Genomic DNA, 56129 nt, shown 5'->3' with positions numbered 1-56129 from the left:
GGATAGCCGAGATCGTCGGGGATGCAGAGATGCTCGACGCCGTCCCGTATCTCGGTCCACGGCGTCACGGTCCGCACGGCGCGCGCGCGCGCATCCGCGACGGCCGCCTCGAAGTCGGGGAACTGCGCGAGCCGTTCGAGATTGCGGCTGGTCGGAAAGATGATCGTCGCGCGGCCCGCATCGGCGTCGGCCAGCACGTCGGCCGCGGTCGCCCAGAACAGTCGGACATTCTCCGTCGCATCGACCCGAGCCTCGGGCGCATCCGCAGGGAGCCGCGCCAGGTAGAAGCGCGTATCGAAGATCCGGGCATGCGCATGCGCCGGCCGCCAGCGTGCGAAATAGGTGAGCGCGTCGAGGTCGAGACTGGCGCCGGCTTCCGCCAAGGCCTCGCCGAATGCGGTGCCGGCGTGCAGCGAGGCGCGCAATCGTTCGAACGTGGTCGGCGACGGCATCGGCGACAATCCGACGGGAAGCCCCGCCTCCTCGATCGTCTCGCGGATCGCGGCGATGCGCGCGGCGGTGTCGTCATCGGCTTGGCCCGACAACGCGGCCAGCGCATGGTCGCCGGGATCGACCCGGCCGCCCGGAAACACCAGTGCGCCGCCGGCGAACACCATCGCCTTCGCCCGCTCGACCATGAGCAGCGTCGGTGCGCCCTCGCCGGACTCGCGAAACACCACCAGGGTCGCTGCGGGCAAGGCAGGGGAGGGGGGCAAGGCGGGGGAGAGCGTTGCGGTCATTGCCGAGCGATAACGCGCGAATGTGGGATCGGGTAGCGGCGCGTCGACCTTGGGCTGCGGCTCCCGTCAGTCGGACAGCATCGCGGCCAAGCGGGGGCTCAGATATTCGCATGTGTCGCCATCGACGAGCGTGACCAATCGTGCGGCCAGGCCGTGTTCGCGGGCCAGTTCGAGACCCGCGACCGGACCGAGCACGGTGAGCGCGGTGGCCCAGGCGTCGGCGTCCATCGCGGTCCGGTGGATCACGCTGGCCGATACGATCCCGGTGTCGATCGCGCGGCCCGTGCGCGGATCGAGCGTATGCGCGCCGCGCCGGTAATCGCCCGAGGTCGCGACCGCCATGCCGTGCAGCGCCAAGCGTAACGGCGGCAGAATCGTACCGGTCGGGGTTTCGAGATCGACCCACCACGGATCGCCGTCGGGCCGCATTCCCGCGCCGACGAGTTCGCCGCCGATCTCCACGAGGTGATGGACGAACCCCGCGGCCTCCAGCAGCGCGGCGACCGCATCGACGGCATATCCCTTGGCGATTCCCGAGAGGTCGAGCGCGATGCCGCCCGGCTGGAGGAGATGCGTGCCGGTCGCGGACCTGGACGTCGTGGAGGTAGACGTGGTGGAGGTAGACGTCGTGGAGGTAGACAGGGCGAGGTGGCGCCAGCCCGATCTGGCCATTGCCGCCTCGATTTGTGGCTTGCTGGGTAGACCCTCGACAGGGATCGGACCGAACCCCCAGGCATCGACGAGCCGGCCGATCGCCGGATCGAACGCGCCCCCGGTCGTCTCGGCGACGGCGAGCGCGCGGACCATGACCCGTGCGAAGTCGGTCGGGAGCGCCGTCCATGTCCCCGCTGCCGCGAGATTGAAGCGGGACAGCAGCGACGTCGGCGCCCAGTGACTCATTGCCGCAACGATCCCGGCGAGCCGCGAGACGATTGCCCGGTGGATCGCACGGTGGATCGCAGCCGCATCACAGTCCCGCGGTGCGGCGAATTGCGCGTGCCAGGTCGTGCCCATCGTCTCGCCGCGCAGTGCGATCACGATATCGGAGGGATCGGGCATTGCCGGAGCGATCGTCGCCGGCAATGCGATCCGCGTGGCGGGGAGGGGCCTGCTCACCCGGGATGGTTACGGCGTCAGTACTTCGAGCGTCGTGACGTAGCTCATCCGGCGTTCGGTCGCCCGCGGGCTCGTCGCCTTGGCGTCGGTCAGCGTCGCGCTGAGCCAATACATGCCCGCGGTCGGCCAATCGACGCTGAGCATGCCGTCCGCGCCGGTGGTCAGTTCGCGTGCGCCTTCGTCGTTGCGATAGCGCTTGCCGCCGGGGATCACGGTGACCTTGATGCCGGCGGCGGGCTTGCCGTCGACCAGGAAACGGAACTTGGCGGTCTCGCCCGTGACCAGTTCGTCGGGATGCGTGACCGGTGCGAACTCCAGGCCCTTGTCGGTGGTCTTGAAGACGGTGATAGTCGGTGCGCCGGCGGTCACGAAAATCTCGTTGCGGCCGGTAACCTCGGTGACCTTCACGTCGGTCGCGTTGGCGGGAATGTCGGCGACGGTCAGCGGGGCAGGCGCGTTCGGCTGCGGTGGACCGCGACGGCCGAGGCGCTTCTCGACGCCGTCGACCTTGAAGCTGCCCATGACGGCGGACATCTGGGTGCCGATCTTCCATGTGCCGGGCTTGTCGAGCTTCACGTCGAACACCGAGCGATAGCGGCCGGTCGCCCCGTTCTGGAGCGTGCCTTCGCTGCCGTCGGGCTGCCAGACCTTCATGCCGTCGAGGCGGAGCGGCTGGTGATCGAAGAAGAACAGGTCGTTCGACACGGCGGCGTCGACCGTCACCCAGCCATCGGTCCCCGAGAACACGGTCGCGGACGGCAGCAGCCACATGCGGTGCGCGGACAGCGCGGCGGGGATCGACAACAATGCGGCGGCGGCCATGAGGCGTGCGGCGAAAGGCTTCATGATGTGATCCTTAGCGGGCGGAAATGGCGATGGCGCCGAGTTCGGTCTTGCCCGAGGTGCGGGCTCCGGCGGTAAGCGGTACGGAGACGAGTTCGCGGCCGCCGGTTTCGCGCGCAGCCTCTACGTTCAGGACGTAGTGGCCGGGCTTGACGTCGGCAGGGAGGGGGATGGTGTATTGGCCCGGCGCACGGGTCGCGCCGCTCACGCCGTTCGCAGGCATCGCCGTGCTGCGGCCGCCCTTTCGCCACCAAGCGCGCAGGTCCGCGAGCCATTTGGTGCCGGGGTCGTTGCCGCGTTTCTTCAGATCGTACCAGACCGCCAGCGTGCGCGGGGCGCCGCCGCCGACCGGCTCGAGCCAGATGGCGACATAGGGCTTGTGATATTCGGCGACGTTCAGCCGCGGGACGGTGATCGTGACGGTCCCCGCAGGCGCGGCGCTCGCGGGCGGTACCAGCGCGGGCGCGGTGATCGCTCCGCCGAGCAACAGGAACGCGGTTGGACGCATGGCAGGACCCCCTCAATGGATAAACAGGATGGCGAGCAGGACGGGAATGGCGAGCCCGGCGGCGACGATCGGCCAGGTTGCCGGTCGATGGCGCGCGTGAAGCTGCAACAGAAGCAGCCCGGTCAGCGTGAACAGGATGCACGCGCCCGCGAAGATGTCGACGAACCAGCTCCACGCTGCGCCGGCATTGCGTCCCTTGTGGAGATCGTTGAGGTACGAGATCCAGCCGCGATCGGTCGTCTCGGCGGTGATCCGACCGGTCGCGCGCGCGATGCTGACCCAGGCATCGCCGCCGGGACGGGGCAGCGCGACATAGGCGTCGGTGTCGGACCATTCGACCGGCTTGCCTGCGGGATCGAGACCGATCGCGGCGACTATTCCCTTCGCGACCGGCAGCGGGAGTGGCGCATCGGCGGCGTGCGGTGCGGTCAGCATGCGGAGCAGCGGCGCCGGCAGCATTTCCGTCTTTTCGACCACGACCGGCTTGGCGCCGATCATCGCGGCATGGTTGAGCGTGATGCCGGTAATCGCGAACAGCAGCATGCCGACCAGGGACAACGCCGCGCTGATCCAGTGCCAAGTGTGCAGTTGCTTGAGCCACCAGCCCCGCCATTTGCGCTTTCGCTTGGCGGCGACGGGCGGTGGGGCGGATCCCCGGGAGATGAGAGACTGGGGCGTGTTCACCGCCACCGCCTATCGCGTCGCCGAACGGGAATCAAGGCTATTGAGAATTGTTAGCAAAAACGTTGTGAGATGCTTTAGCCGGCGAACTCCGGCGATCGGGTAGGCGATCGATTGACGGTGGGGTTTGCCGAGGACGGGGCCAGTAGCAGGACCGACGGTGTCGCCGCGGGATCGAACGCCCGAAGGTAGAAGTGGCCGGTGCCGGCTAGGCCCAGCATGAGGCTGGGGGATTCGCCGGCGCCGGGCGTGCCCGACGGCCAGGGGCGGCCGGTTGCGCCATAGGTGTCGACCCCGTGTCGGGCGATTTCGTCGACGATCGTTCGCGCCTCGGCATCGCCGCTAGCCGTGGTCCAACTCAGGAACAGTTCCGCATCGCCGGCCGCACCGTGGCACAGCGAATAGTTGCAGCTGCTGCGCGCGAGCTGGCCGATCACCGATCGGGCGGTGATCCGCAAGGCGGACTCGATCGCCAGGCGCATCGTCGCGTCGCCGGTGAGGTCGAAGGCCCGAATGCGCGCGAGACCGATGCCGACCGCGCCGTGGCACCACGCGGCGGGTGCGGCGCCCAGCGGCTTGCCTGCATCGTGGCTGCGCAGGTCCGGCCATTGGTCGCTCGCGGCGTCGAACCAGCTGTCTTCATAGGCGAACGCGGCGCGTCCCGCGGCGGCGAACCGATCGTCCTCGGTCACTGCGGCAAGTTCGAGCAGCGCCCAGCCGACCCCGCCCGCGCCGTGCGACAGGCCGGTCAGATTGGGGCGGCGTTGCGCGCGAAAGTCCGCGACCAGATCGTCCGACAGACCGGATAGATCGACCAGTTCGGCCATCTCGCCCATCGCGTTCCAGGACAGGCCGCGGTCGCTGGTCTCCGCGCCGTCGAGCAGGCGGTCCCCTGCGACGATCGCAGCCTCGGTGAGCGAAGGCGCGTCATGGGCCGCGCCCAGGGCAAGCAATACGGGGATGGCGCCGGCATTTCCGGACATCACGTCGATCGCGACGCGCCCCTCCGGCGACAACGCCACCGCGCGGTGGACCATCGCCAGGCCTTGCGCGACGAGGTCCTCGCGATCGAGCGCGGAGCCGGCCTGCATCGCCGCATAGCCGATCCCGAGAAACCCGGTGTAGAACCCACGGTGGAGCGCGTCGGGGATATCGGCCGCGCGGTCGAGCGCATGCGCGATCGCGCCGGTGGCGGTGCGCGCCGCCAGCGGATCGCCCGTCGCCCGGTGCAGTCGCGCGAGGAACAGACCGATACCGGCGGTACCATCGTACAAGGTCGGACCCATCGTGCCGCAACCGAGCACCTGCGTGCCGGTGAAATCCTCATGGACCGGACCGAACCAGTTGCACCGCGCATCATGCCACACCGCATCGCGCGCGAGCTTGGTGCCGATATCGAAGGCGGTTGCGAGATAGAGGGGGTTCATGGTCACTGTATCGCCTGCTGCGAGAGCATTGGGGGAACGTCGTACTGGTCGTCGGACCCGGCGTTGAGCCACAGGGCGTCGGCGCGCAGGCCGGCCTCCGCGATCTTTGCCGTCAGCGTTGCGGCGAACATCGGCGCGGCGAAACCGTCATCGGCCCGCGACGCGGCGAGCGTCTGGGCGACCAGGCGGCTGCGGGCCATGCCGAAGCTCTCGCGGTTGCCGGGATCCTCGGCGAAGCCCAGCCCGGGTGCCAGGCGCCTGGCAAACAGCGGCACGGAGTCGTCGAGCAACGCGGCGAAGGCGGGGTAGGCCGCGAGGAGGACCGTCGATACCGCTGGGAACAGGTGCTGTGCGACATACAGCACCGCGTTGTCGCGACGGGTGTAATCGGCGCTGCGCACGACGATCTTGAAATCGAACGGTATCCGGTAGCGGTTGAGCAGCGCGGTCAATCCGGTCACCAGATCGACCGCGCCGCCGATCCGCACGTTCCAGTAGAAGCGGACCATCGGCGCGAGATCGTTGACGTCGCGAAACGCTTCGCCGAACGCGTAATAGAAGCCGGGTTGCGCGGTGGTCGATCCGCCCGCGATCTGCACCGCCAGCGCGCTTCCCTTCGGCATCGGCATGACACCGTCGATGGCGAGGAACTGGCCGGGCACGAACCGACGGGTGCGGCCGTGGCGCGTGGCCAGCACGCTGCCGCCGGTGTCGCTCCCGCTGAAGATCCATCCCTGTTCGGCGCGCGATCGGCTGGTATTGGCGCGTTCGAGGGCGATCGTCAGGTCGGCGGGGTCGACCGCGGCGACGGCATCGTCCCTGGGGAACACCCGGGCATAGGCATGTTCGTAGACCACCGGCATCAGGGCGGTCGCCAGCGTGTCTTCGGTCACCACGCCGCTGACGCGCCCGACCGACACGTCGTCGAGGAGGAGCGCGCCGTCGTCGCCGATCCGCAGCGCCGCGACGAAGGGGGCGAGTTCGCTCGTGGTGCCGGTCATGCTGCGATTGCCTGGTTGAGCACGCGGTCAACCACGGGGCCCCCCGGATCGACGATGCCCAGTAATTCCTCCGCCACCCTGTCCGGATCGGCGAGGATGTTCAGCGCGGTCTGGGCGAGCAGAATGGCGATCGGATCGGTCGTCTGGCTCCAGGCGCTACGCTCGAACGCGGTCACCATCATGCGTGCGGCCAACATGCCGATACAGCGTTTAAGGAATCCCGGTGCGTCGCCCCGATAGGCGTCGCTGGCGGTAATATACGCGGCCCAGAACGCCGCAATCGCCGGCTGGACCGACGCGAGCGGCACGGTCGCGCCCGCGAACAGCGCGGCCGGATCCGATCCGGCGGGCATTGAGCCGATCCAGAAGGCGAGATAGGATTGCAGCATGCTGCCGACGTCCCACGCCGCATCGCCGATGTCGGCCAGCTCCCAGTCGATGATGTAGAGTCGGCGGTCGGCCAGCGCTGCGCCCTTCGGTGCGAGCAGGCAATTCTCCCAGCGCATGTCGGTATGGATCAGCGTATCGCGTTTCCACCCGTCGCGCAGTTCGCCGAGCATCGCCCCCGCACCGGGTGCCGCGAGCAAGATGTCGAGGAGCGCCGATGCCGCCGGACTGCGCCGCATGCCGCTGACATCCGCCTCGCCGTGGAGCCGTAGAATCCAGGGCGATTGCTGAGGGAACAGCGCAGCTTGCGGTGCGCCTTCGACGAAGCGGATCGCGTGATAGGTGGACAGGGCGGTCCCCAGTCGTGCGGCGAGATCGACCGGGCAGGTCCCGAGCTTGCGGTGGACCGCGGTCAGCGTCTCGCTGTCCGGAATCAGATCGTTGATCAATATGCCCTGCTCGGCATCGTGGAGCCGGAACTGCGGCAGGAGATCGCGGAGCGGGCGCAGGCGTTCGTCGCCGAAGGCGCCGCGGTAGACCTCCGCTTCGCGCGCGATCGTCTCGCGCGTGCCGGGCTCGGTCTCGATCGCCTGCTTGATGAAGTACGCCGGGCCGTTCCGCTGCTTGAGCATCACGAACCGGTTGCGGCTGCGGCTCATCGTCAGGACCATGCCGCCATCGACGATTCCCGCGCGGTCGATCAGGCCCTTGCCTGTCAGGTAGCGGATGAGATTGCGCGTGACGATCGGGTCCATGCGGCCTGCCATATGCGAGGGAAAACTGCGAAGAACCGCCGACCCGTAAGGGGCGGCGGCGTTCGGGTATCGATCAGAAGGTACAGCCCGCCGACCACATGACATGCTTGCAGTCGAGTTCGACCTCGGCTGCCTGCGGTTGGCCGGCAAAGGTGCAGCCCGCCGTCCACATGACGTGCTTGCAATCCGTGGCCGCGACGTTTTCCTCGGGAACCGCCACCAACGTGCAGGCGAGGGTCGTCAGGACATGCCCGCAATCGGCGACCGATTCAGCGGCCTGGAACGTGCACCCTGCGGTCCACAGCACGTCTTTGCATCCCGGTGCCGCACCCAGCGCACCGGTCTGCTCGTCACCCAGCGTGCAGGCCAGCGTGGTCAGCACGTTGCCGCAATCCACCGCCGCGGCCGGCTGCGCAGCGCCCAGCGTGCAGAGGGTCGTGGTCAGGAGCTGGACGCATTCGACCGCGTTCGCCTGTTGTCCCGCGAACGTGCAGCCCGCCGTCCACATGACGTGCTTGCAATCCGCCAGCTGTGCGTCGCTGCCGGCGCCGGCAGGTACCGGTGCGCACCAGGTCGGTCGTGCAGTGACGAGTGTGACGCACATCGCGTCCCCTGCCGCGGGAGCCTGCGCATCGAGCGTACATGCCAGCGTGGTGAGCACGTTGCCGCACGCCGCGCCATAGCCGGCCGCCTGCTTCCCGACACCCTGTCCGCCCTGGAACGTGCAGCCCAAGCTCATTGCGAGTTGCACGCACCCAACTGCACCCGTGGGTGAAGGGGGCGCTTGCGGCGCACCGAGCGTACAGACGAGCGTCGTCAGCACGTTACCGCAATCCACCGCTGCTGCCTGCTGTCCGGCAAAGGTGCAGCCTGCGGTCCACATCACATCCTTGCAGCCCGGGGTGCCGGCTCCTGCGCCGACCGCCGTGTCCACGCCGATCGTGCACAAGATGGTAGCCGTTATGATCGGGCAACCGACCCCGGGGCTGCCGCCGCCATATCGTTGCTGAACGGAGCCACCGAGATAATTCTGAGCATAACCAGTCATAGCGCCTTCTCCTATGTTTCCGGAATATCCGGAGCGATGAGGCGATCGTGGGGGCTGTTTTGCCAAGGCACAGGTCGCCGCAACCAGCAGCACGTATTGGTGCACTGATCTTCTGAATAGAATCCAAGAGTAAAAGTCGGATCTTGACTCTAATGACAATTGGGTAGACTGAGATTTAGTTAATCAGTCGTCAATGAATCAAATACTGTTGTTCTATGATTCTTGACCTAGCAGCTTCATGATCCGATTGGGATTTCGCCGCAATTGGCAATTGAACCAAATTCGATTGTATTTGGCGCAAAGCATCCGAGATGGACAAGTTCTGTCGTAAGCACAGATAGCTATGCTTGATCGGCAAATAAAAGTTTCAGAATTGAGACTGGGTGGTGCCAAGCGCTCAAGACCCGGAATGGCCCTGATCGTGGGGCAGGGGTGGCAGTATTGCGCTGATATGGAGCTATACCGCCCGGTGTTCGGCCGGAGTCGCGGTGTGGGGGGCGACCTGCCAGTATCGCCGGTTCGGCATTTTCCGGCAGGTCGCGTTCGTTGGAGGTAGAAGCCGCGGAGCCGCGATCAGCTGATGTGGACGGCCTTGGTGACGAGATGCGCGGCGATGCCCTCGGGTCCGTCTTCCGAGCCGTGGCCGCTGTCCTTGACGCCGCCGAACGGGCTGTCGGGATAGCTGAGGCGGACGGTGTTGATGCCGATCATCCCGGCCTCGATCGCATCGCCGAGCAGGTTCTGGCGCCGGCCATTCTCGGTGAAGCAATAGGCGGCCAGCCCGAACGGCAGGCGGTTGGCTTCGGCGATCGCATCCTCGTCGCTGCCGAAGCGGCTGAGCAGGGCGACCGGGCCGAACGGTTCCTCGTTCATCGCGCGTGCCGACAGTGGCACGTCGGACAGGACCGTCGGCTGGAAGAAGAACCCGCCCTGGCCACCATAGTCGCCGCCCGCCAGCAGCTTGGCACCGTGGCTGGTCGCGTCGCCGACCAGCTCGGCGATCGCATCGGGGCGGCGGGCATTGGCCATCGGGCCCATCTGGCTCGCCGAATCCATCCCGTCGCCGACCTTCAGGCCGCGGGTCCGTTCGGCAAACCCCGCGGCGAAGCGGTCATAGATACCGTCCTGCACGTGGAAGCGGGTCGGCGCGACGCAGACCTGCCCGGCGTTGCGGAACTTGTGCGCGACCAGTGTATCGAGCGTCTTGTCGAGATCGCAATCGTCGAACACGAGCACCGGACCGTGACCGCCAAGCTCCATCGTCGTGCGCATCATCGTATCGGCGGCCAGCTTCATCAGCGCCTTGCCGACCGGTACCGACCCGGTGAAACTCAGTTTCCGCGTGATCGGCGAGGCGAGCAGGTGGCGCGAGACCATGTCGGGCACGCCGAACACGCACTGCGCGACGTCGCCGGGCAGGCCGGCATCCTGGAAGCACTTGAGCACTTCGACCGCGCTGCCGGCGGTTTCCTCGGACGGCTTGATGATGATCGAGCAGCCCGCCGCGAGCGCTGGCGCGATCTTGCGTACGACGTTCATGATCGGGAAGTTCCACGCGCAAAACGCGGCGACCGGTCCGACCGGCTGGTGAAGCACGAGGCTGCGCGTGCCCGAGGGACGGGGCAGGACGCGGCCATAGACGCGCAGGCCTTCGGCGGCGTGGAAATCGAGCAGTGCAGCGGCGAACGCGACCTCGCCCTTGGCCTCCGCCTGGATCTTGCCCTGTTCGAGCGTGGCGATGCGCGCGATATTATCCCCGCGCTCGCGCAGCAGTTGCGCGGTCCGCGTCAGGATCGCGGCACGCTTTTCCGGCGGGGTGGCGCGCCACGCGACGAACCCGCGCTGCGTCGCCTCGAGCGCGCGATCGAGATCGGCGGCGCTGGCGAGCGGCAACGCGGCCTGCCCCCCACCGGTCGCCGGATTGAGCACGTCGCGCGTGTCGCGACCGTCCCCGCTCAGCCATTCGCCGGCGATATAAAGCCCGAGTTTGGTATCGTAGGTCGCAGTCATCAGCGTCTCTCCGTTTGCGTCGATCGAACCGTCGGGCTCATGTCGTTGCGGTACGGCGCGAATGTAACCCTATTGCGGGAGAAACGGGAGAAGGTCGCGTGGCGGTCGACGGACCTGCGGCACGGGTCGCGGCTAATGTCGTCGGGGTGGTCGGCGGCTGACGATCGAGCCTGCGATGATGGAGAAGCTGGTGACCCCTACGAGAATCGAACTCGTGCTTACGCCGTGAGAGGGCGTCGTCCTAACCGCTAGACGAAGGGGCCGTTAGCAGATGCGGGCGTCTACGGAATGGGGTGGCAGGCGTCAAGACACCTGCCGACTTTTCCTGCGACGCCCGCCGTTTTGTCAGGCCGCGACCTTCTTGCGCTCGGCCATTTCCTCGTTGAGCATCTCGGCGAGGAGGAAGGCGAGTTCGAGGCTCTGGCTGGCGTTGAGGCGGGGGTCGCAATGGGTGTGATAGCGGTCGGCCAGCGACTGCTCGGTCACGTCGACCGCGCCGCCGGTGCACTCCGTCACGTTCTGGCCGGTCATCTCGGCGTGGATGCCGCCGGCGTGCGTGCCTTCTGCGCGGTGGACCGCGAAGAAGCCGCGGACTTCGGCGAGGATGCGGTCGAACGGACGTGTCTTGTAGCCGTTGGCGGCCTTGACGACGTTGCCGTGCATCGGGTCGCAGCTCCACACCACCGGATGGTCTTCGCGCGTGACGGCGCGGACGAGACGGGGCAGGTTCGCCTCGATCTTGTCATAGCCATAGCGCGTGATCAGCGTCATCCGACCGGGGATCCGGCCGGGGTTGAGCGTGTCGAGCATCCGCAGCAGCGCGTCTGGTTCGAGGCTTGGTCCACATTTGATGCCGATCGGGTTGCCGATGCCGCGGAGGTATTCGACATGCGAAGACCCCTCGAAGCGCGTGCGGTCGCCGATCCACAGGAAATGCGCGCTGGTGTCGTACCAGTCGCCGGTCAGCGAATCCTGCCGGGTCAGCGCCTGCTCGTACTGGAGCAGCAGCGCCTCGTGGCTGGTGTAGAAATGCGTCTGCGCGAGCTGCGGCACGGTCTCGGGGTCGATCCCGCAGGCGGCCATGAACTCGAGCGCCTCGCCGATCCGGTCCGCGGTCTCGGCATATTTCTTCGACCACGGGCTGCGGCCCATGAAGTCGTGCGTCCAGCGGTGAACCTGATGGAGGTTCGCATAGCCGCCCTGTGCGAACGCGCGCAGCAGGTTGAGCGTGGCAGCCGACTGCGAATAGGCGCGGATCATGCGCCGCGGATCGGGCGCGCGAGCTTCTGCGGTGAAGGCGATGTCGTTGACGTTGTCGCCGCGGTACGAGGGTAGCTCGACGCCGCCGATCGTCTCGGTATCGGTCGAGCGCGGCTTCGCGAACTGCCCGGCCATGCGGCCGAGCTTCACGACCGGGAGCTTCGACGCGAAGGTCAGGACGACGGCCATCTGAAGGATGACGCGAAACGTATCGCGGATGTTGTTGGCGCTGTGCTCGGCGAAGCTCTCGGCGCAATCGCCGCCCTGGAGCAGGAACGCCTTGCCGGCCGCGACCTCGGCGAGCGACGCGGTCAGGTTGCGCGCTTCGCCGGCGAAGACTAGCGGCGGGAAGGTCGCAAGCTGATCGGTCGCGGCGGTCAGCGCGGCGGCGTCGGGGTAGGTGGGAAGCTGTCGTGCTTCGTGACGCGTCCAGCTGTCGGGGGCCCAGTTCGCGGCCATATCATGTCGTCCGATTGGTGAATTGTGGGGCTGGCCATGCGGGAAAACGCCTTTTCGCGCAATGAAGTAAAGCTTTGGGGCGGGTGTGCCAGCTGGTTTCAATACCCTGCGTCGAGGTCCGCGACGTTCTTCATCGGCTTGCCCGCCAGGAACGCGGCGAGGTTTTCGAGGAACAGCGCGGCGCCGCGCGCGAACATCGTGGTCTGGCTGCGGCCCGACAGGTGCATCGTGACGATGGCGTTGGGCGTCGACCAGAGCGGGTGATCGGCGGGCAGGGGCTCGGGGTTGGTCGGGTCGAGCACAGCGCCCGCGATACCGCCGTCGGTGAGCGCGGCGATCAGCGCGTCGTCCTCGATCATGTCGCCGCGGGCGATGTTGATCAGCCACGCGGACGGCTTCATCGCGGCGAGTTCGTCGTGGCCGATCATCGCGTGCGTAGCACCGGTCGAGGGCGCGGCGAGGACGACCCAGTCGAAGTCGCCGAGTTGCTCGCGCCACGCATCGGGCGTGATCGTGCCGTCGCGGCCGGTGCGGGTGACGCCGGTGACGTCGACGCCGAACGCGCTCAGGCGGTCGCCGATCATCCGGCCGATCGTGCCGTAACCGATGATCAGCGCCCTGGTGCCGGCGAGTTCGATCTTGCCGGGCGCGTCCTTCAGCCATTCGTGGCGGTCCTGCGCGCGGAGGACCGTGTCGAAGCGCTTGGCGGCGACGAGTGTGGCCATCACGGCGTATTCGGCGACCGCTACCGCGTTGATGCCGGCACCGTTGGTCAGCGTGACCTCATTGTCGCGCAGGGTATCGAGCGGGAATGCGTCGAGGCCGGCATAGATCGTCGAGACCCATTTGAGATCCGGCCCGGCGTGGCGGATCGCGTCGGCGACGAGCTCGGTCGGCTGCATGTCGACCCACGCGATGTCCGCGTCCGCGATCATCGCGTTGGCCTCTTCGGGCTTGGCGAACCAGGCGGCGTCGAGGTCCGCGGGGAGGCGCGGTTCGAGGAGGGGGCGGGCGGCGGCTGGGAGGACGGCTTTCATTGGGGGAACATCGGTTGGTGGCCGGGAGAGTCAAGTTTCGGGTGGGGCGGGTGCCTTTTGCAATCCTCCCCCGCCAGGGGGACGTGGCAGGCGAAGCCTGACGGAGGGGGAGGACGCGATAACCCCTGCTCCGTGTCCGCCCCCTCCGTCGCCTTCGGCGCCACCTCCCCCTGGCGGGGGAGGATCGAGACGCTGCGTTTTATCGCCGAAGCTGGTCGAGCGGGCTTCTCAGAGCGTGATCTTCCAGTCCCAACCTAGCGAGTCGCCGTCCATGACCTCGACGCCGGCGGCGGCCAGTTCGTCGCGGATCGCGTCCGACGTGCCGAAGTCCTTGGCGGCGCGGGCGTCGCGGCGGTCTGACAGGCGGGCGGCGATGGTGGCTTCATCGATCGTCGCGGTTACCGGGCGGATGCGCAGGTCTTCGCGGCGGATCGTTCCAAGATCGAGGCCGAGCACCGCGTCGAAATCGACCAGCGCGTCGAGGCGATCCGCCGGCGCGACGCGCTTGTCTGCGAGCAGTTCGTCGAGGATCGGCAGCGCGCGCGGGGTTGCTAGATCGTCCGATACCGCGGCGTCGAGCCGTTCGCGGTAGGCAAGCGCGCTACCCGACGGACCGCCGAGGCCGCGGGCGGCCAGCGTCTCGACGGTCATCGCGAGCCGCTTCAGCCGCGTCTGAGCCGCAGCGAGGTTCTCCCACGAGAATTCCAGCTCGCTGCGATAATGCGCCTGAAGGCACATCAGTCGGTAGGCGAGCGGGTGGAAGCCGCGGTCGACCAGCGTCTGCAACGTGGTGAACGCGCCACCCGACTTCGACATCTTGCCCGAGCGCTCGACCAGGAAGTTGTTGTGCATCCACAGCGTGGCGCCGGTATCGCCGCACTCGCAATGCGCCTGGTTCTGCGCGATCTCGTTGGGATGGTGGATCTCGCGGTGATCGATCCCGCCGGTGTGGATGTCGAACGTGTCGCCAAGATACTGCTTGCTCATCACCGAGCATTCGAGATGCCAGCCCGGCGCGCCGCGACCCCAGGGCGAATCCCATTCCATCTGGCGGTTCTCGCCCGGGGCCGAGGTGCGCCAGATCGCGAAGTCCTGCGGATGGCGCTTGCCCTCGACCGGATCGATCCGGCTTTCGCCCGCATCGTCCTGCGATCGGGCGAGGCGACCATAATCGGGCACCGTCGAGGTATCGAAATACAGCCCGTCCGGCAGCTGGTAGCAATGCTTGTCCGCGATCGCCTTGCCGAACGCGATCATGCCATCGATGTGATCGGTGGCGAGCGGGAATTTGCTCGGCGGGCGGATGTTGAGGTCGTCGAGGTTGCGTTTGAACGCCTCGGTATAATGACGTGCGATCGCCCAGATATCCTGGCCGCTGGCCTTCGCTGCCGCTTCCATCTTGTCGTCGCCGACATCCGCGTCGGAGGTCAGATGGCCGACGTCCGTGATGTTGATGATATGGGTGAGCGGATAGCCCTTCCACGTCAACACCCGGCTGAGCGTGTCGGTGAAGACGTAGGCGCGCAGATTGCCGATATGCGCGTAGTTGTAGACCGTCGGGCCGCAGGAATAGATGCCGACGTTCGTGGGATCGATCGGGGTGAACGTCTCGAGCTGTCGCGAGAGGCTGTTGTATAGCGTCGTGGGGGAGCGGGTCATGCGCGCCTCTTAGCGACCGCGCGGGCGGCGGCAAATAGCGCGCCTACCCGCCACCCGTCAGCGCGTGATGCCGATCACGGCGCTTGCGGTGTAGCCGTCGGCGACGGAGCCCGCGAAGGTCGGGGTCTGCTGCGCGATCTGCGCGGCGGTGTTGTCACCGAAGACATTGTCGCTCGATGTCGAAATCTTGGCGAACCGGGTCGCGCTCGCCGGGTAGAGCGTCGTGTCGGCATAAACCGCGTTGCACAGCGCGGCGGGCATGGCGAGCTGAGACGTCAGCACCGCATAGCGACCGCCGGTCGCCGCCGTCAGGGTCGAGAACACTTCGAAATGCATGTGCGGATAACGACCTTCGTAGCAACCGGGGACGATCGTCGTGAAGGTCACCTGGCCCGCTGCATTCGTTACCTGCACGCCGCGCAGATAGCTTTCAGTCGGGGCGGTGTAGAGTGAGTAATTGCCGTTGCGGTCACACTGCCAGAGATAGACCGCGTAGTTGGCGAGCGGCGCGCACACTGCGTTGACGTCGACCACGGTCAGCGTGATCGTCAATTGCGTACCCGTCGCGACGGTGGTGGTGCCGATGAAGCTCGCGCGGATGTCGCTGCGGACGATTCCCGATACGGTTAGCGCGTTGGCGGTCGATCCGCTCGAACTGTTGGTGCCGTCGGCGGGGTAGGGGCCGGCGGTCTCGGCCGAATCGACGATGCAGGTGGTGGCCGTCGCAGTCGCAGTCGGGGTCGCGGTCACCGTGGATGTCGGGGTAGGCGTGGTATCGGTGACCACTGTCACGGCATCAGACGAATCGGAACCGCCGCAACCGGAGACCAGCGCGAACGTGCCAGCGCCAGCAAACCATTTCAGTGCACGGCGGCGCGCCAACAACGTCCGCATCTTCGCCATGTCCTCGACTAGGCTGTGCCCATGGTCGGGCCCGTGATCGTCTTGATGGGCTTGGTCGAGCTGCTGCACTAAAGTCTCCCTGGTGAGGAAGGCTGTCTGGGGACGGCTTATGGCCCCGGTGTTTCGGGATGTTGCGGCGTGTGTCCGCGATCAGTCCGCGCGCTGGTTCGATCGAACGGCATAGGGTTTGGCTTGAAACGCCGGCGGACCCCTGATAGGGGCCCCAGTTCATGCGGCGCGGACCTATTCGCGACGGCAAAAATCTATTCGACCGGAGCTAAACGGGTTTATGCAGATCATCGTACGCGACAACAACGTCGACCAGGCCCTTCGCGCGCTCAAGAAGAAGCTGCAGCGCGAAGGCGTGTATCGTGAGATGAAGCTGCGCCGGCACTATGAGAAGCCGTCGGAGAAGCGCGCACGCGAGCGTGCAGCAGCGATTCGTCGTTCGCGCAAGCTCGACCGCAAGCGCGCCGAGCGCGACGGCGCACGGTAAGATCTGATCGACCAGACCCGGTGACCGGGTCGGGTCGGTATTTACGGGGGCGGCCGAGAACGGCGCCCCCGCTTGCTTTCCAACGGCACGCGCGGCGCTCCGGCGTGACCAGATGATCCCAGATGATCTGAGGGCCTTGATCCGATGTCGACCGTCACCGCAGTGCCGCTGCAGCCCACCAAGCGCAGCTATCTCGTCTATCTCTGGGTCGGTATCGCGCTCGCGCTGATCGCCGCGGTCGCGCTCGCGCGCCAGGGCGACGATCCGCTGGCACGCAATGCCCGCGCCAAGGGCGTGGTCGTGACCGCGTCGGGGTTGCAGTACAAGGTGATCGCACCCGGCAAGCCCGGTGCGGCCAAGCCGACCGATGCGGACGTCGCGCTGGTGAACTACGAGGGCAAGCTGCTCAACGGCACGACCTTCGACAAGTCGCAGCAGCCGACGCCGATGCCGGTGACCGGCGTCGTTCCGGGCTTTTCCGAGGCGCTGAAGCTGATGCCGAAGGGCTCGAAGTATCGCTTCTGGATGAAGCCGGCGCTGGGGTATGGCGACAAGGCGGCCGGGCCGATCCCGGCGAACTCGACGCTGGTGTTCGACGTCGAACTGCTCGACTTCCTGCCGCAGAGCGTGGTGCAGCAGATGCAGGCCCAGGCGCAGATGGGTCGTGGCGCGCCGGGCGGTATGCCGGGTGGCGCACCGGGCCAACCGCAGCCCTGAGTGATGGCCGGCGGATTGCCGGTGTCACGATCCTGAGCACCGTCTCCATGGATTTGCAAGCGCGCTCCTGGTCGTCCGGGGGCGCGTTTTTCGTTTGGGCGGGTATTACCGCTAGGCGGGGGAGCGTCGCTAACCTTACCTGAGTGACAGGCGCAGTGCGGTAACATGGTATTAGACACTCGGCCGCGTCTGCGACGCCCTGCCCATTTGTCTCCAACTAGCCTCTGCGGGAAAACGGCGAGATGTCGGCGGTAGAGGCCGGGCGCGTTTACGCGTGCTCGTTCGTGAATATCGATGCGGCCTGAAGCGCCTAGCGGAGGATGTCCTGCGAAGTCAGGTCGTATGCTTTGGTGGTCGCCACCCTCAGTCCTTGCGGCGCTGCAACAGGGCGCGGCGCGGCCGGGTCAGTGGGCATCCGGGTGGGCGATCCCGGATTATCGGCGCGGTCCGCATCTGCGGCAGGCAAAAAAATAGCGGCCCGAAGACCGCTATTTCTCGAAACAAAGTCGTAAGACTTAGTTGCTGTCCGAATCGTCGTCGTTGTCTGCAACGATAACGATACCGGCGACAACTGCAGCTGCTGCGAGAACCGCAACGATGATGCCGCCGCCAGCCAGCTCGTTCTTGTCAGCCGAAACCGAACCCGAACGAACGGTAGCCGACGAAGTTGCCGGTGCTGCCATGGCCGGAGCAACTGCCATCGTGGCTGCTGCTGCGGTCAGGAGATATTTCCCAAGACGCATGATGAACTCCCTTTGTGCTCGTCAGCCCGGCATTGGCACGAAACCGCCACCGAGGCAACCGAGGTCTAGATAACCGTGCGAAGTCTTCCGCACTGTTGCGGCAGTGCAACACACTGACGCCCCCTCCTTATACCGATCCAAAACCGTGGGAGAAGCGGCAGTTTGCTTGTCGTAGGTTATTTCGCGCCAACCTGATCCGCCCGTCCGGCGGGATCCGCCGCGGTCTGCAACGACCATGTCTCGGTACCCTCGAGTCCGAGCGCGGTCAACCGGCCCGAGGCGTAGGCGCCGGTATCGATGCCGATCCGGTGGCCGCGCCGCTCGACCTCGTCGGTCATCGTGTGGCCGTGGACGATGGTCTTTTCCAGCGTCGAGCGATGATCGAGGAACGGATCGCGGATCCAGCGCAGGTCCGACGTCCGCTGCAGGTTGAGCGGCGTATCGGGACGGACGCCGGCGTGGACGAATGCGTAGTCGCCGATCACGATCATGTCTTCGAAGCGGCGCAAAAACTCCCGGTGCTCGTCCGGCACCAGTGCGTCGATGCGGTGGACGAGTTCCTCATAGTCCAGCCGTTCGTATTCGGTCGCGTCCATACCGTAGCTCAGGATGGTCTCGCGGCCGCCGATTCGGCAGAACAGGCGCAGCGCCTTGGGCTCGCCGTCGAGCGCGCCGAGGAAGATTTCCTCGTGGTTGCCGAGCAGGAAGCGCACGTCGGCGCGCGCGGCGGCAAGATGGTGCAGGCGGTCGATCACCGCGGCAGAGGCTGGGCCGCGATCGACGATATCGCCGAGAAACACGATGGTCGTCTCTGCGGGGCCGCGCTCGCGCTCGTCCGCCTCGATCAGGCCGATCAATTCGTCGAGCAGGTCCGCACAGCCGTGAATATCGCCCACCGCATAGACGCGGCGACCGTCGGGGATCCTGGGCTGGTTCGTCTTGGCGCTGCTACGGGACTTGAAAAGCTTTGAAATCATGTCGCTATCGATGGGGAGGGGAAGATGTACCAGAGCTGATCGGACGCGCGGTCGCATAGGATGTTCCACGGTCGGTCGCAATGTATGCCAAGCGTCTGCCGTCGGTGCCTATGCGGCATGACGCGGCCGTGCGCGATGGCTAAGGGAGGTTCATGTCGATGATCCCCCGCCTGCTGCCGCTCCTGCTGCTCACTGCCGCTTCGCCCGCCAAGGAGGTCGCGCCCAGCCCCGCGTTCTTCGAGACGTTGCGTGCAGCCGACCTCCGCCTCGCGACGATCGCCTACCGGCTGACGACCGCCAACGCTGCGCTGTGCGATCGACAGCAACCGCAGATCGGGATGCCGATCCATGCGCTGACGCAATATGGACCGGCAGCGCGCCCGTCCGCGGCGACGGCGTTCGGCTTCGAATCGACGGTCGGCGTCGAGGCGGTTGTGCCGGGAGCGCCCGCGGACCGGGCTGGTTTGCGCGCGAACGACTCGATCGTCGCGATCAACGACACCGAGCAACCCGGGCTGCCGGGCGCGGATGCCACAGAGGGCGCGAGGGCACGCGATGCGGCGGAAGCGGTGATCGCGGCGGCGCCGATCGCCCAACCGTTGCGGTTGACCATCCTGCGCGGAGGGAAGCGTTTGCCGATCGCGGTGCAGCCGGTCGCCGGGTGTCGCTCGCGGTTCGAGATCCTGCTGGGCAGCGGGCTCGGCGCAACGGCGGATGGCGCGATCGTGCAGATCGGCGAGCGCTTCTTCGAGGATTATACCGACGAGGAGATCGCGGTCGTCGTCTCGCACGAGCTGGCGCACAACATCCTGCGTCACCGCGACAGGCTCGACGCGGCGAAGATCAACCGCGGCATGCTGGCCGAGCTGGGTCGCAACGGCCGGTTGATCCGCGAGACGGAGGACCAGGCGGACCTGCTGGGGATCTACCTGCTCGCCAATGCCGGATACGATCCGATGTCCGCGCCCAAATTCTGGCGGCAGAAGGGCGGCACGATCGACGGCGGGCTGTTCCGCAGTCGTACGCATGCCTCGTCCAAGGCACGCGCCGAGGTGCTCGAGGCCGCCGCGCGCGAGATCGCGGCGACCCCGACGCGGCCGATCATCCCGCCAGTCGTTGCGACTCGAGACGTGCCGTTGCGTTGACCGGCAGTCCCGACGCGCGTGGCTGATCCGGCCAGATGCCGCGCGTATCGAGCACCGCCTTGTCGGCGCGCTCCTCGAGCGGGATCGATTTGAAGACGTCGTGGTCGACCAGCACGATCATGATCGAACAGGTCTCGATCGCGGTATCGACGTCGATCAGCGTGGCGCCGGTCTCGGCCAGTACGGTGGGCAACGTCTGTGCATAGGGCTCGACGATCCGTACGCGGTCGCCGAACTGCCGCGCGACCGCTTCGGCGACCTTGAGCGCCGGGCTCTCGCGGAAGTCGTCGATGTTCGCCTTGAACGCGAGGCCGAGGCACGCGACGGTTGCGCCGGGCGAGGCTTCGACGAGGGCGGCGACCTGTGCGATGACGTGGTCGGTCTTGCCGTCGTTGACCTCGCGCGCGGTGCGGATCAGCGGTGTCTGGTCGGGGGCCGCATGGACCAGGAACCACGGGTCGACCGCGATGCAGTGGCCCCCGACGCCCGGGCCGGGCTGGAGGATGTTGACGCGCGGATGGCGATTGGCGAGGCGGATCACCTCCCATACGTCGACGCCCATCGTGTCGGCGATCAGCGACAATTCGTTGGCGAACGCGATGTTGACGTCGCGAAACGCGTTCTCGGTGAGCTTGGTCATTTCCGCGGCGCGCGCGGTGGTGGTGACACAGGCGCCCCGCACGAACCGGCGGTAGAAGGTCAGCGCCTTGCGCGCGCACCGCGGCGTGATTCCGCCGATGACGCGGTCGTTATCGATCAGCTCGACCAGGATGCGACCGGGCAGCACGCGCTCCGGGCAATAGGCGATTGCGATATCGGCCTGATCGCCGGTCTTGCCGGGTACGCGCAGATCGGGGCGCAAGCTCGCCAGTAGATCGCGGACCTTCTCGGTCGTGCCGACCGGGGAGGTCGATTCGAGGATGATCGTATCGCCTGCCTTCAGCACCGAGGCGATGGTCGTCGCGGCATCGAGGACATAGCCGATGTTCGGCGCATGATCGGCGTCGAACGGCGTCGGTACGGCGATGACGAAGACGTCCGCCGGCTCGATCGCGGTCGACGCGCGCAACGTGCCGCGTGCGACGACGCCCGAGACGAGACCGTCGAGATCGACCTCCTCGATATGCACGCGGCCGGAATTGACCGTCTCGACGACCGACTCGGTCACGTCGACGCCGAGCACCTGTGCGCCGGTCCGCGCGATGATCGCCGCAGTGGGAAGACCGATATAGCCGAGCCCGAGCACGACGACGGTGAGGTTGGTATCAGACAGCATGCCCGGCGCCTTTTGCGAGTGTTTTTGCGATTGTCTCGGCGATCCTGGCCGCGGCATGGCCGTCCCCGAACGGGTTATGGGCGCGCGCCATCGCGGCATATACCGCGGGGTCGTCGAGCAGCGTGAAGATTTCGGAGACGATCCGGTCCTCGTCAGTGCCGATCAGCTTGGCGGTACCGGCGGCGACGCCTTCCGGCCGCTCGGTCGTCTCGCGCATCACGAGCACGGGCTTGCCGAGTGCGGGCGCCTCCTCCTGCACGCCGCCCGAATCGGTCAGTACGATCTCCGCCATCCCGAGCGCGCGGACGAAATGCGGGTAATCGAGCGGCTCGATCCGCGCGACGTTGGCGCGGTCGCCCAGGATCGCGTCCATCACCGAGACGACGTTGGGATTGGGGTGGACGGGGAACAGCACCGCCACGTCGTCGCGCTCGGCAATTCGACCGATCGCGCGGGCGATCGCCGCCATGCCGTCACCGAAATTCTCGCGGCGGTGCGTGGTGACCAGGACGATGCGCTTGCCGGCGAAGCGCGCTGCGATGCCGTCGAGGCCCGCGGCCAGTGCAGGATCCGCGGCGACACGGTCGGCGGTCCAGTGCAGCGCGTCGATCACGGTGTTGCCGGTGACGTGGATTGTGTCGGCGGGGATCGTCTCGCGCCGCAACGCCTCGGCCGCGGTCTCGGTCGGGGCGAAGTGCAGCGCGGCGATCGGCGCGACGATGCGGCGGTTCACCTCCTCCGGCCAGGGCTGGTAGATGTCGCCCGAGCGCAGCCCTGCCTCGACATGCGCGACCGGCACCTTGCGGTAATAGGCAGCGAGCGCGCCCGTCATCGCGGTCGCGGTATCGCCCTGCACCATGACGAGATCGGGCATCTCGGCGTCCATCACCTCGCCAAGCCCGGTGAGCAGTCGCGCGGTCAGGCGATTGAGCGTCTGTCCCGGCTCCATGAGGTCGAGATCGATGTCAGGCGACAGATCGGCGATGGCGAGGAACTGGTCGAGCAACCCGCGATGTTGCGCGGTAACGCAGGTTCGCACCGCGAGGCCGGGTGTTGCCGCCAGCGCACGGATCACCGGAAAGAGTTTGATCGCTTCGGGGCGCGTCCCGAAAATGACGAGGATCTTGGACATGGAACCTCTCTAGCCGACGATATTTAATGACGCGCTAACCGGTTACAGCGTTTCTTTGATCGGGTGATCGGAATTGCGCGGGTCCGTAACGACCGGTAAATGGTGCAGCGCAACTAAACGACCTCGAAGACATAATTGGAGCTCCGAATGACGATCAAGCCGCTTCGCAAGGCCGTATTTCCCGTTGCCGGGCTCGGCACGCGCTTTCTCCCCGCGACCAAGTCGATGCCCAAGGAAATGCTGACCGTCGTCGACAAGCCGCTGATCCAATATGCGGTCGAGGAAGCGCTGGAAGCGGGGATCGAGCAGATCATCTTCGTCACCGGTCGCGGCAAGGGTGCGCTCGAGGATCATTTCGATATCTCGTACGAGCTCGAGGATACGATGCGCGCGCGCGGCAAGTCGCTCGATGCGATCAGCCAGATCCGGATGAAGCCGGGTTCGCCGGTCTATGTGCGCCAGCAGGAGCCGCTGGGCCTCGGCCATGCGGTGTGGTGTGCGCGCGAGATCGTCGGCGACGAGCCGTTCGCCGTTCTGCTCCCCGACGAGCTGATGGTCGGCAAGCCCGGCTTCATGAAACAGATGGTCGAGGCGTATAACCAGGTCGGCGGCAACGTGATCGGCGCGCTCGAAGTCGCCGATTCCGAGACCGACAAATACGGCATCATTTCGCCCGGCGTGATCGATGGTCGTCTGACCGAGGTGAAGGCTCTGGTCGAGAAGCCCAAGCAGGGCACTGCGCCATCGAACCTGATGATCCCCGGCCGCTATATCCTCCAGCCCGACGTGATGCGCATCCTAGAGAACCAGGAGAAGGGCGCAGGCGGAGAGATCCAGCTGACCGACGCGATGGCACAGCTGATCGGCAACCAGCCGTTCCATGGCTTCACCTTCGACGGCCAGCGCTACGATTGCGGCGACAAGGCGGGGTACATCCAGGCGAACCTGGCGATCGCGCTGTCGCGGGCCGACATCGGTCCTGCGGTACGGGAGTTCGCCAAGGGTCTGTTGGGGGCCTGAGCCGGGCGTACCCCATCTGTCACCCCGGACTGGTTCCGGGGTGATCGGTTCCGCAAACTCGATTCTACAGAGTTTGCGGAACAGTGGATGCCGGAACAAGCCCGGCATGACGACGTCCGTGGTCCAGTGTACGTCTAGCCGCGCGCTGTACCGCAGGCGCGGCAACCCGGATCCTTCGGCAGGCGGATCGACCGGAAGCGCAGGGCCAGGAGGTCGATCAGCAGCAACTTGCCCGCGGGGTCGTCGCCGAACGGGGCGATCGCGCGCAGAACTTCCAGCGCGGCGAGGCTGCCGATCACGCCGGTGACGGGGCCGAGAACGCCGTCTTCCGCGCAGCTCGTCTCGGCCCGCTCGGGGTCTTCGCCGACGAAGCAGCGGTAGCACGGCTTGTCCGCTTCCCAGCCGCGATAGGTGGCGAGCTGCCCTTCGAACTGCCCGACCGCGGCGGAGACGAGCGGGATCTTGGCGACATGCGCGGCATCGGCGACGCAGAAGCGGGTCGCGAAGTTGTCGCAGCCGTCGAGCACGACGTCCGCGCCCGCGATCAAGCTTGCGACGTTCGTCGTGTCGATTCGCATGCGGTGCGTTTCGACCGCGACATGCGGGTTGATCCGCTGGACCGCCGCCGCCGCCGCCTCGACCTTGGCGATGCCGGTGTCCGCGGTGGTGAAGATCGTCTGGCGTTGCAGGTTCGATGGCTCGACCCGGTCGTCGTCGATCAGGATCAGGCGACCGACACCGGCGGCCCCCAGATACTGGATCGCGGGTGAGCCGATCCCGCCGGCACCGACGATCGCGACCGTCGCCGCCTTCAGCCGGGCCTGACCGGAGCCGCCGAATTCCTTGAGGACGATATGCCGCGCATACCGGGTGAGTTCGTCGTCGGAGAGGATCATGCGCCCCAGGCGAACGTCAGGCTGGTGCGATACCAGGTGTCCGTATCGGTATCGACCACGTCGATCGAATCGCGCGCGCCGAGGATGACGCCGGCCGCATATTGCTCGACCGTCGGGCAATCGATCGCGCGCGGGGTGATGCGGCGGACGCGGCCGTCGCGCGTCATCAGCACCGCGAGGTCGAGACTGAGCGACCAGCCCTGCACCGTCCGGACCGCCTTCGCGCAACGCCCGGCCATGACTTCGCCGTGGACATAGGCGGAGGTGTTGGCGAGCGTGGTCGCCTGTCGACGGATGCGCAGGGGGGGCAGCGTGCTCCAGTCCTGCGGGGGCAATGGGCCGGATACTGGGGCAGATGCGGGGGCCGTCGCGGGCGGCGTCGCCGGGATCGTGGGGACGACCTGCACCTGAGCGATCGGAGGCGCCGCGGCTTGGAGCAGGAGGAGGAAGGCGGCGATCATCGGCCGGTCGATCCGAAGCCGCCTGCACCGCGCGTGGTGTCGTCGAGCGTCGCGACTTCGTCGAGCGTGGCGCGCAGGACGACCGCGGGAACGAGCTGCGCGATGCGGTCGCCGCGCGCGATCTCGAATGGCTCCTGGCCGAGATTGGCGAGGATCACCTTCACTTCGCCGCGATAGTCGCTGTCGATCGTACCGGGCGTGTTGAGGCAGGTGACGCCGTGCTTCAGCGCGAGACCGGAGCGGGGGCGGACCTGCACCTCATGCCCTGCGGGAATGGCGATCGCGAAGCCGGTCGCGACGGCCGCACGTGCGCCGGGCGCCAGCGTCAGCGCCTCGGCGGCGACGACGTCCATGCCGGCCGCGCCGTCGGTCGCATAGACAGGCAAGGGCAGGCCTTCGCCGTGCGGCAGGCGTTTGAGTTCGATGCGGATCATGATGCGGCTTCTAGCGCATCGGCGATGCGGTCCGCCAGTCGGGCGGCGACCGCCTCCTTGGGCAGGCGCTCCCAGGCCTCGACGCCGGTAGCCGTGACGAGATGCACGCTGTTGTCCGCGCCGCCCATCACGTCGCCCGATACGTCGTTGGCGACGATCCAGTCGGCGGTCTTGCGAATGCGCTTGGCGACGGCGTGTTCGAGTACGCGCTCGGTCTCGGCGGCGAACCCGATCAACAGGCGAGGACGTTGAGGGCTGCGCGCCAAAGTCGCGAGAATATCGGGATTTTCCGCGAGCGTCAGCGTGGGTGTGGCGTCGCCCTTCTTGATCTTCTGCGGAACGGACTCGACGTGCCAGTCGGCCACGGCGGCCACCATGACGGCGGCGTCGGCAGGCAGCGCGTGGTCGACGGCGTCGGCCATCTCGCGTGCGGTCTCGACGTCGATCCGGTCCACCGCCGGCGGGGTCGGCAGCGTCACGGGGCCGGCGACGAGCGTGACGCGTGCGCCGAGTTGTGCCAGCGCCGCGGCGATCGCGAAGCCCTGTTTGCCCGAGGAGCGGTTAGCGATGTAGCGGACCGGGTCGATCGGCTCGTGAGTCGGGCCGGCGGTGACGAGCACGTGGCGTCCCGCGAGCCGCTTGCACGGGGCGGGAGCGAGCATGTCCTCGATCGCGGCGAGGATGGCGGGGGGCTCGGGCAGGCGGCCGGGGCCGTATTCGCCGCACGCCATCGCGCCTTCGTCGGGTTGCATCACCGTCACGCCGTCGGCGCGGAGTTGCGCGACGTTGCGGACGGTCGCGGCGTGGGTCCACATGCGGACGTTCATCGCCGGCGCGACCAGGACCGGCTTGTCGGTCGCGAGCAGCAGCGTCGTCGCGAGGTCGTTCGCGAGCCCGCCGGCCATGCGCGCCATCAGGTCGGCGGTGGTGGGCGCGACGACGATCAGATCGGCCTGCCGGCTGAGCTGGATATGGCCCATCTCGGCCTCGTCCTTGAGATCCCAGAGCGTCGTGTAGACCTTGTCCTCGCTGAGCGCGGCGAGCGTCATCGGCGTGACGAAATGATGCGCCGCCTCGGTCATTACGCAGCGCACCGCATGGCCGCGGCCTTTCAGCAGGCGGATCAGTTCGGCGGCCTTGTAGGCGGCGATCCCGCCACCGACGATCAGGAGAATGCGCGTCATGAGAGCGTCTTTAGCGGATAATCCGCGTCACGGTAATGCGTCGGCTATCGAGCGCCGCATGGACCAGATCGCGCAGGCCATCGGGGACGAACACGAGCCCGGTCAGCAGCAACGGCGTGACCAGTAGCGCCCAGTGCGGCGTCTCCTCGGTGCCGAACACGGTGATCAGCAACGCGGTGAGGACGATCGTTGCGAGCGCGCGCAGGGCGAGGGGATCGCGCCATGTCGCCCAGCCGAACAGCGCGAGGCCGACGATCGGTGCTGCCAGACCCAACGGCAGCCAGGCGAGCGCGGTGGCCGAGACTGTAGCGGATACGAACGCGCCGAAACCGAGCAACCCGGCCCAGTCGAAGACCATGTCGTCGAGTGGCTTGACGATCTGCGCCACGGCATAAGCGTGGATCGCCAGTACGAGGGCGACGACGATCAGCGCGGCGGCCCAACCTAGCGCCTCGCGCCGCTGACGTTCGGCCAGCGCGAACGACAGCATGACGATCAGATAGAGCGCGGCAGTCTCGCGGAGCACTGCCGCTGCAACACCGAATGCGATCGCCTCGACATAATGGCCGCGCCGCCTGATCGCGAGCGACAACGTTATCGCGAGCCCGGCCCAGAGATCGGGCAATGGCGCGAGCGAGGGCTGGAGCAGTGGCGCGAGGCTCGCGAACAGCAGCAAAGCGACCACCGTCTGCGCGGCGCGCGTCTTCAGTACCGGCTGCATACGGCCATAGCAGGCGACCGCGACCGCCGCGGTGAGCAGGTAGAGCATCGCCATCACCACCATGCTCGGCAGCGCAGCCTCGATCACCGCGAGCGTGGGCAGGCGGAACGCGGTGAATGGCGCGAGCGGATAACCGCCGGCGCGCAGCGCATCCGCGGCCACCGCATAGTAATTGCCGCCGTGGCGAACCCCGTCCACGATCATCGCGTATAGCGCGGTATCGGTATGAGCGGGTGCCGTGGACAGCGCGGCGAATGTCGTGGTCAGGATCAAGGCCAGCAGCGCGACCACCGCCCGCGCGGCCGGTTGCGAGATGTTTGCGAACCTTGACGGCGCCGCGAGCCAGACCGGGGTCAGCGGGCGGCGCATCGTCACGTCACGCTGAACCACGTTCCTGCGATGCCGACGAGCGCGGCGATCACCGCCACCGCCGCATAACGCCAGCCGCCACCGATCCGGATCACTTCGATCTCGCGCAACGGCATCGTCGGCGGTGCGCCACCGGGGGCGGGGTAATGCGCCTCGATCCGGCGGACGAGTTCGGGAAGCCGGGTGAGCGTCTGGAAATCGGCGATCAGGCGGTCGGCGATCATCGCCTCCGGACCCAGCTCGCCGCGGATCCAGTCGCGGACGAACGGTTCGGCGGCTTCCCACAGGTTGATGTCGGGGTTGAGGCTGGTCGCGACGCCCTCGACCATCACCATCGTCTTCTGGAGCAGCAGCAGATGCGGCTGCGTCGCCATGTCGAAATCGCGCGTGATCGAGAACAGACTGTCGAGCATCATGCCGATCGACATGTCCTTGACCGGCAACCCGCGCATCGGCTCGCCGACCGCGCGCAATGCGGTGGCGAACTCGGCGACGTCGTGGTGCGCGGGGACATAGCCTGCCTCGAAATGGATCTCAGCGACGCGCTTATAATTGCCGGTGATCAAGCCGTAGAGGATCTCGGCAAGCCAGACGCGGGCGCGGCGGTCGATCCGGCCCATGATCCCGAAATCGATCGCGGCGATCCGGTTGCCGGGGAGCGCGAACAGGTTTCCCTGGTGCATGTCGGCGTGGAAGAAGCCGTCGGCGATCGCCTGGCGCAGGAACGCGCGGACGAGCGTGTTGGCGAGACCGGGCAGGTCGTAGCCGGCGGCGACGAGCGCCGGGCGGTCGGACAGCTTGATGCCGTCGATCCACTCGATCGTCATGACCTTGTTGGTCGAGCGCGCCCAGTCGATCGCGGGGATGACGAAATCGGGCTCGGCAGTCATGCCCTCCGCGAGTTCGGAGGCCGAGGCGGCTTCGCGGCGGAAGTTCAGTTCGCGCAGGGTCCAGCGCTTGAACGTCTCGATCGTCAGGCGCGGGCGCAGGCGCATCGCCTCGGGACTGAGCGCCTCGAGTTGCGCGGCGGCCCAGCTGTACGTGTCGATCGCACGCGCGAAATCGTCCTCGACGCCGGGGCGGAGGACTTTCACCGCGACCTGGCGGCCGTCGGTGGTGACGGCGCGGTGGACCTGCGCGATCGATGCGGCGCCGACCGGAACCGGTTCGATGCGCGAGAACAACGTCTCAAGCGGCTTGCCGAAGCTCGCCAGCATCGCCGCTTCGATCGTCTCGTAGGGGACGGGGGAGAGTTGGTCCTGGAGGCGCAACAGATCGTGCGCTGCGTCCTCGCCGACGAGATCGGGGCGGGTGGCGAGCGTCTGGCCGAGCTTGATCGCCGCGGGTCCGATCGCCTGGAACGCGTCGGCATAGCGCGGCACTGTGGGCACGCGCGCGCCGAACCTGGCGATCCGGGTGAGGCGGCGGACGGCGGCTGGCGTGTTCGGGTCACGCTCGATCCCGCGCAGCGCGCCGTGGCGAGCGAGGATGCGGCCCCATTTGAGGAGTCGCCAGATGTGGGTGGTGGAGGCGGTCACTGGGTTGGAGCGCCTTGAGAAGGGTTATGTTCACGCAAGAGCGCGAAGGCGCGAAGAGAGATTTGTTCACGCGGAGACGCGGAGACGCGGAGAGAGATTTGTTCACGCGGAGACGCGGAGACGCGGAGAGAGATTTGTTCACGCGGAGACGCGGAGACGCGGAGAGAAAGAAGAAGTGGTTCGCACAGAGGCACAGAGGCGCAGAGGTGTGGCGCCTCGCCGCGGATGCGGCTTTTCATCATGGGCGAAGCGGTTGTAAAGCGCTGGCGCGCAAGAGGCTTCTTGGCGCTTTCGCCCTTACTTACTCTCCGCGTCTCCGCGTCTCCGCGTGAACCACTCTTCGCGTCTTCGCGCCTTAGCGTGATCACTAGATCTTCCACCCGCTGTGGATCGCGACGAGTCCGCCCAGCAGCGGTTCGACCTTGGTCTGCACGAAGCCCGCGTCCGCGATCATGCCTTTGAACTTGGGCATGTCGGGGAAGCGGCGGATCGATTCGATCAGATAGCGGTAGCTGTCGGCGTCTTGCGCCAGAAGCTGGCCGAGCTTCGGGACCATCTTGTGCGAGTACGCATCGTACACCTCGGCGAACCCGGGCCACACGGTGGTCGAAAATTCGAGGCAGTAGAAGCGTCCGCCACGGCGCAGGACGCGGTGGGCTTCGCGCAACGCCTTGGGGATATCCGTCACGTTACGGATGCCGAACGCGATCGTGTAGGCGTCGAAGAACTTGTCGGGGAAGGTCAGCGTTTCGGCATTGGCTTCGGTCCAGACGAGGCCGTCGATGCCGCGCTTCTGCGCGCGCTGCATGCCGACTTCGAGCATCTGCGGGTTGATGTCGGCGACCGTGATCGACGCGCCCGACGGCTCCATGCGGAACGCGATGTCGCCCGTGCCGCCGGCCATGTCTAGGATCTGCTCGCCCTCGCGCGGTTTCACGCGGCGGACGAAGCGGTCCTTCCACAGGCGGTGCATGCCGCCCGACATCGCATCGTTCATCAGGTCGTATTTGCCTGCGACGTTCGAGAAGACGCCGCCGACGCGGGCGGTCTTCTCGGTGGCGGGAATGTCTTCGTAGCCGAAGGAGACGGTATCGGGCGTCGAAGCGGGCGCGGGCGCGATCAAGTCGTTCATATCCTGCGCTCTAGCCGCGCCTTGTGGCGCGAGCAAACGCAACCTAGCTGCAAACCGTGCCAGAATTACCAGAAGTCGAAACCACCGTGCGCGGGCTGGAGCCCGTGCTCAAGGGCCAGCGCCTGACCTTGGTCGAGCCGCGTCGCGCCGACCTGCGCAAAGCGATCCCGGTCGACCTGCGCCAGCGGATGACCGGAGCGACCGTGACGACGCTCGGGCGGCGTGCCAAATACGGGCTGATCGATACCGATCGCGGCGATACTTTGTTGTTCCATCTTGGCATGTCGGGACGCTGGCGAGTCGATCCGAGCGAACTCCTGCCGCACGATCACCTGCTGATCGGGACGGGGGCGGGCCGGACGGTTGCGCTCAACGACCCACGGCGATTCGGCTTTCTCGATCTTTGGGCGACCGAGGACATCGCCAATTATCCGCCGTTCCTCAGCATGGGGCCGGAGCCGCTCGGGCCAGACCTGACGGCCGCATATCTGCTGGAGGCACTTGAAGGGCGGGGGGCGTCGATCAAGGCGATGCTGCTCGATCAGCGGATCGTCGCGGGGCTCGGCAACATCTATGTGTGCGAGGCGCTGCATATGGCGAAGATCGCGCCGAGCCGGGCGGCGGGGCGTATCTCGCTGTTTCGACTCGAGCGGCTGGTCGAGGCGATTCGGACGGTGCTGACGGCGGCGATTCTCGCTGGTGGCTCTTCGCTTCGCGACTATGTGCGGCCGGACGGCGAACTCGGCTATTTCTCCAAGCAATGGCGTGTCTATGGGCGCGAGGGCGAGGCGTGCGAATGCGGCACGACCGTCAGGCGGCGTACCGAGGGCGGGCGCTCGACCTTCTGGTGTCCGAAGTGCCAGCGCGGCTGAGCGTTTCGGTTGACGCGCAGGAGCAAAGTGAGTAGGGCCGCGGCTTCGAGAGGGCGTAGGAGCAATCCGGCGCCCCTTTTTATTCATTCGAACATCCAGAGGGCTTCATGGCGAACACGCCGCAGGCGAAAAAGCGTATCCGTCGCAACGACCGTCGCGCGGAAGTGAACGGCAACCGAGTCGGCCGTATCCGTACCTTCATCAAGAAGGTCGAGGCCGCACTGGCGTCGGGCGACAAGGGTGCAGCGACCACCGCACTCGCAGCGGCACAGCCTGAGCTGCAGCGTGGCGTCGCCAAGGGCGTGCTGCACAAGAACACCGCGAGCCGCAAGTTCGCGCGTCTGACCAAGGCCGTGACCGGGCTCGCCTGAGCGAACGATCACTGTCGCGTAGATCACCCGCCGGGGTTTCTCCGGCGGGTTTTTTGCGTGTGCGAAGGGAGCCTCCGGAGAGTCCGCATAACCCTAGGATTCGCCACGATTCGTGTGCGAGAGAATCACGTCATGCAATCGCCGAAATTGCAAAAAATGCGTAAACACAGCCACTTATAAAAATATCGACGCATTTCCGCGGCTTGATCAAGTCAACCCGCTTTATTTCGAAAATGTGACGCGTCGGGGCCTTGCTCGGATCGCTGATCGCTTCATAACGGGGCTCACAGCGACGGTGGTTTCCACCGCTGCATCAACAAACAGGGCGAAGATGCCGGATGACCCTTGGGGTCGTCTGGGGGCTATTTTCTGTCGGGACTATGTCACCTGCACGCGTGTCGTGCGGGGTCGGAGAAGTGTGCGCGTGACGAAGTGGCAAGGACCGATGACACACGCGACCGAGGCCGAGAAGGCCTGGGCCCGCGTGCGTGCGTCCTTGCGCGAGTCGGCGGGCGCGCGGCTGTTCGAGCAGTGGCTGAAGCCGATCGAGCTGATCCCGGGCGAGGACCGCGACACGATCCGCCTCGCGCTGCCATCGGCGTTCATGACGAACTGGGTCCGCAATCATTACGCCGACCGACTCGTGCTCGAATTCAAGCAGATCCTGCCCAACGTCCGCACCGTCCAGATCGAGACCCGGGTGCCGGGTCGCGCGCCCGTCATGCTGGCGATCGAGCCTGTGGCGGATTCGGCGGTCGTAGAGCCTGCCGCGCCGAAGCCGGTCGTCGAAGCCAAGCCGGTCGCAGAACCCAAGCCGGCTGCGCAGCCTGCACAGGTTGTGATGAAGTTCGGCGTCGATCCGTCGCTGAAGCCTGCGCCGGCGCCGGTCGTGGCCGCGGCGCCGGTCGGGGTGCCCGCCGAACGCCCGCCGCTCGATCCGCGCTATACCTTTGCGCGATTCGTCGTCGATCCGTCGAACAAGGTCGCGTTCAACGCCGCCAAGGTGCTCGCCGAGCCGGGTCCGGTCCGGTTCAGCCCGTTGTTCCTCCACAGCGGTACGGGGCAGGGCAAGACCCACCTCATGCACGCGATCGGCCACGCGTTCCTCGAGCATAACCCGCACGCGATCGTGCTGTGCATGTCCGCCGAGCGCTTCATGTACGATTTCGTCGCGGCGATGCGCGCGCGCGATACGCATGCCTTCAAGCAGCGGCTGCGCGGTGCCGACCTGCTGCTGATCGACGACCTCCAGTTCATCGCCGGCAAGGACGCGACGCAGGAGGAGTTCTTCCACACCGTCAACGAGATCATGGCGGCGGGCAAGCGGCTCGTGATCTCCGCCGATCGCTGCCCGCAGGCGCTGGAAGGCGTCGAAGCGCGGATCGTCAGCCGGATGGCGGTCGGCCTGGTTGCGGACATCAAGGCGCCCGACCTGACGCTGCGCCGGACGATTCTCGATCGGAAGCTGGTCGACCTGCCCGACATGCGCGTGCCGACCGACGTGCTCGACCTGCTCGCCGCCCGCATCCATGCGAACATCCGCGAGCTGGAGGGCGCACTGAACCGGGTGGTGGCATATGCGCAGCTGACCGGGGATACGATCGATCTCGACTTCGCGGTCGCGACGTTGGGCGAGGTTCTTCGCGGTGCGCAGAAGCGCGTGACGATCGACGAGATCCAGAAGCTGGTGTCGGCGCATTTCGAACTGAAGCCGCTCGACCTGATTTCGGCGCGGCGGGCGCGAGCCGTGGCACGGCCTCGGCAGATCGCGATGTATCTGGCGAAGCGGCTGACGACCCGGTCACTGCCGGAGATCGGGCGGAAGTTCGGTGGTCGCGATCACTCGACGGTGATCCATGCGGTGCGCAAGATCGAGGAACTGCGCGATTCGGACCGCGATATCGATGCGGCGGTGCGGGTGCTGATGCGCGAGCTTGAGGGCTAAGGCAGCCTGCGCTTCCTTGTTCTCCCGCGAAGGCGGGAGTCCAGACTGAGCCCCCGCCTTCGCGGGGGAACACGCTAATGGACCTACTAAATTGTGGACCTACTGAATTCTGCTCCCCTCCCTGGAAGGGAGGGGTCGGGGGTGGGTCGGCCAGCTTTTGCCGCACCGGTTCCATGATGCGGATGGCAACCCACCCCCAACCCCTCCCTTCCAGGGAGGGGGGCAGGTCGGCTCGCGTTTAGACCTGCAACCCCATCGCATCCTGCGTCGCCTTCAACACCGGTGCCGCCAGCGCACGCGCCTTCTCCGCCCCCGCCTGCAGCACCGCCGTCACCGCGCTGCGATCGTCCAGCAGCCGCACCATCTCGTCACGGATCGGCCCGAGCTTGGCCACCGCTAGATCCGCCAGCGCGGGCTTGAACGCGCCGAAGCCCTTGCCGCCGAACTCACCGAGCACGGTCGCCACATTGCTGTCCGCCAGCGCCGCGTAGATCGTCAGCAGGTTGCGCGCCTCGGCCCGGTCGCCGAGTTCGTCGACCGTCGCCGGCAGCACGTCGGGATCGGTCTTCGCCTTGCGGAACTTGTCGGCGATGGTGTCGTCGCTGTCGATCAGCTTGACCACCGACTGCTCGGACGGATTCGACTTCGACATCTTCGCCGACGCATCGCGCAAAGACATGATCCGCGGCGCGGCCTTGCTGATCAGCGGCGCGGGCAGCGTGAACAGGTCGACGCCGTAGTCGCCGTTGAACTTGGTCGCGATGTCGCGTGCGAGTTCGAGGTGCTGCTTCTGGTCCTCGCCGACCGGCACGTGCGTCGCGTTGTAGAGCAGCACGTCGGCGGCCATCAGCACGGGGTAGTCGTACAGCCCGACGCTCGCGCCCTCGCGGTTCTTTCCCGCCTTGTCCTTGAACTGCGTCATCCGGTTCAGCCAGCCGACGCGGGCGACCGTGTTGAGCAGCCACGCCATCTCGCTGTGCGCCGGCACGCGCGCCTGGTTGAACAGGATCGACTTTGCCGGATCGATTCCGGCGGCGATCATCGTCGCGGCGACCTCGATCGTGTGCGCCGACAGTTCCGCCGGCGCGATCCACTCGGTCGGGGCGTGGAGATCGGCGATGAAGAACATAGACTCGCCGCCCTGCGCCGCGACGTCGTCCTGGAGTGCCACCCACTGCTTCACGGCGCCCAGGTAATTGCCGAGGTGGAGATTACCGGTGGGCTTGATGCCGGAAACAACGCGCATTGAGAGACCTATCGTGAACGACGCAGAAGCGTGGAGATGTCGCCCAGCCGGAACGCGCCGGTGAGCAATGTGGCGATCGCATAGACCACGCCGCCGGTGGTAACCAGCACCAGCATGGCGCCCCAGCGCTGGATGCTGGTGCCGGTTACGAACGGCTGGAACAGGTCGTTGAGGAAAAACATCACGACGCCCATGATCAGCGCGGCGACCAGCAGCCGCCACGTCCGCCGGCGCAGCCGCGCGTCCGGGGTGAAGTGCCCGCGCCGGACGAGCGTGCGGTAGAGCATGGCGACGTTGACCGTGCTCGCGATCGCGGTGGCGAGCGGTGGACCCATGTGACCGAGCGGCTTGATGAAGGCGAGGTTGAGCACGAGGTTCACGACCATCGACGTCGTCGCGTAGCGCACCGGCGTTTTCGTGTCGGAGCGGGCGTAATAGCCGGGCGTGAGCACCTTCACGAGGATGTACGACGGCAGCCCGATCGAGAAGGCGGCGAGCGCCTGTGCGGTCAGCACGCTGTCGTCGAGCGCGAACTTGCCGTGCTGGAACAGCGCGCCGACGATCGGCACGCCGCAGACGATCAGCGCGACCGTCGCGGGCAGCGTCAGGAACAGCGCGAGCTCCATGCCGCGGTTCTGCGTCGTCATCGCCTCCGCATCCTCGCCGCGGCCGAGCTGGCGCGAGATCGTGGGGAGCAGGACGGTGCCGAGGCCGATGCCGATCAATCCGAGCGGGAGCTGGTTCAACCGGTCGGCGAAATAAATGTACGAGACCGAGCCGGCCGGCAGCAACGCGGCGGCGAGCGCGGTCGAGACGACGAGGTTGATCTGCACCGCGCCGGCCCCGGCGGCGGCGGGCCAGATCAGCGACATCAGCTTCTTCACGTCGGGATTGAGTTGCGGGCGCTTGAGGCGGAGTTTCACGCCGGATGCGCGACAGGCCCAGATCAGCCACAGAAGCTGCAACGCCCCCGACACCGTCACCGCGATCGCCTGGTTGCGGGCGGTCAGCAGCGGCTGCCGCTCGTGGAACAGCAATAGGGCGGCGATCAGTGTCGCGTTCAGCAGGATCGGCGCGGCGGCGTTGATCCAGAATTTATGCAGCGAATTGAGGATGCCGCCGAGCAGCGATACAAGGCTGATCAGCAACAGATAGGGGAGAGTGATCCGCGAGAGATGGACGACATAGTCGAACCGTTCCGCGCTGGCGCCGTTGAACCCGAAGGTCAGCAGCCACGTCATCGGCCATGCTGCGAGCTCGAACAGCACCGTCATCGCGATCAAGGTCGGCAGCAAGACCGACAGCGCGTCCTCGGCGAATGCGATCCCGTCGGGCAATCCGCGCCCGGTCTTGTCGCCGACCTTCCGATTGAACATCGGGATAAAGGCGGCGGAGAACGCGCCCTCCGCGAAGAGGGCACGGAACATGTTGGGGAGGCGGAACGCGATCAGGAACGCGTCCGACGCGAACCCCGCGCCGACGAACCGCGCGAACAGCGAGTCGCGCACCAGCCCCAGGACACGGCTGGCGAGCGTCAGCCCGCCGACCGATCCAAGCGCCTTGGTCAGGTTCATCTGCGCGAGCTCCGCCTCCGGTCGATCAGGCCTGGCCGAAATCGCCGACGTTCGGCTGGATGCCCTGCTGCTCCGACTGGGTCAGGTACAGCTGGCCGAAATCGATCGGCTCGAGCAGCAGCGGTGGGAAGCCCCCGTCACGCACCGCATCCGACAGCACGCGGCGGGCGAACGGGAACAGCAGGCGCGGTGCTTCACCCAGCAGGAACGGCTGGACATGCTCGGCCGGAATGTTGCGGAGCCCGAAGAGCCCTGCGTACGAAAGGTCGACGATGAACGCGACCTGCCCGTCGGTCTCGGCGCGGACGTCGATCTTCAGCACGACCTCGTGCACCTCGTCGCCGACCTGCGCCGCGCCGATGTTGAACTGCACGTCGATCGCCGGCGGGGTCTGGTTCTGGTAGACGGCAGGCGCGTTCGGGTTCTCGAACGATAGATCCTTGACGTATTGCGAGATCAGGCCGGCGGCGGGAATCGTGTCCTCGCCGTTCACAAGCTGGTCGCCCATCTGGTCGGGCGCGGTCACGCCATTGTCCTGATCATCCATTCGTCGTGTCCTTGCGAAGAAGCGTGAAATAGGGACCGAAGCGGCACGCTTGCGCGTTCATGTCGGTCAGGGGGCTGCGAGTAGCAGTGCCGACCGGGCGTTTCAACGGGCCCGGGTTTGAATAAGCGCAGCTTTGGCCTATGTTAGCCCGAAGATCGGAGGCACGGTTGTTTTACGTAGTTCTTCTCGCGATGGTTGCAGGCTTCTTGGCGATGCGACTGTACAGCGTGCTCGGCAAGCGGACGGGGCATGAACAGCCCTTGCCGCGCGCGGCCGAGGACCGTCCTGCGCTCGCTGCCGTTCCGCGAACGGTGGATGCGACGCCCGAGCCCCGCGAGGTCGCCAGCCGCAACATCGAGCCGCGCGCCGAGGCGGGCCTGCGGTCGATCGTCGCCACCGAATCCGGGTTCGACGTCAACCAGTTCCTCGAAGGCGCACAGGCGGCGTACCGCATGGTGCTTGAGGCGTTCTGGAAGGGCGACGAGGAGCAACTGGGCTATCTCGCCGAAGACGATGTCCGGGCGGCGTTCGCCGAGGCGATCGCAGCGCGGGTCGCGGCTGGCGAAGTGCTCGACAACCGTCTCGTGTCGATCGAGCGCGCGGTGATCTCCGATGCGAGCGTGTCGGGTCGCGATGCGCGGATCACGGTGCGGTTCGACGCGGACATCGCGGCGGTCACGCGCGACGGCGAGGGTAATGTGCTGGCCGGGTCGCTGACCGACGCGGTCGAGACGCACGACGTCTGGACGTTCGCACGGACGCTGAAGAGCAGCGATCCGAACTGGAAGCTCGCCGACACCGACGAGGCGTGACCGTGCGGTTCAGGGGGGCGGGGCTCGGCGGACTTGGTCTTTCGCTGCTGTTGAGCGCGTGCGTCGGTGGCGTCGAGCCGCCGCGTTCGGGCCCTGCGCCGGTCGATCGAGGCGGTACCGCCGACCGCGAACCTTCGCGCGAGCCTGTGCGTGTGCATCCTTCGCGCGATACGGGTGCTTCGCCCAACATCCGTGGCATCCAGATGCCGGCGCGGATCGTCGGCGCTGTGCCGATGTTGCCGATCCCCGTCGTATCGCCGACTGCACCGACCAACGCGGTTGCTGCGGGCGTCATCGCCGGTCCGCCGGTCGCTAGCTTGCCGATCGATGAGGCGCAGGCGCAGTCGGCGCTGTCGGCTTTCGTCACGAGCTGTCCTTCGCTGATGCGTCGTACCGATACGTCGGGTCTGACGCGCGGCGCCGATTGGCAGCCAGCCTGCGCCGCGGCGGCGTCGGTTCCGCGCGGCGGTGCGCGGACCTTTTTCACGGAGTGGTTCGAGGCGGTGCAGGTCGGTGACGGCAAGGCATTCGCGACGGGCTATTACGAGCCGGAAATCGCCGGCTCGCTCGAGCGTCGCGATGGCTATGCGCCGATCTATGGGCGGCCGAACGACCTGATCGACGTCGATCTCGGCGCGTTCTCGACCAGCTTGAAGGGTAAGAAGATTCGCGGTCGCGTCGATAGCAGCAATCTCGTGCCCTATTACGACCGCACCGCGATCGAGCAGGGCGCCATTTCGGGGCGGGCTCCGATCCTTGCCTGGGCGCGCGATCCGGTCGAATTGTTCTTCCTGCAGATCCAGGGTTCTGGGCGGCTTCGGTTGCCCGACGGCGAGATTCTGCGGATTGGGTATGCGACGCAGAATGGCCGCGATTACACCGGCATCGGTGCGCTGATGAAGTCGCGCGGGCTGCTGCAACCGGGCCAGACCTCGATGCAGGGGATCGTGGCGTGGCTCCACGCGCATCCGGCCGAAGGGCAGGCGATCATGCGCGAGAACAAGAGTTTCGTGTTCTTCCGCGAGTTGGAGGGGGCACCCTTGGGGGCACTCGGCCTGCCGGTCACCGGTCAGGTGAGTGCGGCGGCGGACGTCAAGTTCGTGCCACTGGGTGCGCCCGTATTCCTGTCGCTCGACCGGCAGGATGCGAGCGGCTTGTGGGTCGCGCAGGATACCGGCGGGGCGATCAAGGGGAGCAATCGCTTCGACACGTTCTGGGGCGCAGGCCCGGCGGCGGAGTCTACCGCGGGTGGCATGGCGGGACGCGGCACCGCGTTTCTGTTGCTGCCGATCGGTACCGTCCAGCGTCTCAACGGGCAAGCGAATGGGGCGCAATATGGCGGGCCGACCCCTCAACCCTGACCCCCTCACCCCCGAGGAGGCGCAGCTCTGGGCGCGGGTAATGCAGACCGTCCGGCCGATGCGTGCGGTTGCCGTCCGCATTCCCGAGCGCGCACCGCCGCTGCCGCCTCCGCCGAAGCCCGTGATCGGGCCCAACGGCAAGGTCGTGCCGCCGCCACCGGCACCGCTGGGCCGGGTGAAGCCGATCGTTCGTACCGTCGTCACGCCGTTCGCCAGCCGCCCGGGTGCGAAACCGGCCGCGGCGCCGCGGCCGGTCGCCAAGTCGATCACCGCGAATACGCTGGATGGTGGCTGGGACAAGAGGCTGACGCGGGGCGTGGTCAGTCCCGATAGCTCGATCGATCTGCACGGGCATACGCTGGCGTCGGCGCATGCGATGCTCGATGTCGGTCTGGGGCGCGCGATCGCGCGTGGCGACCGCGTGCTGCTGCTGGTGACGGGCAAGCCGCCGCGACCCGAGAGCGAGCGTCCGCATGCGCGCGGCGCGATCCGGTCGGCGGTGGCGGACTGGCTGGCGGGATCGCGTCATGCGGACTCGATCGCGGCCGTGCGCGGCGCGCATCCGCGGCATGGCGGGCAGGGGGCGCTGTATATCGTCCTGCGCCGGGGGCGGGATTAGGCGACATTAGGGCTAATCCTCCCCCGCTAGGGGGAGGTGGCTGGCTCTCGCCAGACGGAGGGGGAGGTGAGGGAGAACCGCTGTTGCGTGTTCCTCCCCCTCCGTCGCCTTCGGCGCCACCTCCCCCTGGCGGGGGAGGATTTGGATACTGCGTCGCTTATTTATCGCAGCGCCCGGTCGATGACGCCTGCATAGATATCCGTCAGCGCCAGCAGGTCCTCGACTGCGACCGCTTCGTCGACCTTGTGCATTGTCGCGTTGATCAGGCCGAACTCGACCACGGGGCACAGCTTCGAGAGGAAGCGCGCGTCGGAGGTGCCGCCGGTGGTCGACAACTCGGGCGTGATGCCCGTCGCTGCGATGATCGCGTCCGACAGCAAAGCGGATAACGCACCCGGCTCCGTCAGGAACGCTTCGCCCGAGACCTTGCCGGTCACGACCGCACCCGGCGCATGGCGTTCGGCAATCGTTCGGATGCGTGCGATCAGGTCCGCCCCGCGATGCCGATCGTTGAAGCGGATGCTGAGCCGCGCCGACGCCTTGGCCGGGATGACGTTGTGCGCCGGGTTGCCGACCGCGATGTCGGTGACCTCGATGTTCGACGGCTGGAACCAGTCGGTCCCTTTGTCGAGCATGACGGTTTCAATCTCGGCCAGGATCGCGATCAGTCGCGGGATCGGATTGTCGGCGAGGTGTGGGTAGGCGACGTGGCCCTGGCGCCCGGGCACGTCGATCCAGATGTTCACCGAGCCGCGCCGCCCGATCTTCACCATGTCGCCGAGCCGGGCGGTCGAGGTGGGTTCGCCGACCAGGCAAAGGTCGGGCACGATGCCCCGCGCGGCCATCCGCTCCATCAACGCGACGGTGCCGTAGGTCGCCGGCCCCTCCTCGTCGCCGGTGATGATCAGCGACAGCGTCCCTGCATCGCTGCCGCTGGCGGCAGCGATGAACGCGGCAACCGCGCCCTTCATGTCGACCGCGCCGCGTCCATACAGCAGCCCGCCGCGGACCTCGCCGGACCAGGGCGAACCGGTCCAGCCCTCGCCCGGTGGCACGACGTCGACATGGCCGGCGAACGCCAGATGCCGCGTGCCCGTCCCGCGCGTGGCGAGCAGATTCTCGACCGGTCCGTCCGGTGCGTCGCCCACCACGAACCGATCGACCGCAAAGCCAAGCGGCACGAGCGCCGCCTCCAGCACGTCGAATACCGCCCCGCGCGCCGGCGTGACGTTGTCAACGCGGAGCAACGCCTGCGCGAGAGTGACGGGATCGATCATGCTGCCATCGCCGTTGTTCCTTTATGCCCAGGATCGATATCGCCCGCATCGCGCCCGTGAAAATCGGCAGCGATTATCCGCCACCCTTCGACGAGCCCGCCGCCGGCCGCGTCATCCGCGACATCGCACGCGCCGGCGGCGCGACCGACTGGGCGGCGAACCATGTCGTGCTGTCCCCCGGCACCTGGTCGTCGCAGCGTCACTGGCACGCGGGCGAGGACGAGATCGTCGTCATCCTCGCGGGCGACGCGATTCTGATCGACGACGATGGTCGGCATCTGATGCGAACCGGCGACATCGCGGTCTTCCCCAAGGGCGACGGGAACGGGCATCACCTGATCAACGAGAGCGACGCCGATTGCGTACTGCTCGCGCTTGGCGTGCCGGAGGCGTCGTTGGTGACCTACCCCGATATCGACCTGCTCTATTCGCCGGAAACAGGAGAGGTACATCGCGACGGGACGCCCTATTGAGCTGCCACGGGCTGCTCATATTGCTCGAGCACCCATTCCTCTTCCTGCGCCGCCGCGATCCAGTCCTGCATGAAGGGATGCTCGAACATCGCCTGCATATAGCCGGCGGCAAAGCGCGCGATCGGCAGCTGGTAGGTGACGATCCGGGTAACGACCGGCGCGAACATGATGTCCGCCGCGCCGAACTGGCCGAACAGGAAATCGCCGCCGCCGCCGAAGCGCGCACGCGCCTGCGCCCAGATCTCCATGATCCGCTGCAGCTCGGCCACCACGTCGTCGTCGGGCGTGCGCGCCGGAAACACCTGGCGGACGTTCATGCTGTGCTTGCGACGCAGCGCGGCAAAGCTCGAATGCATCTCCGCCGCCATCGACCGCGCCATCGCCCGTGCGGCATTGTCCTCTGGCCAGAAGCGCTCGCGCCCGACCTTGTCGGCGAGATAGTCGACGATCGCGAGGCTGTCCCACACCACTGCGTCGCCGTCCCACAGGATCGGCACCTTGCCCGACGACGGCGCGAATTCGTTCCCTGAGCGGCGCTTTTCCCAATCGGCGTCGTACATCGGCACGACCACCTCCTCGAACGGCAGCCCGGACTGCTTGCACGCGAGCCAGCCGCGCAGCGACCAGGAGGAATAGGCCTTGTTGCCGATGATCAGTTTCATGCGCGCGGTGCTAGGCGAGGGGACGGAAAGAGGCAACTCGCTCGCAGTCCCCTCTCGCGTCGCGCCGTCAGAACAGGCCCGGCACTTCGCGCTGTGCGGTGCCCGGGCGATCCGACATCAGCAGGTCGCGCCGCGTGTCGGCGGTACGGAGCGATCGTGCGTTCGCCGCGCCCGTGATCGGCGTACAACTCCGCCCGGCGAGAAAGTTCAGGGCTTGGCGCGTCGACGATTCGAGCGGGTCGCCGAGCTGGTAGCCGATATCGTCCGACGCCTGGCAGGACGCCTCGACCTTGGTGGCCAGCCCGTCATAGTAATCCCCGCTGCGCGCGGCGTTCTGGGTCGCAAGCGCCACCACGCGCAGGCGATCGTCGCACGCTTCCCTGTCGAGCGCGATCTGGCCGACCGGCTTGCCATAGGTGTTGGTGCCGATCAGTCCGGCGTTGGTGTGCAGATACGGCGTGAACGCGTTGATGACGAGTTCGCTCGCCGACGCCGTGCCGCCCGTGCCGATGAATGCGATCCGCGTGGGCGCGATCGATTCGGGCTGCGGTGCGAAGAATCGCGTCGTGTTGTTCGAGGCCTTCTCCGTGCGGAAGGTGACGTAGTCGAAGACTTCGGAGGTCGACCGGGCAGCACCGAGCAGGTCGCCCAGATACTCCGCCGTCTCGATCAGGCCACCACCGTTGTAGCGCAGATCAATGATGACTTTCGTGACGCCCTTGGCGCGGAAATCGGCGAAGGCGGTCTTCAGCGCGGGCTCCGCGGTTTTGATGAACGTCCGCAGGTTGATGTAGCCGACGCTCTGCCCGCCATCCTGGATGATCTTCGCGCCATAGCGGCTCGAGACCGGCAGCAACGAGAAGTCGGTCTTGGTAACGGTGACGGTACGCGTACCCGCCGCGTCGTTGATCTGCATGACCCGTGCGGTTCCGGCGGTATCGGGGCCGAGCGCGGTGGTCAGTCCGGCGGTGCCTTCCGCCGCGACGATCGCACTGACGGTCCGAAGAGTGGCGGACGTCGTACCGATCGCCAGGATCTCCGTACCGCGATCGATCCCTGCCGCGAGCCCCGGCGCGCCTTCGAACGACTCCGCCGAGAACAGCCGCTGGCCGGACTGATCCAGCGCGAACCGGATCCCGAAGCCTGCGCTGGACCCGGCATTATAATAGGCGTTCTCTTCCTTGATCGACGTCAGATAGGTGAAGAACCGGTCTTTCCGCTGCGCCCGCGCGGTGGCGGTGAGCGCGTCGATATAGTCGTCTACCGTCGTGTAGGACGCGGTGCTCAGCGTCGCGGGCAGCGTGTCCGGGAACAGATACCATTCGCGGATTTGCGCAGCCGCCCAGTCCTGGCGTTCGCGCAGCGAGCATCCCGTGGAGGCCGTCGGAGCCGGCGCGGGCGTACTGCCGCCGGTCGAAATCGTGCCCTCGTCGCTGCCCCCGCAGCCCGACAGCATCACTGCCATCGCCAACATTCCCCCGAACGCCCTACGCATATCGTACTCCCCTTTTACGGGAAGCTACGGAGTTTGACGAACCGTGTCAGCCGGAAACCGAAGATCGGTCCGCAACCGTTCGTTTAGCTGACCGCTTCGACGACTGCTGCGCGGAGTTCGGGGATGCCCATGCCGTATTCGCTCGACGTGACGAGGATGTCGGGGTGCGCGGCGGGACGCTTGCGCGCCTCGATCGCAGTGCGTTCGGTCACCTCAACGAGTTCGGACGCCTTGATCTTGTCCGCCTTGGTCAGGACCATGCGGTAGCTGACCGCGGCCTTGTCGAGCATCTCGAGGATCTCACGGTCGACGTCCTTGATGCCATGGCGCGAGTCGATCAGCACGAGTGCACGCTTCAACACGTCACGGCCGCGCAGGAAGTCGTTGATCAGGAAGCGCCATTTCTTGACCACGTCCTTGGGCGCCTTGGCGAACCCGTAGCCGGGCATGTCGACGAGGCGGAACGCGAGCGGCGCGCCGACCTCGAAGAAGTTCAGCTCCTGCGTACGGCCCGGCGTGTTCGACGTGCGCGCCATCGAGTTGCGCCCGGTCAGCGCGTTCAACAGCGACGACTTGCCGACGTTCGAGCGACCCGCGAACGCCACCTCCGGCACCGACGCATCGGGCAGGAACTCGAGCGTCGGCGCGGACTTCAGAAAGCCGACATGCCCTGCGAACAGCTTTCGCGCATGCTCCAGCATCTCCGGGGTGAACGGCGCGTCGTTCGCCTCCAGATCGGGACCGAGATTGGGAACGTCGTTCACTTGGTCACCGGCACTTTCAGGCCCGGATGGCGGGCGTAGAGCAGCTTCTGCTGAATGATCGTCAGGACGTTCGACGTGATCCAGTATACCTGGAGGCCGACCGCGAACGGTGCCATCACGAACATCAGGACCCATGGCAGCAGCTTGAAGACCTGCTTCTGCGTGTCGTCCATCGGCGTCGGGTTCAGCTTGAACTGGAAGTACATGCTGATGCCCAGGATGATCGGCACGACACCGATCGCGACCATGTGCGGCGGCGTGAACGGCAGCAGGCCGAACAGGTTGAGCGGCGTCAGCGGATCGGGCGCGGACAGATCCTTGATCCACGCGACGAACGGCTGGTGACGCATCTCGATCGTCAGCATCAGGACCTTGTACAGCGCGTACATGATCGGGATCTGGAGCAGCGTCGGCGCGCAACCCGCGAGCGGATTGACCTTCTCCGCCTTGTACAGCGCCATCACTTCCTGCTGCATGCGGACCTTGTCGTCCTTATACTTCTCCTGCAGCAGCTTCATCTTCGGCTGGACGGCGCGCATCGCGGCCATCGACTTGAACTGGCGCTGCGCGATCGGGAACAGCAGGCCGCGGATCGTCACCGTCAGCAGGATGATCGCGACGCCGAAGTTGCCGACCATGCGGAACAGCCAGTCGAGATAGTAGAAGATCGGCTTTTCGACGATCCGGAACCAGCCCCAGTCGATGGCGTAATCCAGCTTGGCGACACCGCCGGCCTGGTCGGTGTAGCGATCGAGCAGGCGGACTTCCTTGGCGCCGGCGAAAAAGCGCGACGTCTGCGTGATCGACTGGCCGGGTGCGACCTGCTTGGGCTGGAGCGCGTAATCGGCCTGGTACGCCTTGTTGGCGCCCGCGCGGAACTGGCCGTCGAACGCCTGGCCCTGATCGGGGACGAGCGCTGTCAGCCAGTATTTGTCGGTGAAGCCGAGCCAGCCGCCGGTCGTCGTGAACTTCTGCGTGGCCTCGTCGATGTCCTTGTAGTCGGGGCGGTAATGCGCGCCGCCATTGTCGACCGACATCGGCCCGACATGGATCGTCATCGACGACGGATCCTTCGAGATGCCGACCCGGTTGACGAGGCCGTAGGTGGCGACGGGGACGGGTGCGGTGCCGGCGTTCAGGACGGTCTGGCGGACCGTGAACATATAGTCCTGGTCGACCGCGATCTGAATGCGGAAGCGCTGACCGGTGGCGTTGGTCGCGTCGAGCGTGACCGGCGTGGTCGGCGTCAGTGTCGTCGCGCCCGAAGGGGTCCAGACGGCGTCTGCTGCGGGCGGTGCGAGACCCTGCGCGCGCCAGCCGAAGCTTGCGAAATAGGCATCGGGCGCACCGGCGGGCGAGAGCAGGCGGATCGGCGGCGAGTTCTTCGCGACCGTCTCGTCATAGCCCTTGAGCACGAGATCGTCGATCCGCGCGCCCTTGAGGTTGATCGAGCCCGACACGCGCGGCGTCTCGATGCGGATGCGCGGGGTGCTGGCGATCACGGCGTTGCGGTCGCCAACCGCGGCGGCGCCGTCCGCGGCTGGATCGGCGGCGGGGTTCGCCACGGGCTTGGACTTGCCGCCCTCGATCTTCGTGACCGGCGGATTCGCGGTCGGGAAGAACTTGCCCTGGATCAGCGGCCATCCGAACAGGATCAGCGCCGCGATCACCGCGAACAGCACGAAATTCTGCTTGTCGTCTTTCACAGGGCGGCGTCTTTCAATTTCTTGTCGATGTCTGGGTCGTGGTCGGGGACCGGGTCAGGTCCGTACCCGCCCCACGGATGGCAACGCGCGATACGCTTCGCCGCCAACCAGCCCCCCTTGAGCGCGCCATAGCGCCCAACGGCCTCTATTGCATAGGCTGAACACGAAGGATCATAGCGGCAGCTCGACGGCAGGACGAGCGAGGGACCGAGTTGCCACGCGCGGGCTAGGAGGATGAGGAGGCGGGCTAGCATGTCAAAACCGACGTTCGCCCGCGGCACAAAATTGTTTCCCCGCGAAGGCGGGGACCCAGACTGGGCTCCCGCCTTCGCGGGAGAACAAGGAACGGGGTAGGCGCGTCGAGTAACGCTCGTTCCTTCGCCATCTCAACCCCAGCACCCCGGCGAAGGCCGGGGCCCAATTGGGGGACATCGATAACGAGGCGCAGCCATTCATTACGGCCGCTTTCCCAATTGGGCCCCGGCCTTCGCCGGGGTGGTGGCCTGTGCTGCTGTGGTGGTGTCTGCTGAGGTGGTCGCAGCAGCCTGCGGCGTAACCTTTCGGAACGCCTTGCCCAGCTCGGTCCGCAACAGCGCGAAGTCCCGCTCGACGCCGCCGTTCCGCCCGATCAACACATGATCGGCCCCAGCAACGCCGCGTTCCGCCAACAGCTCACGCGCCAACGCCCGCAACCGCCGTTTCATGCGGTTCCGGACGACGGCGTTGCCGATCTTCTTGGTGACGGTGAAGCCGATTCGCATCGTCGCGTCACCGTCGTCGCGGGGGCGCATGAGCAGGACGAATCCCGGCATCGGTGCGCGCTTCCCCGCATTCGCCGCGAGAAAATCGCGGCGTTTATCGAGAATAGTTAGGCCGACAGCTTCTTGCGACCGCGGGCGCGGCGTGCGTGGATCACTGCCCGGCCGCCGACCGTCGCCATCCGTGCGCGGAAGCCGTGACGGCGTGCGCGTACCAGGTTGCTCGGCTGAAAGGTCCGCTTCATTGGTCATTCCCTAGGTCATCAAATAGAAAACGGCCGCCACGAGGACGGCCTTGATGGCTGGGCGCTTACGGAAAGGGACGCGACAAGTCAATTCACACCCAGCGTGACGGGCATGCTTTTCGCGGCTTTGGCACGCTCATGTCGCCGCATCGCGCTCTGCCGCCGCATCATCCGATCGACGAAATGCCCGGTCCGCGGCCAGCGCCGCTTCAACCGCGCCCATTTCAACCGCGCCCAGCGTGAATTGCGCAGCACGAGCACCATCCCGCCAGCGAACAGGAAAATCCCCGCCGGTCCCGGAAGCGGCGCGAGAATCGGCGCACTCAGGATCAGCAGTATCCCGAGCAGCAACTGGCCGAAGCGGAGAACGGGGGAGCGGACTGCTTTCACGGAAGGCATGTGGGTCCGGTGTATTAGGATGGCAAGACGGTGGGGCGATCGGTGCGACCCGTCCTTGCAGACATGGCAAATCGGGTATGAATAAGGCGTGACGTCGTGTCGCGGGGGAGCGGGCATGGCGGCGATCGTAGCGACGGTGGCGTATCTGGGACTCGAAGCGCGCGCGGTCGAGGTGCAAGTCCAACTGATTCCAGGACTTCCAGCGTTCAACGTCGTCGGCCTGGCGGACAAGGCGGTCGGCGAAAGTCGCGAACGCGTGCGCGGCGCGATCGCCGGGATGGGGCTGTCGCTGCCGCCGAAACGCATCGCGGTGAACCTGTCGCCGGCCGATCTCCCAAAAGAAGGGTCGCATTTCGATCTACCTATCGCGCTGGCGTTGCTGGCGGCGATGGGGGTGGTCGATGCCGAAGCGCTGGCGGATTACGTGATCGTCGGCGAACTCGGGCTCGACGCGCGGATCACCGCGTCGCCGGGCGTGCTGCTCGCGGCGCTCCACGCATCGGAAGTAGGGAAGGGGCTCGTCTGCCCCGCCGCGCAAGGCTCGGAGGCGGCCTGGGCGGGCGAGATCGAGGTGATCGCCGCGCCCGACCTGCTGGCGTTGCTCAACCACTTCAAGGGTCAAGGCCTGCTTAGCCCGCCCAAGCCGGGAATCGCCGAAGCCGCCGATCACGGTCCGGACTTGCGGCAGGTGAAGGGGCAGGAGACCGCCAAGCGTGCGCTGGAGATCGCCGCGGCAGGTTCTCACAATTTACTGATGGTAGGTCCGCCGGGGTCTGGGAAGTCCCTCATGGCGTCGTGCCTTCCCGGCATCCTGCCGCCGCTCGACCCCGCCGAGGCGCTCGAAGTGTCGATGGTCCAGTCGGTCGCCGGCACGCTGACCGGCGGTCGCCTCACCCGGACGCGGCCGTTCCGCGCCCCGCATCATTCCGCATCGATGGCGGCGCTCACCGGCGGGGGACTGAAGGTGAAGCCGGGCGAGGTCAGCCTTGCGCATCTCGGCGTGTTGTTTCTCGACGAACTGCCGGAGTTCCAGCGCGCCGTCCTCGATTCGCTGCGCCAACCGTTGGAAACCGGTACGGTCAGCGTCGCCCGCGCCAACGCACACGTCACGTTCCCCGCTCGCGTCCAGTTGATCGCGGCCATGAACCCATGTCGGTGCGGCCATCTCGGCGATGCGAGTCTTGCCTGCGCGAGAGCCCCGAAGTGCGCCGCAGATTATCAGGCGAAGGTGTCCGGGCCATTGCTCGACCGGATCGACCTGCACATCGACGTCCAGGCGGTCAGTGCTGCCGACCTGATCCTGCCGCCACCGACCGAAGGCTCGGCCGAAGTCGCCGCCCGCGTTGCCGCGGCCCGGGCGATCCAGACCGACCGTTACCGCGACCACCCGGTCCGCACGAATGCGGAGGCGGATGGCGCATTGCTCGATGCCGTCGCTACGCCCGACGAACCCGGCCGAAAACTGCTCGCCCAAGCCGCCGAAGCGATGCGGCTGACCGCCCGCGGCTATACCCGGATCCTCCGCGTCGGCCGTACCATCGCCGACCTCGCGAACAGCGAGACCGTCGGCCGCATCCACATCGCCGAAGCGCTCAGCTACCGTCGCCAACCGCCGAGGAACTGAACGGATGCGTTTTCCGGTCAAGACAGCTTGCGGCGGAGGAAAGCTTCGTCTAGCCAACCCGCCGCTGCCCCTGTGGCGAAATTGGTAGACGCGACCGACTCAAAATCGGTTGCCGCAAGGCATGCTGGTTCGATTCCGGCCAGGGGCACCATTTCCAAATAGTCCGTCTGTAAGGCCGCGCGTACGTTTGTGCGCTGCGTCCGATTGCAGTCTTTCCGCCACTCCGCCACGATCGTCGCAAACAGACATGCGAGAGGTCCCGATGGCGCATTACGGCGATTTTCAGAACGCGATCTATGGCGCTGGCCTGCGCGGCGTGGTGCCGACGCTGCCGGTCGATTTCGCGACGCTTGAACAGCGCGCGAGGGCGGCGCTGCCGCCGGCGGTGCTGTCGTATCTCCAGGGCGGGTGCGGGGACGAGTTCACGCAAGACGAGAATGCGCGCGCGTTTCGGCATTGGGGGCTCACGCCGCGGATGATGGTCGATTGCAGCCGGCGCAACCTGTCGATCGATCTGTTCGGGATGACGCTGCCGACGCCGCTGTTCATGGCCCCGGTCGGGATCAACGGGATCTGTACACAGGACCAGCATGGCGACCTCGCGGCGGCGCGTGCGTCGGCGATCACCGGCGTGCCGCTGATGGCGTCGACGCTGTCGAACGATCCATTGGAAACGGTCGCGGAGACGCTTGGCGATACGCCCGGCTTCTTCCAGCTCTATACGCCCAAGGACGTCGGCGTCGCGGAGAGCCTGGTCCACCGCGCGGAGGCGGCCGGGTATAAGGCCATCGTCGTGACGCTCGACACCTGGGTAACGGGGTGGCGACCGCGCGACCTGAACGCGGCGAATTTCCCGCAGCTGCGCGGCCATGTGCTGATGAACTATTTCTCGGACCCGGCCTTCCGCAAATTGCTCGCCAAACCGCCCGAGGAGGATCCGGCGGCGGCGATCGGCGCCTGGGCGGCGACGTTCGGCCGCGTGCTGACCTGGGCGGACATGCCGTGGCTGCGGTCGCTGACGAAGCTGCCGATCGTGCTCAAGGGCATCTGCTATCCCGACGACGCCCGCCGCGCGATCGACGAGGGCGCGGATGGCATCTACTGCTCGAACCATGGCGGACGGCAGGCAAACGGCGGGATCGCCGCGATCGACATGCTGCCGGGTGTCGTCGCCGCCTCCGGATCGACGCCCGTGCTGTTCGATTCAGGCGTCCGGTCGGGGACCGACGTGGTCAAGGCGCTTGCGCTCGGCGCGACCGCCATCGGGGTCGGCCGACCCTATACCTACGGGCTGGCGCTCGACGGCGCAGCGGGCGCGGCGCATGTCCTCAAATGTCTGCTGGCCGAGGCGGACCTGCTGATGGCGGTCAACGGCTATCCGACGATTGCCGACGTCCGCGCGGCTGGGGCGGTCCGCCAGCACCCCTGACTATGCTCAGTCGATCCGGTACTGGATCGGCTTGAAGCTGCCGCCGTTGGATTGCAGCGCCGAGCATGCGGTCATCCCGATCACCAGGTCCATCGCCGCGCGAAAGACGATCGTGTCGCCGGCCTCGCTCAGCGGCGGCTCGACGGTGAACTCCCCGGTTTCGCCGTTGATCGGCACGTTCATGAAACAGTTGAATGCCACCGGGATCTGGTCGGGCTCGATATCCCATGGCGCAAGCGCTTCGGCGAGATTGCCGAAGCAGCCGCGGTGCGGATCGGTATCGCCATAAATGATCGCGAAGGTTTCCTTCGAGCACGGCGTCAGCAGGAAATCGTGCCGACCGACATCGTCCGAGACGATCTCCAGCATCACGTTGCTGCGGTTCGAATACAGCAGGTCGCCGGTCGTCAGATACAGCCGGCTCGCATAATCGAGCGTCCGCCCCGAAGAGATCGCCTCGCGGATGTCGGCGCGGTTATACGCCAGCAGGTCCGATACCTGGCGACCCTCGGGATCGATCACGGTCAGCGTCTGGCCCTTGTCGAGCGTGAAACCGGCGCCCGAGCGCGGCGGGATCGTCTTGATATCAGCCATGCGCGTCATCTCGCTTGAAGGGGCATTTCCAGGATTCGTCGACCACACGGCCGCTATATTGCCGCGCTTCGCTGCTTTCGCCGTGACGCGCCAGCATCGGGTTCATCGATCCGGCGAGCTCGAGATCGCGCGCGAGGATCGATGAGCGCAACTTGTCGTAGCGCTGCTGGGTACGCAGCACCTCGAACTGGTCGTGCAGGTTGAAGACCATCGCCGGCGATTCGAATTTTCGCGCCGGGCGGCTTGCGTTCGGATGCAGGCCGACGACGAAGAACGCTTCGCCGGCAAAGCTCAATGAGAAATGGGGATCGTCGGGATCGCTGCTGACCGACGGGTCGGGCCGATAGCCGAGCCACGTGTCCTTGTCGCTGAGCGACTGCGCGCGCGCCCAGAGATGCGCCTCGAACTGCTCTTCGGACAACAAGGCAGGGGCCTCGAACAGGATGATGAGCGTCCGAAATATGGCGCGGTCTTCGCGGTATTTGCGAACGGTTTCGCCCAAAGCGGGGGAAATTCTCATGTCATCCCAAGCAGATCGCACGTCGCGCGCGACGAGAATGTCCATCTGTCCTTTCGCGAGCGCAGACTTTGCTCCGACACACGGAAACTGCGGTGCCTGCACCGTTTCGATAAACTTGCGCGCGAGGGGATGGTCGTTTTGGAAGATTGGCTGATACATGGTCGGGGAGGAACCCGCGAGCGAGGCCAATGTTTCGCCCGCGACACGATCTTTGATATGTATCAGTACGAATCCCGATCTGTTCTTTTATGCCGCGGGGCGGTACGGGAACACGCGGAAAAGGGGCCTGGATGATCTCGGAAAAGTTTCTCATGGGGCGCGGCCGCCATGAGTTGAGCGATGAAGAAAAGCAGGTGCTGGAGGACAGCATCGAATCCGTGCGGCACGTGCCTGCGCGCAAGCAGATCGTGCGCGCGGGCGCCCTGATCGAAACGAGCACGCTGCTGCTCGAAGGGTTCGTCTGTCGCTACATGGACGACCGCGAGGGCCAGCGGCAGTTGGTCGCGGTGCACGTGCCCGGCGATTTCGTCGATCTTCACGCCTTTCCGATGAAGCGGCTCGATCACGACATCGCCACCCTGGGGCCGGTTAAGATCGCCTGTTTCGAACACCGCACGCTGCAGACGATCACCGAACGCTATCCGCATCTGACGCAGAAGCTGTGGTTCAGTACGCTGCTCGACGCGGCTATGCACCGCGAGTGGATTTTCCGGCTCGGCCGCCTCGGTGCCGAAGGACGGGTTGCACACCTGTTCTGCGAGATGAACGCGCGGCTGGAGATGGTCGGGATGGCCGCCGACGGGCGATACATGCTGCCGATGACGCAGCCCGATCTGGCCGAGGCGAGCGGGCTGACCGGCGTGCATGTAAACCGCGTGCTGAGAGCATTGCGCGAGAAGAATCTGCTGACTTTCAAGGCAGGTGAGGTGAACATCTTGGATCGTAAGGCGCTCGCAGCCGTTGCGGAGTTCGAACCACAATATCTCTATGGTTCCCGAGGCGACTGACTGCGGCCGGCAGCAGCGGATCGCTGCCGGAACCGATCAAGCTGGAGCGCGATAATGTTGAAGCCGGAAACGATACCGGGCGTAGCGGCGGCGGAGAACGGTCTGGTCACGCTCGATGGGCCCGTCGGGCTGGCGATCGCGATGACCCCGGAGGCGGCGGCGGAGACCGGGCGCCGGCTGATCGCCGCGGCGGAGATCGCAGCGACCCAGGTGGCGAACGAACTGCCGCTGGACTGAGCGGAACGGTCGCCCGCCGCGGCGGGTCAGGGGCTAATTGCCCCGTGCCGCTTCCTCTGTGTGACTTTATCTCTATGCTACCCGGTACATCGACCGGGAGATCCATGTGCAGTTTCTATACCTCGCCGCCAGTGCCGTTGCGCTGATGGCGTCTACATCCGTCGTCGCGCAGACTGGTGCAGCCACCACGACACCCGCCGCGAATCCCTTGCTTGCCGACTGGACCGGCCCGACCGGCGGGGTGCCGCCCTGGGACAAGGTTCGTCCCGAGCTGTTCCCGCAGGCGTTCGAGACGACGTTGGCCGAGCGCGCCGCGGACTACCGCAAGATCGCCGACAATCCGGCCAAGCCGACGTTCGCCAACACGATCGTGCCGATGCAGTTGGCCGGCAAGCGCTATGGGCAGGTGATGACGCTGTTCGGCGTGATGACCGGCAACATGAACACGCCCGCGTACCAGAAGCTCGACCGCGAATGGTCGCCGAAATTCTCCGCGGCGTCAGATGCGATCACGTTCGACAAGCCGCTGTTCGCGCGCATCCAGGCGATCTACGACACGCGCAATTCGAGCGGGCTGAACGCGCAGCAGATCCGCCTCGTGACGCGGATCTACGACAGCTATGTCCGTCAGGGCGCCAAGCTGAACGATGCGCAGAAGGCGCAGCTTTCGCAGTATAACCAGCAGCTTGCGACCGCCTTCTCGACGTTCGGCGAGAAGCTGCTGGCCGACGAGAGCAAGGCCATCTCGGTCACCGACGAGGCGCAACTCGCTGGCCTGCCCGACAGCGTGAAAGCGGTCGCCAAAGCTGCGGCGGCCGAGCGGAAGCTGCCGGGCTTTGCGATCGTCAACACGCGCTCCGCGGTCGATCCGGTTCTGACCTATGCCACCGACCGTGCGCTGCGCGAGAAGGTGTGGCGTGCGTTCGTCAATCGTGGCGACAATGGCGATGCGAACGACACGAACGCGACGATCGCGCAGATCGTCAAGCTGCGCGCCGACCGCGCGCACCTGCTCGGGTTCAAGACGCATGCCGACTGGCGCATGCAGGACACGATGGCGAAGACGCCCGCTGCGGCGATGGACCTGATGATGCGCGTCTGGCCCGCTGCCAAGGGGCGCGTCGCCGAGGAGGTCGCGGACATGCAGAAGGTCGCCGGCACGTCGCTGACGATCGAGCCGTGGGATTACCGCTTCTATCAGGAGAAAGTCCGCAAGGCGCGGTACGACCTCGATCAGGCGCAGTTGAAGCCGTATTTCGAGCTCGGCAACATCATCCAAGGCTCGCTGTACGCCGCTAACCGGCTGTACGGGCTGAACTTCAAGGAGATCACCGGCACCGTTCCCGTGTTCGAGCCGAACATGCGCGTGTGGAGCGTGACGGACAAGGCCGGCAAGGATGTCGGGCTGTTCTATCGCGACGATTTCGCGCGGACCGGCAAGCGGTCCGGCGCGTGGGCGAACACGTATCGCGGGCAGCGTGGGCTCGCGCCGGCGCAGCTTGTGCTGTCGTCGAACAACAACAATTTCGCCAAGGGTGCGCCCGGCGAGCCGATCCTGATTAGCCTCGACGATGCGCAGACGCTGTTCCACGAGTTCGGCCATGCGATCCATGCGATGCTCCAGAACGTCTATTATCCGGGGCTTGCCGGCACGCCGCGCGACTTCGTGGAATATCCGAGCCAGGTGAACGAGCATTGGCTGCTGACCCGCGACGTGCTCGACAAATATGCGCGGCATTACCAGACCAAGGCGGCGATGCCGCAGGACCTGCTCGACAAGATCGAGAAGTCGCGCACCTTCAACCAGGGCTTTGCGACCACCGAGTATCTGTCCTCGGCGATCGTCGACATGAAGATCCACACCGTGCCCGACGGCGTGATCGATCCCGACAAGTTCGAGGCCGCGACGCTCGCCGAGATCGGTATGCCGAAGCAACTTGTGATGCGTCACCGGGTGCCGCAGTTCCAGCACCTGTTCGCGTCGGACAGCTATTCGGCGGGCTATTACAGCTACCTCTGGTCCGAGACGATGGATGCCGACACGTTCGCGGCGTTCGAGGAGGCGGGCAGCCCTTGGGACAAGGCGACCGCGGACAAGTTCGCCAAGGTTCTGTTGTCGACAGGTAACGAGACCGATCGCGCCGAGGCGTATCGCGCGTTCCGGGGGCGTGATCCTGACGTGAACGCGCTGCTCAAGAAGCGCGGGTTTGCGACCCAGGGGGATAAATAATGATCAGCACACTTCCGCCTGAGAAAAACCACCGGCTGAAATCGATCCTCGGCGGGTCGGCAGGCAATCTGGTCGAGTGGTTCGACTGGTACGTCTATTCCGCGTTCGGGCTGTATTTCGCGCCGGTGTTCTTCCCCAAGGGCAATTCGACCGCGCAGTTGATGAGCGTCGCGGCGGTGTTCGCGGTCGGCTTCCTGATGCGGCCGATCGGCGCGTGGGTGATGGGCATCTACGCCGATCGCCACGGGCGCAAATCGGGCCTGACGCTCTCGGTGACGCTAATGTGTGCGGGCTCGTTCCTGATCGCGATCACGCCCGGCTTTGCGACGATCGGCTGGGCCGCGCCGGCGCTGTTGATCCTCGCACGGCTGATGCAGGGTCTCAGCGTCGGCGGCGAATATGGCGCGAGCGCGGTGTATCTGTCGGAAATGGCGGGCAAGTCGCGGCGCGGCTTCTTCTCCAGCTTCCAGTACGTCACGCTGATCGCCGGGCAGTTGCTGGCGCTCGGCGTGCTGCTGCTGTTGCAGGCGACGCTCAGCGAAGGGCAGCTCGACGCCTGGGGCTGGCGCATTCCGTTCGCGATCGGCGGCGTGCTGGCGCTGGTCGTGTTCCGCATCCGTCGCGGGCTGCTCGAGACCGAGAGCTATCAGAACGCCAAGTCGGACGGTGCGCCGAAATCGAGCGGGTGGCTGCTGTTCAGCAAATACCCGCGCGAGGCGTTCACCGTGCTGCTGCTGACCGCGGGCGGTACGCTCGCCTTCTATGCGTACACCACGTACATGCAGAAGTTCCTGGTCAACACGAGCGGGTTCAGCCGTGAATCCGCGACGCTGATCATGACTGCCGCGCTGGCGCTGTATGCGGCGTTCCAGCCGTTGGCGGGGGCGTTGTCGGATCGGATCGGGCGGAAACCGCTGATGGTCGGGTTCGGGATCGCCGGCGTGCTGTGCACGGTGCCGATCTTCACCGTGCTGGAAACCGCGACCAACCCCTATCTGGCGTTCGGCCTTGTCGTGGGTTCGCTGTTCATCGTGACGGGCTACACCGCGATCAACGCGGTGGTGAAGGCGGAGCTGTTCCCGGCGCATGTCCGCGCGCTGGGCGTGGCTCTGCCGTACGCGCTGGCGAACACGATGTTCGGCGGGACGGCGGAATATGTCGCGCTGTGGCTGAAGAACGAGGGCATGGAGCGTGGGTTCTATTGGTATGTGACGGCGATGATCGGCGTGTCGCTGATCGTGTACCTGCGCATGAAGGACACGCGGACGCACAGCCAGATTTTGGAGG

At 66.4% G+C, this 56129-nt stretch carries 56 protein-coding genes and 2 tRNA genes (1 of these 58 running past the window's edge); 18 read left to right on the top strand and 40 right to left on the bottom strand.

What is annotated here, in order from left to right; all coding sequences use genetic code 11:
• From H8S47_RS08185 to H8S47_RS08115, 15 genes are all read right to left on the bottom strand, one after another.
• A protein-coding gene (locus tag H8S47_RS08185; protein ID WP_187503395.1) for an NUDIX domain-containing protein crosses the window boundary here: on the bottom strand, positions 1–740 show its 5' portion. The gene continues 40 nt to the left of window position 1, outside the view; the window shows 740 of its 780 coding nt (coding positions 1–740); the start codon lies at positions 738–740; its stop codon lies beyond the left edge, outside the window.
• A 66-nt stretch (positions 741–806) separates the two neighbouring features.
• Complete coding sequence (locus H8S47_RS08180) at positions 807–1856, bottom strand: FAD:protein FMN transferase (RefSeq protein ID WP_328805464.1); 1050 nt, start codon at positions 1854–1856, stop codon at positions 807–809.
• A gap of 9 nt (positions 1857–1865) precedes the next feature.
• Complete coding sequence (locus H8S47_RS08175; RefSeq protein WP_187503394.1) at positions 1866–2702, bottom strand: DUF4198 domain-containing protein; 837 nt, start codon at positions 2700–2702, stop codon at positions 1866–1868.
• Positions 2703–2712: 10 nt separating this feature from the next.
• Positions 2713–3207 (bottom strand): DUF2271 domain-containing protein, encoded by a 495-nt coding sequence (locus H8S47_RS08170; protein WP_187503393.1) that lies wholly within the window; start codon positions 3205–3207, stop codon positions 2713–2715.
• 12 nt (positions 3208–3219) lie between these two features.
• Positions 3220–3870: a PepSY-associated TM helix domain-containing protein gene (locus H8S47_RS08165; RefSeq protein WP_187503436.1), complete on the bottom strand. Its 651-nt coding sequence runs from the start codon at positions 3868–3870 to the stop codon at positions 3220–3222.
• Positions 3871–3965: 95 nt separating this feature from the next.
• A complete protein-coding gene (locus H8S47_RS08160) occupies positions 3966–5315 on the bottom strand; it encodes a lanthionine synthetase LanC family protein (protein ID WP_235982701.1) in 1350 nt (449 codons plus the stop codon).
• Between the two features lie 2 nt (positions 5316–5317).
• Positions 5318–6316: a T3SS effector HopA1 family protein gene (locus H8S47_RS08155; RefSeq protein WP_187503391.1), complete on the bottom strand. Its 999-nt coding sequence runs from the start codon at positions 6314–6316 to the stop codon at positions 5318–5320.
• The gene (locus H8S47_RS08150; RefSeq protein ID WP_187503390.1) at positions 6313–7470 is read right to left on the bottom strand and encodes a phosphotransferase family protein; all 1158 of its coding nucleotides are present in this window, start codon (positions 7468–7470) and stop codon (positions 6313–6315) included. Before H8S47_RS08150 ends, H8S47_RS08155 begins: the two co-directional genes overlap by 4 nt.
• A gap of 61 nt (positions 7471–7531) precedes the next feature.
• Positions 7532–8506: a hypothetical protein gene (locus H8S47_RS08145; RefSeq protein ID WP_187503389.1), complete on the bottom strand. Its 975-nt coding sequence runs from the start codon at positions 8504–8506 to the stop codon at positions 7532–7534.
• 573 nt (positions 8507–9079) lie between these two features.
• Positions 9080–10516: an NAD-dependent succinate-semialdehyde dehydrogenase gene (locus tag H8S47_RS08140; protein WP_187503388.1), complete on the bottom strand. Its 1437-nt coding sequence runs from the start codon at positions 10514–10516 to the stop codon at positions 9080–9082.
• 188 nt (positions 10517–10704) lie between these two features.
• Positions 10705–10779: transfer RNA gene (locus H8S47_RS08135), tRNA-Glu, on the bottom strand.
• Positions 10780–10861: 82 nt separating this feature from the next.
• On the bottom strand, positions 10862–12235 hold the full coding sequence (locus tag H8S47_RS08130) for a class II 3-deoxy-7-phosphoheptulonate synthase (RefSeq protein WP_187503387.1): 1374 nt from the start codon (positions 12233–12235) through the stop codon (positions 10862–10864).
• A gap of 98 nt (positions 12236–12333) precedes the next feature.
• Positions 12334–13272, bottom strand: a complete 939-nt coding sequence (locus H8S47_RS08125) for a D-2-hydroxyacid dehydrogenase (protein ID WP_187503386.1) — start codon at positions 13270–13272, stop codon at positions 12334–12336.
• 228 nt (positions 13273–13500) lie between these two features.
• The gene (cysS, locus tag H8S47_RS08120; RefSeq protein ID WP_187503385.1) at positions 13501–14931 is read right to left on the bottom strand and encodes a cysteine--tRNA ligase; all 1431 of its coding nucleotides are present in this window, start codon (positions 14929–14931) and stop codon (positions 13501–13503) included.
• Positions 14932–14988: 57 nt separating this feature from the next.
• The gene (locus H8S47_RS08115; protein WP_328805463.1) at positions 14989–15903 is read right to left on the bottom strand and encodes a dioxygenase family protein; all 915 of its coding nucleotides are present in this window, start codon (positions 15901–15903) and stop codon (positions 14989–14991) included.
• Between the two features lie 220 nt (positions 15904–16123).
• On the opposite strand from H8S47_RS08115, the gene rpsU reads away from it, so the two are divergent.
• Positions 16124–16330 carry a 30S ribosomal protein S21 gene (gene rpsU, locus H8S47_RS08110; RefSeq protein WP_055878578.1) on the top strand — a complete coding sequence of 69 codons (207 nt, stop codon included), beginning with the start codon at positions 16124–16126 and terminating at the stop codon, positions 16328–16330.
• 144 nt (positions 16331–16474) lie between these two features.
• On the top strand, positions 16475–17047 hold the full coding sequence (locus H8S47_RS08105) for an FKBP-type peptidyl-prolyl cis-trans isomerase (protein WP_187503384.1): 573 nt from the start codon (positions 16475–16477) through the stop codon (positions 17045–17047).
• 515 nt (positions 17048–17562) lie between these two features.
• On the opposite strand, the gene H8S47_RS08100 is transcribed toward H8S47_RS08105, so the two are convergent.
• Both H8S47_RS08100 and H8S47_RS08095 read right to left on the bottom strand, forming a co-directional pair.
• Positions 17563–17790 carry a hypothetical protein gene (locus H8S47_RS08100; protein WP_187503383.1) on the bottom strand — a complete coding sequence of 76 codons (228 nt, stop codon included), beginning with the start codon at positions 17788–17790 and terminating at the stop codon, positions 17563–17565.
• 176 nt (positions 17791–17966) lie between these two features.
• Positions 17967–18767: a metallophosphoesterase family protein gene (locus H8S47_RS08095; RefSeq protein WP_187503382.1), complete on the bottom strand. Its 801-nt coding sequence runs from the start codon at positions 18765–18767 to the stop codon at positions 17967–17969.
• A 152-nt stretch (positions 18768–18919) separates the two neighbouring features.
• Between H8S47_RS08095 and H8S47_RS08090 the strand changes: the two genes are divergently transcribed.
• Positions 18920–19912: a M48 family metallopeptidase gene (locus H8S47_RS08090; protein ID WP_187503381.1), complete on the top strand. Its 993-nt coding sequence runs from the start codon at positions 18920–18922 to the stop codon at positions 19910–19912.
• Here the strand turns inward: H8S47_RS08090 and wecC are convergent.
• Both wecC and wecB read right to left on the bottom strand, forming a co-directional pair.
• Entirely contained in the window at positions 19869–21188 is a 1320-nt protein-coding gene (gene wecC / locus H8S47_RS08085; protein WP_187503380.1) for a UDP-N-acetyl-D-mannosamine dehydrogenase, read from the bottom strand. The genes H8S47_RS08090 and wecC overlap by 44 nt on opposite strands.
• Positions 21178–22320: a non-hydrolyzing UDP-N-acetylglucosamine 2-epimerase gene (wecB, locus tag H8S47_RS08080; RefSeq protein ID WP_187503379.1), complete on the bottom strand. Its 1143-nt coding sequence runs from the start codon at positions 22318–22320 to the stop codon at positions 21178–21180. Before wecB ends, wecC begins: the two co-directional genes overlap by 11 nt.
• A 147-nt stretch (positions 22321–22467) precedes the next feature.
• Between wecB and galU the strand changes: the two genes are divergently transcribed.
• Positions 22468–23340, top strand: a complete 873-nt coding sequence (gene galU, locus H8S47_RS08075; RefSeq protein WP_187503378.1) for a UTP--glucose-1-phosphate uridylyltransferase GalU — start codon at positions 22468–22470, stop codon at positions 23338–23340.
• Positions 23341–23474: 134 nt separating this feature from the next.
• On the opposite strand, the gene H8S47_RS08070 is transcribed toward galU, so the two are convergent.
• From H8S47_RS08070 to H8S47_RS08040, 7 genes are all read right to left on the bottom strand, one after another.
• Positions 23475–24236 carry a HesA/MoeB/ThiF family protein gene (locus H8S47_RS08070; RefSeq protein WP_187503377.1) on the bottom strand — a complete coding sequence of 254 codons (762 nt, stop codon included), beginning with the start codon at positions 24234–24236 and terminating at the stop codon, positions 23475–23477.
• Positions 24233–24697 carry a hypothetical protein gene (locus tag H8S47_RS08065; RefSeq protein ID WP_187503376.1) on the bottom strand — a complete coding sequence of 155 codons (465 nt, stop codon included), beginning with the start codon at positions 24695–24697 and terminating at the stop codon, positions 24233–24235. Before H8S47_RS08065 ends, H8S47_RS08070 begins: the two co-directional genes overlap by 4 nt.
• Positions 24694–25131, bottom strand: a complete 438-nt coding sequence (gene dut, locus H8S47_RS08060) for a dUTP diphosphatase (protein WP_187503375.1) — start codon at positions 25129–25131, stop codon at positions 24694–24696. Before dut ends, H8S47_RS08065 begins: the two co-directional genes overlap by 4 nt.
• A complete protein-coding gene (coaBC, locus tag H8S47_RS08055; protein ID WP_187503374.1) occupies positions 25128–26315 on the bottom strand; it encodes a bifunctional phosphopantothenoylcysteine decarboxylase/phosphopantothenate--cysteine ligase CoaBC in 1188 nt (395 codons plus the stop codon). Before coaBC ends, dut begins: the two co-directional genes overlap by 4 nt.
• Positions 26316–26325: 10 nt before the next feature.
• The gene (locus tag H8S47_RS08050) at positions 26326–27426 is read right to left on the bottom strand and encodes a hypothetical protein (RefSeq protein ID WP_328805462.1); all 1101 of its coding nucleotides are present in this window, start codon (positions 27424–27426) and stop codon (positions 26326–26328) included.
• Complete coding sequence (ubiB, locus tag H8S47_RS08045; protein ID WP_187503373.1) at positions 27408–28943, bottom strand: 2-polyprenylphenol 6-hydroxylase; 1536 nt, start codon at positions 28941–28943, stop codon at positions 27408–27410. The genes H8S47_RS08050 and ubiB overlap by 19 nt, the downstream gene beginning before the upstream one ends.
• A gap of 367 nt (positions 28944–29310) precedes the next feature.
• On the bottom strand, positions 29311–30075 hold the full coding sequence (locus H8S47_RS08040; protein ID WP_187503372.1) for a class I SAM-dependent methyltransferase: 765 nt from the start codon (positions 30073–30075) through the stop codon (positions 29311–29313).
• Between the two features lie 56 nt (positions 30076–30131).
• Here H8S47_RS08040 and mutM point away from each other — a divergent pair, with 56 nt between their 5' ends.
• From mutM to dnaA, 3 genes are all read left to right on the top strand, one after another.
• Complete coding sequence (mutM, locus tag H8S47_RS08035) at positions 30132–30947, top strand: bifunctional DNA-formamidopyrimidine glycosylase/DNA-(apurinic or apyrimidinic site) lyase (protein WP_187503371.1); 816 nt, start codon at positions 30132–30134, stop codon at positions 30945–30947.
• Between the two features lie 107 nt (positions 30948–31054).
• A complete protein-coding gene (gene rpsT, locus H8S47_RS08030; RefSeq protein ID WP_031394736.1) occupies positions 31055–31318 on the top strand; it encodes a 30S ribosomal protein S20 in 264 nt (87 codons plus the stop codon).
• 445 nt (positions 31319–31763) lie between these two features.
• Positions 31764–33263 (top strand): chromosomal replication initiator protein DnaA, encoded by a 1500-nt coding sequence (gene dnaA / locus H8S47_RS08025; protein ID WP_187503370.1) that lies wholly within the window; start codon positions 31764–31766, stop codon positions 33261–33263.
• Positions 33264–33501: 238 nt separating this feature from the next.
• On the opposite strand, the gene trpS is transcribed toward dnaA, so the two are convergent.
• Genes trpS through secB form a run of 3 tightly spaced genes read right to left on the bottom strand, consistent with a single transcriptional unit; the run spans position 33502 to position 36630 of the window.
• Positions 33502–34509, bottom strand: a complete 1008-nt coding sequence (gene trpS, locus H8S47_RS08020; RefSeq protein WP_187503369.1) for a tryptophan--tRNA ligase — start codon at positions 34507–34509, stop codon at positions 33502–33504.
• 8 nt (positions 34510–34517) lie between these two features.
• Complete coding sequence (murJ, locus tag H8S47_RS08015) at positions 34518–36083, bottom strand: murein biosynthesis integral membrane protein MurJ (RefSeq protein WP_187503368.1); 1566 nt, start codon at positions 36081–36083, stop codon at positions 34518–34520.
• A gap of 25 nt (positions 36084–36108) precedes the next feature.
• Positions 36109–36630, bottom strand: a complete 522-nt coding sequence (gene secB, locus H8S47_RS08010) for a protein-export chaperone SecB (protein ID WP_128453359.1) — start codon at positions 36628–36630, stop codon at positions 36109–36111.
• A 167-nt stretch (positions 36631–36797) separates the two neighbouring features.
• Between secB and H8S47_RS08005 the strand changes: the two genes are divergently transcribed.
• Genes H8S47_RS08005 through H8S47_RS07995 form a run of 3 tightly spaced genes read left to right on the top strand, consistent with a single transcriptional unit; the run spans position 36798 to position 39422 of the window.
• Positions 36798–37442, top strand: a complete 645-nt coding sequence (locus H8S47_RS08005) for a Tim44/TimA family putative adaptor protein (protein ID WP_187503367.1) — start codon at positions 36798–36800, stop codon at positions 37440–37442.
• A 2-nt stretch (positions 37443–37444) separates the two neighbouring features.
• Positions 37445–38803 (top strand): murein transglycosylase A, encoded by a 1359-nt coding sequence (mltA, locus tag H8S47_RS08000; protein WP_187503433.1) that lies wholly within the window; start codon positions 37445–37447, stop codon positions 38801–38803.
• Positions 38804–38843: 40 nt separating this feature from the next.
• Positions 38844–39422: a Smr/MutS family protein gene (locus H8S47_RS07995; protein ID WP_398457801.1), complete on the top strand. Its 579-nt coding sequence runs from the start codon at positions 38844–38846 to the stop codon at positions 39420–39422.
• Between the two features lie 161 nt (positions 39423–39583).
• Here the strand turns inward: H8S47_RS07995 and dapE are convergent, their stop codons facing one another.
• Positions 39584–40699, bottom strand: a complete 1116-nt coding sequence (gene dapE, locus H8S47_RS07990; protein ID WP_187503365.1) for a succinyl-diaminopimelate desuccinylase — start codon at positions 40697–40699, stop codon at positions 39584–39586.
• A gap of 23 nt (positions 40700–40722) precedes the next feature.
• Here dapE and H8S47_RS07985 point away from each other — a divergent pair, with 23 nt between their 5' ends.
• A complete protein-coding gene (locus H8S47_RS07985; protein WP_187503364.1) occupies positions 40723–41172 on the top strand; it encodes a cupin domain-containing protein in 450 nt (149 codons plus the stop codon).
• On the opposite strand, the gene H8S47_RS07980 is transcribed toward H8S47_RS07985, so the two are convergent.
• The 8 genes from H8S47_RS07980 to H8S47_RS07945 all read right to left on the bottom strand — a co-directional run bounded on the left by H8S47_RS07980 (position 41166) and on the right by H8S47_RS07945 (position 47192).
• Positions 41166–41834 (bottom strand): glutathione S-transferase, encoded by a 669-nt coding sequence (locus tag H8S47_RS07980; protein ID WP_187503363.1) that lies wholly within the window; start codon positions 41832–41834, stop codon positions 41166–41168. The two genes, H8S47_RS07985 and H8S47_RS07980, sit on opposite strands and share 7 nt — an antisense overlap.
• Before the next feature lie 67 nt (positions 41835–41901).
• On the bottom strand, positions 41902–43329 hold the full coding sequence (locus H8S47_RS07975; protein ID WP_235982696.1) for a S41 family peptidase: 1428 nt from the start codon (positions 43327–43329) through the stop codon (positions 41902–41904).
• Between the two features lie 83 nt (positions 43330–43412).
• Positions 43413–44030 carry a ribosome biogenesis GTP-binding protein YihA/YsxC gene (gene yihA, locus H8S47_RS07970; protein WP_187503431.1) on the bottom strand — a complete coding sequence of 206 codons (618 nt, stop codon included), beginning with the start codon at positions 44028–44030 and terminating at the stop codon, positions 43413–43415.
• A 59-nt stretch (positions 44031–44089) separates the two neighbouring features.
• A complete protein-coding gene (gene yidC / locus H8S47_RS07965; RefSeq protein ID WP_187503362.1) occupies positions 44090–45799 on the bottom strand; it encodes a membrane protein insertase YidC in 1710 nt (569 codons plus the stop codon).
• Positions 45796–46053, bottom strand: a complete 258-nt coding sequence (yidD, locus tag H8S47_RS07960; RefSeq protein WP_187503361.1) for a membrane protein insertion efficiency factor YidD — start codon at positions 46051–46053, stop codon at positions 45796–45798. Before yidD ends, yidC begins: the two co-directional genes overlap by 4 nt.
• A gap of 201 nt (positions 46054–46254) precedes the next feature.
• A complete protein-coding gene (gene rnpA / locus H8S47_RS07955; RefSeq protein WP_235982695.1) occupies positions 46255–46611 on the bottom strand; it encodes a ribonuclease P protein component in 357 nt (118 codons plus the stop codon).
• A gap of 56 nt (positions 46612–46667) precedes the next feature.
• Complete coding sequence (rpmH, locus tag H8S47_RS07950) at positions 46668–46802, bottom strand: 50S ribosomal protein L34 (RefSeq protein ID WP_031393806.1); 135 nt, start codon at positions 46800–46802, stop codon at positions 46668–46670.
• Positions 46803–46889: 87 nt separating this feature from the next.
• Positions 46890–47192, bottom strand: a complete 303-nt coding sequence (locus H8S47_RS07945) for a hypothetical protein (protein ID WP_328805461.1) — start codon at positions 47190–47192, stop codon at positions 46890–46892.
• Positions 47193–47316: 124 nt separating this feature from the next.
• Here H8S47_RS07945 and H8S47_RS07940 point away from each other — a divergent pair, with 124 nt between their 5' ends.
• The 3 genes from H8S47_RS07940 (at position 47317) to H8S47_RS07930 (ending at position 50254) form a co-directional block, all read left to right on the top strand.
• Positions 47317–48825 carry a YifB family Mg chelatase-like AAA ATPase gene (locus tag H8S47_RS07940; protein WP_187503359.1) on the top strand — a complete coding sequence of 503 codons (1509 nt, stop codon included), beginning with the start codon at positions 47317–47319 and terminating at the stop codon, positions 48823–48825.
• A gap of 66 nt (positions 48826–48891) precedes the next feature.
• Positions 48892–48976 (top strand) — tRNA-Leu (locus tag H8S47_RS07935).
• A gap of 96 nt (positions 48977–49072) precedes the next feature.
• Positions 49073–50254: an alpha-hydroxy-acid oxidizing protein gene (locus tag H8S47_RS07930; RefSeq protein WP_235982694.1), complete on the top strand. Its 1182-nt coding sequence runs from the start codon at positions 49073–49075 to the stop codon at positions 50252–50254.
• 6 nt (positions 50255–50260) lie between these two features.
• Here the strand turns inward: H8S47_RS07930 and H8S47_RS07925 are convergent, their stop codons facing one another.
• Together H8S47_RS07925 and gntA are read right to left on the bottom strand one after the other, a co-directional pair.
• Positions 50261–50848: a DUF1989 domain-containing protein gene (locus H8S47_RS07925; protein ID WP_214655002.1), complete on the bottom strand. Its 588-nt coding sequence runs from the start codon at positions 50846–50848 to the stop codon at positions 50261–50263.
• Positions 50841–51527 carry a guanitoxin biosynthesis heme-dependent pre-guanitoxin N-hydroxylase GntA gene (gene gntA, locus H8S47_RS07920; RefSeq protein ID WP_187503357.1) on the bottom strand — a complete coding sequence of 229 codons (687 nt, stop codon included), beginning with the start codon at positions 51525–51527 and terminating at the stop codon, positions 50841–50843. Before gntA ends, H8S47_RS07925 begins: the two co-directional genes overlap by 8 nt.
• Before the next feature lie 173 nt (positions 51528–51700).
• Here gntA and H8S47_RS07915 point away from each other — a divergent pair, with 173 nt between their 5' ends.
• The 4 genes from H8S47_RS07915 to H8S47_RS07900 form a co-directional block, all read left to right on the top strand.
• Positions 51701–52375 (top strand): Crp/Fnr family transcriptional regulator, encoded by a 675-nt coding sequence (locus H8S47_RS07915; protein WP_413243621.1) that lies wholly within the window; start codon positions 51701–51703, stop codon positions 52373–52375.
• Between the two features lie 54 nt (positions 52376–52429).
• Positions 52430–52612, top strand: coding sequence for a hypothetical protein (locus H8S47_RS07910; RefSeq protein ID WP_187503356.1), 183 nt, complete (start codon positions 52430–52432; stop codon positions 52610–52612).
• A 106-nt stretch (positions 52613–52718) separates the two neighbouring features.
• On the top strand, positions 52719–54842 hold the full coding sequence (locus tag H8S47_RS07905) for a M3 family metallopeptidase (protein ID WP_328805460.1): 2124 nt from the start codon (positions 52719–52721) through the stop codon (positions 54840–54842).
• On the top strand, positions 54842–56129 hold a 1288-nt coding region (locus H8S47_RS07900; RefSeq protein ID WP_187503355.1), incomplete at its 3' end, for an MFS transporter. The genes H8S47_RS07905 and H8S47_RS07900, both read left to right, overlap by 1 nt.

The organism is Sphingomonas albertensis, from assembly GCF_014358075.1.
Classification (GTDB): Bacteria; Pseudomonadota; Alphaproteobacteria; order Sphingomonadales; family Sphingomonadaceae; genus Sphingomonas; species Sphingomonas albertensis.
Note: the sequence above shows the minus strand (reverse complement) of the source record. Positions and strands in the feature narration are given on the sequence as shown.

Bases quoted from the DNA above. Each gene is read 5' to 3' on its own strand.
- H8S47_RS08125 (WP_187503386.1), bottom strand. From the start codon at position 13,272: ATGAAAGCCGTCCTCCCAGCCGCCGCCCGCCCCCTCCTCGAACCGCGC.
- yidD (WP_187503361.1), bottom strand. From the start codon at position 46,053: ATGCTAGCCCGCCTCCTCATCCTCCTAGCCCGCGCGTGGCAACTCGGT.
- H8S47_RS08140 (WP_187503388.1), bottom strand. From the start codon at position 10,516: ATGACTGCGACCTACGATACCAAACTCGGGCTTTATATCGCCGGCGAA.
- dnaA (WP_187503370.1), top strand. From the start codon at position 31,764: ATGACACACGCGACCGAGGCCGAGAAGGCCTGGGCCCGCGTGCGTGCG.
- coaBC (WP_187503374.1), bottom strand. From the start codon at position 26,315: ATGACGCGCATTCTCCTGATCGTCGGTGGCGGGATCGCCGCCTACAAG.
- H8S47_RS08070 (WP_187503377.1), bottom strand. From the start codon at position 24,236: ATGATCCTCTCCGACGACGAACTCACCCGGTATGCGCGGCATATCGTC.
- H8S47_RS08095 (WP_187503382.1), bottom strand. From the start codon at position 18,767: ATGATTTCAAAGCTTTTCAAGTCCCGTAGCAGCGCCAAGACGAACCAG.
- H8S47_RS08090 (WP_187503381.1), top strand. From the start codon at position 18,920: ATGTCGATGATCCCCCGCCTGCTGCCGCTCCTGCTGCTCACTGCCGCT.
- H8S47_RS07940 (WP_187503359.1), top strand. From the start codon at position 47,317: ATGGCGGCGATCGTAGCGACGGTGGCGTATCTGGGACTCGAAGCGCGC.
- murJ (WP_187503368.1), bottom strand. From the start codon at position 36,083: ATGAACCTGACCAAGGCGCTTGGATCGGTCGGCGGGCTGACGCTCGCC.
- galU (WP_187503378.1), top strand. From the start codon at position 22,468: ATGACGATCAAGCCGCTTCGCAAGGCCGTATTTCCCGTTGCCGGGCTC.
- H8S47_RS08065 (WP_187503376.1), bottom strand. From the start codon at position 24,697: ATGATCGCCGCCTTCCTCCTCCTGCTCCAAGCCGCGGCGCCTCCGATC.
- rpmH (WP_031393806.1), bottom strand. From the start codon at position 46,802: ATGAAGCGGACCTTTCAGCCGAGCAACCTGGTACGCGCACGCCGTCAC.
- H8S47_RS07930 (WP_235982694.1), top strand. From the start codon at position 49,073: ATGCGAGAGGTCCCGATGGCGCATTACGGCGATTTTCAGAACGCGATC.
- dapE (WP_187503365.1), bottom strand. From the start codon at position 40,699: ATGATCGATCCCGTCACTCTCGCGCAGGCGTTGCTCCGCGTTGACAAC.
- H8S47_RS08040 (WP_187503372.1), bottom strand. From the start codon at position 30,075: ATGAACGACTTGATCGCGCCCGCGCCCGCTTCGACGCCCGATACCGTC.
- yihA (WP_187503431.1), bottom strand. From the start codon at position 44,030: ATGCTGGAGCATGCGCGAAAGCTGTTCGCAGGGCATGTCGGCTTTCTG.
- H8S47_RS07980 (WP_187503363.1), bottom strand. From the start codon at position 41,834: ATGAAACTGATCATCGGCAACAAGGCCTATTCCTCCTGGTCGCTGCGC.
- rpsU (WP_055878578.1), top strand. From the start codon at position 16,124: ATGCAGATCATCGTACGCGACAACAACGTCGACCAGGCCCTTCGCGCG.
- wecB (WP_187503379.1), bottom strand. From the start codon at position 22,320: ATGTCCAAGATCCTCGTCATTTTCGGGACGCGCCCCGAAGCGATCAAA.
- H8S47_RS08175 (WP_187503394.1), bottom strand. From the start codon at position 2,702: ATGAAGCCTTTCGCCGCACGCCTCATGGCCGCCGCCGCATTGTTGTCG.
- cysS (WP_187503385.1), bottom strand. From the start codon at position 14,931: ATGACCCGCTCCCCCACGACGCTATACAACAGCCTCTCGCGACAGCTC.
- rnpA (WP_235982695.1), bottom strand. From the start codon at position 46,611: ATGCCGGGATTCGTCCTGCTCATGCGCCCCCGCGACGACGGTGACGCG.
- secB (WP_128453359.1), bottom strand. From the start codon at position 36,630: ATGGATGATCAGGACAATGGCGTGACCGCGCCCGACCAGATGGGCGAC.
- gntA (WP_187503357.1), bottom strand. From the start codon at position 51,527: ATGTATCAGCCAATCTTCCAAAACGACCATCCCCTCGCGCGCAAGTTT.
- H8S47_RS08105 (WP_187503384.1), top strand. From the start codon at position 16,475: ATGTCGACCGTCACCGCAGTGCCGCTGCAGCCCACCAAGCGCAGCTAT.
- H8S47_RS08100 (WP_187503383.1), bottom strand. From the start codon at position 17,790: ATGCGTCTTGGGAAATATCTCCTGACCGCAGCAGCAGCCACGATGGCA.
- trpS (WP_187503369.1), bottom strand. From the start codon at position 34,509: ATGCGCGTTGTTTCCGGCATCAAGCCCACCGGTAATCTCCACCTCGGC.
- dut (WP_187503375.1), bottom strand. From the start codon at position 25,131: ATGATCCGCATCGAACTCAAACGCCTGCCGCACGGCGAAGGCCTGCCC.
- H8S47_RS08170 (WP_187503393.1), bottom strand. From the start codon at position 3,207: ATGCGTCCAACCGCGTTCCTGTTGCTCGGCGGAGCGATCACCGCGCCC.
- wecC (WP_187503380.1), bottom strand. From the start codon at position 21,188: ATGCTGTCTGATACCAACCTCACCGTCGTCGTGCTCGGGCTCGGCTAT.
- H8S47_RS08145 (WP_187503389.1), bottom strand. From the start codon at position 8,506: ATGACTGGTTATGCTCAGAATTATCTCGGTGGCTCCGTTCAGCAACGA.
- H8S47_RS08130 (WP_187503387.1), bottom strand. From the start codon at position 12,235: ATGGCCGCGAACTGGGCCCCCGACAGCTGGACGCGTCACGAAGCACGA.
- H8S47_RS08150 (WP_187503390.1), bottom strand. From the start codon at position 7,470: ATGGCAGGCCGCATGGACCCGATCGTCACGCGCAATCTCATCCGCTAC.
- H8S47_RS07925 (WP_214655002.1), bottom strand. From the start codon at position 50,848: ATGGCTGATATCAAGACGATCCCGCCGCGCTCGGGCGCCGGTTTCACG.
- H8S47_RS07995 (WP_398457801.1), top strand. From the start codon at position 38,844: ATGCAGACCGTCCGGCCGATGCGTGCGGTTGCCGTCCGCATTCCCGAG.
- H8S47_RS07985 (WP_187503364.1), top strand. From the start codon at position 40,723: ATGCCCAGGATCGATATCGCCCGCATCGCGCCCGTGAAAATCGGCAGC.
- rpsT (WP_031394736.1), top strand. From the start codon at position 31,055: ATGGCGAACACGCCGCAGGCGAAAAAGCGTATCCGTCGCAACGACCGT.
- H8S47_RS07975 (WP_235982696.1), bottom strand. From the start codon at position 43,329: ATGCGTAGGGCGTTCGGGGGAATGTTGGCGATGGCAGTGATGCTGTCG.
- H8S47_RS07910 (WP_187503356.1), top strand. From the start codon at position 52,430: ATGTTGAAGCCGGAAACGATACCGGGCGTAGCGGCGGCGGAGAACGGT.
- H8S47_RS08155 (WP_187503391.1), bottom strand. From the start codon at position 6,316: ATGACCGGCACCACGAGCGAACTCGCCCCCTTCGTCGCGGCGCTGCGG.
- H8S47_RS08160 (WP_235982701.1), bottom strand. From the start codon at position 5,315: ATGAACCCCCTCTATCTCGCAACCGCCTTCGATATCGGCACCAAGCTC.